Genomic DNA, 54,957 nt, shown 5'->3' on the forward strand with positions numbered 1-54,957 from the left:
GGCGCAATCGCCGTGCCGTGTGGCGTGGCGGCGTACTGGATGGCAGGGGAGTGCGGGCGGGGTGTCCTCAGCCGAAGCCCTCCGGCAGGTCGGCCGTGGATTCTTCCGGGGTAGGTCCGGGTGGGATGGCGGCTGGGTGCGTGGGCGTTCATGGCGGGGTGGTGGTGCGCGGTACGACCTGGCGGTGCGGCGCAATCGCCGTGCCGTGTGGCGTGGCGGCGTACTGGATGGCAGGGGAGTGCGGGCGGGGTGTCCTCAGCCGAAGCCCTCCGGCAGGTCGGCCGCGGAGTCCTCCGGGGTGAGGTCCGGGCGGAGCCGCAGCCAGGACGGCTGGCGCAGGAGACCGGCCCGGGTACGGGTGCTGTAGCTGACCTCGCCGACCAGCCGGGGCAGCACCCAGCGGGCGCCTGGGACGCGCGGCACCGGATCGAAGGGGCACCGTTCGCTCGCGGAGTCCCGCAGCAGCGCGGCCAGTTCGGTCCGCTCGGCCTCGCTCCAGCCGGTGCCCACCCCGCCGACGTACCGCAGCCGGCCACCGGCGCGCTGGCCGACCAGCACCGCGCCGGGCAGCCCGCTCAGCCGCCCTTTGCCGGGCAGCCAGCCGCCGACGATCACGTCCTCCGCGCGCATGTTCCGGATCTTGATCCAGGCACGGGAGCGGACCCCGGGCTCGTACACCGAGTCCAGTCGCTTGCACACCAGACCCTCCAGGCCGTGTTCCCTGGTCGCCGCGAGCGCCTCGGCGCCGTGTCCGGTCACCGCACCCGGAGTCGACCAGTACGGCCCGGCCAGCCCCAGTTCCGTCAGCCTTGCCCGCCGCCGTACGTACGGCAGCCGCAGCAGGGGCCCCGCGAAGTACGGCGCGTCGAAGAGGACCAGATGCACCGGCACCTGGGTGGCTCGGCGTGCCGCCCGGGCGGGGGCGTGCGCCAGGCCCATCCGGCTCTGCAGCAGCTGGAAGTCGGCCCGGCCCCGTTCGTCGAGGGCCAGCACCTCGCCGTCCAGCACGGCGGGCGTGGTGCCCAGCACGCCGCCGAGCGGCCGCAGTTCGGGATAGGCCGCGGTGATGTCCTCGCCCGAGCGGGCCCGCAGCAGCACGCTGCCGTCGCCGGGTAGATAGACCATCACCCGCTGGCCGTCCTGCTTGGTCTCGTACGCCCACCGCTGGTCCTGGGCGGCGGGCGGCAGGGTGCCGGGCGTGGCGAGCATCGGCGCGATGAGCGGCAGGGTCACGGCGGTCACGGCTGAAGACCTCGACCGCTCCTGCCGGCCTCACGCGTCTTCGGCCACGGGTTCCCCTGAACGGGCCCGCCGCCCGCGCGTGCCACGGACGGGGAAGCACGGCCGGCGTGACCGTCGATTCCCGCTGCCGCCGACTCCCCGTCCTTCGGCGATCGTTCGCCGAAGGACGGACGGGAAGCGTGCTGGGGAGGATCGCTTCAGCTGGGTGCCCATCGCCCGCCCCGGACCGGTAGCCGAAGCGCGGACGGAAGCGTGGCCGGGGTGTGCGGCAGGGGCGTGGCCGCACGGGCCATGGCGCGGTCACACCCCCGGCCGCTTCGGTGGGGAGACTCAGGCGACCGTCTCCGCCGAGGGCTCCGTGGGCGCGGTGGCGGGGGACGGGGTGGCCGGGCGGGGTCGGGGGAGGAACGAGGCGAGGACGAAGGCGAGGATCGCCGCGCCCGCGCCGATGGCCATGACGACCTTGAAGCCGTTCTCGGACGGCAGCGCGTGGCCGCCCAGGCTGATCGTCAGCTGCGCCAGGATCACCCCGGCGACCGCGCCGGCCACCGACGTGCCGATGGAGCGCATCAGCGTGTTGAGGCTGTTCGCGGCGGCCGTCTCCGACGGCGGGACCGCACCCATGATCAGGGCCGGCATGGCGCCGTAGGCGAAGCCGACGCCCGCGCCGATGACGCAGGACACCAGGATCAGCTGCCAGACCTCGCTCATCATCACGATGTTGAGGACGTAGCCGGCGGCGACGATCACCGCTCCCAGCATCAGCGTGATCTTCGGGCCCCGGGACTTGGTGATCATCGCGGACAAGGGCGCCATGGCCATCATCACGAGGCCCTGCGGAGCCATGACCAGCCCCACCGTGAGCATGGACCGGCCGAGGCCGTAGCCGGTCTGCGTGGGCAGCTGGAGCAGCTGCGGCAGGACCAGGGACATCGCGAACATCGAGAACCCGAACGCGACGGACGCCAGGTTGGTGAAGAGCACCTGGCGGCGGGCCGTGGTGCGCAGGTCCACCAGCGGCGCGTCCGTGCGCAGTTCGAAGAAGCCCCAGGCCACCAGGACGACCACCGCGAGCGCGAACAGACCGAGGGTGCTGCCGCTGCCCCAGCCCCAGTCGGCGCCCTTGGAGACGGCCAGCAGCAGCGAGACCAGCCCGACCGCCATGCCGAGCGCCCCGACGAGGTCGAAGCGGCCGCCGGTACGCACGCCGGATTCCGGCACCAGGGTCAGGACGCATGCGAAGGCGAGGACGCCGAGGGAGGCGGACGTCCAGAAGAGCACGTGCCAGTCGTAGTGGTCGGCGAGGAACGCGGCGGCGGGCAGACCGAGCGCACCGCCGACGCCGAGGGAGGCGCTCATCAGCGCGGTCGAGCCGGCCAGCTTCTCCGGCGGCAGCTCGTCCCGCATGATGCTGATGCCGAGCGGCACCACGGCCGCGGCCAGACCCTGGAGGGCACGGCCGACGATCATCGGGACCAGCGCGTCGCTGAGCGCACACACCACCGAACCGGCCACCAGCAGCACCAGACTGACCAGCAGCAGGCGCCGTTTGCCGAACATGTCGCCGAGCCGGCCCGCCACCGGGGTGGCGACGGCGGCGGCCAGCAGCGTGGCCGTGACCGCCCAGGCGGTGTCGGACGCGGAGGCGTGCAGATAGGTGGGCAGCTCCGGAACGATGGGGATCACCAGGGTCTGCATCAGCGACACGGTGATACCGGCCAGGGCCAGCACCGCGACCACGGCACCGGGCCGCGTCGGAACGGATCTGCCGGCCTCGGCGGGCCGGGCGGGGGCGTGGGACATGAGAAGAGACCTTCCGAGGAGCGGTTGACGGACGGACGGAAACCGACCCGGGGAGCCGGCCATTTCGTTTAAGTCAATTGATTGACTTACTTTAGCGAGCCGAAACGGCGCCTCATGCGGGGCCTGTCCCCGGCGGGGCGGGCGCGGACCGTAGGCTTTTCCGGCTGGACCTCGCCGCCCCGGTCGAGGGCCCGGGGCGGCGCGCGGGACCGACCGCCCCGGGGTGGTGCGCGGTCCCGGAGCGGTGGTGAGCATGGCGCGCAGGACGGCGCGGGCCGAGCAGGTGAGCGCGACCCGGGAGGCGATCCTGACCGCGGCGGAGCGGCTGTTCGCCGAACACGGCGTGTACGCGGTCTCCAACCGCCAGGTCAGCGAGGCCGCCGGCCAGGGCAACAACGCGGCGGTCGGCTACCACTTCGGCACCAAGGCCGACCTGGTCCGCGCGGTGGCCCGTCGGCACGCCGAGCGCATCGAGGTGCTCAGGGGGCGGGCCCTCGCCGCGGCCGCCGACTCCACGGACGTACGCGGCTGGGTCGACTGCCTGGTGCGCCCGGTGACCGAGCATCTGGCCCGGCTCGGCAGCCCGACCTGGTACGCCCGGTTCTGCGCCCAGGTCATGACCGACCCGGCGCTGCACGAGATCATGGTCGAGGAGTCCATGACCTCGCCGGCGCTGCGCCAGGCGATCGAGGGGCTTAACCGCACCCTTCCCGAACTGCCGCCCGAGGTCCGCGCCGAACGCGGCCAGATGGTCCGCCTGCTGATCCTGCACACCTGCGCCGAACGGGAGCGGGCCCTCGCCGAGGGCACTCCGACCCCGAGAGCCACCTGGGCGGAGGCGGCGGCGGGCCTTACGGACGCCATCCTTGGCCTGTGGCTGGCCCCGGTCGGGCCCGCTCGCTGACCCCTGGACCTGACCCATCGAAGGTCACCACGACCTTCTCCGCGGTCCCTGGCGTGAGCGCCAGCCCGAAGGCCCGGTCCGCCTCGCCGAACGGCACCCGGTGGCTGATCAACCGGGCGAAGCGTTCATGGTGCTCGACCAGCTGAGGCGTGACCTCGAAGATCTCGGTCGGGTACCCCTGGGACGCGATGAGCGTCAGCTCACTGCGCAGCATCCCGCCGAGGTCGATCTCCGAACCCTTCTTGTGTACGGCCACCATGACCAGCCGCGCACGCCACTTGGCCGCGCCGACCACGGTGTCGAAGACGGCCGCCGCACCGGCGGCGTCGATGTAGACGTCGGTGTCCGGCCGGGGCTGGCCGAGCGCGTTGGCGCCCTGGCCGTGCAGTTCCGTCAGCCGGGCGGCCACGTCCTCCCCGCGCGAGTCGATCACCGCGTCCGCTCCTACGGCGAGGGCCTTCGCCAGCCGGTCCGGCAGCACATCCACCACGACCACGTGCCGCACCCCCCGCAGCTTCAGCCAGATCGTGGCACCCAGTCCGATGGGCCCGGCGCCGAACACCACCACCTTCTCCGACGGGCGCGCCCCGGACCGGTTGACGCAGTGCAGGGCGACCGCCATCGGCTCGTTGAGCGAGGCCACGTCGAAGGGCACGGAGTCGGGGAAAACCGCCACGCTCCTGCCCGCGACGGCGTTCTCGATGAGCAGGTACTCACTCATGCCGCCGTGTCTGCCGCCGCAGCCGATGATCCCGGTGGGCGCGTCCTGCGGATTGACGACCACCCGGTCCCCGGCCTTCAGGCCCGTGACCTCCGCGCCGACCTCCACGATCTCCCCGGCAGGCTCGTGTCCCAGGGCCACCGGGACCAGCTCGCCGCCCAGATGGGCGTGCTCGGGCATGCCGCCCATGTGCACGAAGGCGAGGTCGGTGCCGCAGATGCCACAGGCGCGGATCTTCACGAGGACGTCCTTCGGCCCGGGCTCGGGGCGCTCGGTATCCACCGTCTCGATCCGCCCTGCGGTGCCGGTCCGTACGGACTTCATGGTGGCCATGGGATGACTCGCTTTCGAAAGGTCGGCGCGGACGGGGGCGGAGAGGTGCCCCCGGACGGGGGCCGGGCGGGGGGAGTGGCCCGGCGGCCGGTCCGGGGGGCGGCGCCGCTCCCCGTCCCCACGGGAGGCGGCGCACAGGGCGGCCTCCGCTCATGGCCGCCCGGACTCGGGGTTGCCGTCTTGCTTGAGTTAGGCAAGCACATGTGACTTACTTGAGTCAAGCAATTGAATAGGCCGCCGTCCGGCCGCGTCTGCTTCCCGGCGTCCGGCGTCAGGGGGACCGCGGCGGCCGGACCCAGCCCAAGGACCGCTCCACGGCCCGCTGCCAGTTGTCGTACTCCGACTCCCGCAGCTCGGGGTCCATGGCGGGCAGCCACTGGGCGGCCCGGTGCCAGTTGCGGCGCAGCACCTCCAGATCCGGCCAGTAGCCGGCGGCGAGTCCGGCCGCGTAGGCGGCGCCCAGGGACACCGTTTCGGCGACCATGGGCCGCACCACGGGCACGTCGAGCACATCGGCCACGAACTGCATGAGCAGGTTGTCCGCGGTCATCCCCCCGTCCACCTTGAGCTGCCGGAGGGAGACGGAGGAGTCGGCGTTCATGGCGTCGACGACCTCCCGGGTCTGCCATCCGGTGGCCTCCAGCACCGCTCGCGCCAGGTGCCCCTTGGTGATGTACGACGTGAGGCCGACGATGACCCCGCGGGCGTCGCTGCGCCAGCGGGGCGCGAACAGACCGGAGAACGCGGGAACGATGTAGCAGCCGCCGTTGTCCTCGACCGTCCGCGCGAGGGTCTCGATCTCCGGGGCGCTGTTGATCAGCCCCAGGCGGTCCCGGAACCACTGGACGAGCGCGCCGGTGACGGCGATCGACCCTTCCAGGGCGTACGCCGGTTGCTGGTCCCCGATCTGGTAGGCGACGGTGGTGAGGAGCCCGTGCCGGGACCGCACCAGCTCGCCGCCGGTGTTGAGCAGCAGGAAGCTGCCCGTCCCGTAGGTGCACTTGGCCTCGCCCGGGGAGAAGCAGGTCTGGCCGAACAGGGCGGCCTGCTGGTCGCCGAGGGCGGCCGTGATCGAGACCCCGGGCAGCAGCGAGCGGGCTTCGCCGTACGTCTCCGCGGACGACCGGATCTCCGGCAGCATCGCGCGCGGCACCCCGAAGAAGGACAGCAGCTCGTCGTCCCAGGTGAGCGTGCGGATGTTCATCAGCATGGTGCGGCTGGCGTTGGTGGCGTCGGTGATGTGCAGGCCGCCCGCCGCGGCCCCGGTGAGATTCCAGATCAGCCAGCTCTCCATCGTTCCGAACAGCACCTCGCCGTCCTTGGCGCGCTGCTCGACCCCCTTGACGTGGTCGAACAGCCACCGGATGCGCAGCGCGGAGAAGTAGGTCGAGGGCGGCAGAGCGCACCGCTCGAGGAAGAACGCCTCACCGGGGCGCTGTCTGAGCTCCTCCACGAGAGGCTCCGTGCGGGTGTCCTGCCAGACGATCGCCCGGCCCAGCGGGGCGCCGGTCCGCCGGTCCCACAGCACGGTCGTCTCGCGCTGGTTCGCCAGGCCGATGCCGATGACCTGGTCCCGGCCGACACCGGCGGCGGAGAGCGTCTCGGGCACGATGTGCCGCAGGTTGTGCCATATCTCCATGGCGTCGTGTTCGACCCAGCCGGGCCTGGGGAAGTGCTGCTGGTGTTCCTTCTGCGCGACCGAGACCAGCCGCCCGCGGTGGTCGAACAGGATGCATCGGGTGGAGTTGGTGCCCTGATCGATGGACATTACGTACCGGTCAGCCATGATCGGGTCTGCCTTCCGACGGATCGAGGGGCGGCTGTCCTGGCCTACCAGCGGGCGGCTCCCAGGTCTTTGGAGATCGCCCGTGCGGCCTCACGGAGCAGCGTGATCAGACTCGGGCGGGGGTGGCCCTGGCTGTCGCAGATCCGCTCGACCGGTCCGGACAGCCCGATGGCGCCGACGACGAGGCCGCCGTGCCCGCGGATCGGTGCGGCGATCCCGGCCTCGCCCATGCTCATTTCCTGGATCTCGGCGGCCCACCCGACCTCCCTGACCTCCTGCAGTGCCCGGGTGAGCCGCTCGGGATCGACCAGGGTGTGCCGGGTGTACTCCTCCAGCCCGCGCCCCTGGGCCGGCTCGACGGTCGCGGTCCCGTACGCCAGCAGCACCTTGCCGAGCGAGGAGGCGTGCAGGGGCAGCAGCGAGCCCACGTCCAGGGTCTGGAAGGTGTCGTCCGGCCGGAACACGTGGTGGACGACGAGGACGCTGCCCTCCAGGGGGGTGCCCAGGCGCACCGCCTCCCCGCTGCGGGCGGCCAGGGCGTCGGCCCAGTTGAGCGAGCGCGAGCGCAGCTCGTTGACGTCGAGGTAGCTCGTGCCGAGGTGCAACAGGGCGGCGCCGAGCTGGTACTTCCCGGTCGCCGCGTCCTGCTCCACGAAGTCCACGTGCTGCAGCGTGCGCAGAATGCCGTGTGCGGTGCCCTTCGCCAGCCCGAGGGAGGCCGCCACCTCGCCGAGACCGAGTCGGCGGGGCCCGCCGGCGAGCAGACGCAGAATCGCCGCCGCCCGTTCGATCGACTGGACCGGTCCGGCCATGAAGCGAGCCTATTACCCGCACGGAGGGCGTGCCCGTGGGGCGGGGCAGGGCGGCGTTCGGTAATGCCGACCGCCGTTCATTGACCGGCCCGATTTGTCTCCATAGCGTGCAGGGAGCCGTGGATGCGCCGATGTGACGGCGCGGGACCGGCCGTACGCACCATCGGGAGAGAACATGGCGGCACAGCTCAAGACGCTGCTTCAGGCGGCATGCGAACACGTGTGTCCGGTGCCGCCCGTCTCCGGCGCCGTCTCGGCCGTTCGCCGTCGTGCGGCGGCCGTCCTCGCCGAGTGGCGGGTGTGTCCGTACCTCGTCGACGACGCCCTGCTCATGGTGTCGGAGCTGGTCACCAACGCGATCGTGCACGCCAGGCCCCCGGCCGTGCTCCGGCTGTCGTGGGTGCGCGGCGACGCCGGCTGCACCCTGCGCGTCGAGGTCACCGACGCCGGCCCCGTCCTTCCGGCGCCCCGCTCCGTCCTGGGGATCGACCCCGACGAGCACGGCAGGGGCGAGGCGATCGTCCACGCCCTGGCGACTCGTCATGGCATACGGACCCACCTCGGCGGCGTCACCCGCTGGGCCGAGCTCGTGGCCCCTTAGACCGCGGCCTCGCATCAGACCGCGGCCTCGCAGCGTGACGGCACGCACGCCGGATCGTCCGCCGTGTTCTTCCGGAGCAGAAGCAGGGCCGCGTCGTCGTGCAGCCGGCCGCCGACATGCGCCAGCAGTTCGTCATGGAGCGCGGTGAGGGTGCGGGCCGGCTCGTCGCACACATGCCGGGCCACCCCTTCGGCCAGCGGATAGAAGGCACGCGCGTGATCGCGGGCCTCCGTGACCCCGTCGGTGTAGAGCAGCAGCTGGTCTCCCGGCGCGAAGGGCAGCCGCTGCAGGCGGGGGGCCTGGCCCGACAGGGCGCGCAGCCCGAGGGGCGGAGCGGGATGCGCGGGCTCCACCGCGCCGACCTCTCCGGAGGCGGACACCAGCAGCGGCGGCGCATGTCCGCAGTTGACGATCTCCAGGTCGCCCGACCGGGGGTATCCGACGACCACGGCGGTGACGAAGTCGTCGGGACCGAGGTTGCGCGCCAGGCTCCGCTCGATCCTCGAGACGACGGCGAGCAGGTCGGGCTCGTCACAGGCGGCCTCGCGGAACACCCCGAGCACGAGAGCGGCGGTGCCCACGGCGGGCAGCCCCTTGCCGCGCACGTCGCCGACGATCAGCCTGATGCCGTAGGGCGTGGGCACCAGGGCGTAGAGGTCCCCGCCGATCCGGGCCTCCGCCGCCGCGGCGCTGTAGCGGACGGCCACCTGGAACGGGCCGACGGTGTCCGGGACCGGCTGGAGCACGGCGTGCTGGGCGGCCTCGGCGACCGAGCGGACGGCCGCGAGGACCCGTTCACGACGGCGACGCAGCGCGCCGGCCAGTGCGCTCGCCGAGGTGACGGCCAGCAGGGCGGACACCACGGCCGCCGGCTCGCGGGCGGGGGCCGCGTGCCCGATGGCCAGCGCCACGCCCACCACCATGGCGACGAGACCGACGCAGACCACACCACGCGGCCCGTTGGTGGCGGCCGCCAGCGCGGGTCCGGCCGCCAGCAGCGGCAACCAGGGCATCGCCGTCCCTGCGGTGACGTCCAGGAGCACGACGACGGCGACGACCAGAATCGGCAGCAGGGACATTCCCGCGGCCAGGTGCCTGGCGGCACGCCGGCGGACCGATCGCCGGGCGCCGGCCGCGATGTTCGTGAACAGCCGCAGCGGAGCGTGCTCGCCACCATGGTGTCCGGCCTTGCTCATCGTTCGTCCGCAGTCCTCGCCTGTACGGGGTAAACACCCAAAATGTCCGTTTCATCAATCAAACGGGCTGAGTGAGAGCCGCCACAAGGAGCGGATTTTCAGATAGTGAGCGAGAGACTTCTGGTCACCCGGCTCGCGACCGGGAGCAGTCGTGCCCGGATCTCCGGGAGCCGGGCCCGCCGCTCCGCCGGCAGGGAGACGCCGAGCGAGCCCACCGTGCTCCCGCGGTAGACGGGCACGGCGACGCACACGGTGCCGAGCGCGTACTCCTCCAGGTCCGTCACGGCCGGCGCCAAGGGGGGCGCCTCGATCCTGCGGAGCAGCTCCGGAAGACTGGTGATCGTCCGTGGTGTGAGGTCGGCGAGGTTGTGCCTGGAGAGGTAATCCCTGCGGGCGTCCTCGTCCAGCTCACGCAGCACGGACTTGCCCAGTGCGGTGGCATGTCCGGCATCCTCGAAACCCACCCAGAGATCCACCCGGGGTGTGCGGGGGGCGTCCACGATCTCGGCCACCCTGATCTCACCCTCCTCGTAGAACGTGAGGTAGGTGGCGGTGGCCAGTTCGTCCCGGAGGGCGGCCAGTGCCGGGCGCACCCGGCTGAGCAGCGTCTGCGCGCGGCCCGCTCCGGCGGTGTGCAGGGCGTTCAGCTTGTCGCCCAGGACGAAGCCGCCGTCGTCCAGCTTGCGCACGTATCCGTCGTGCACGAGGGTGCGCAGCAGGTGGTAGGCGGTGGCCAGGGGCAGCTCGGTCTCGCGGGCCAGCTGTTTCGCCGGCGCGCCGTTCTCGTGCGCGCTCACCGCCTCCAGCAGACGAAAGGCCCGCTGCACGGACGTGATGAGCGTGGGGCCGTCCTGAGCACCCATGAGACCAGAGTGCGACGGGCGACTGACCCGGGCAAGGCAGGGGGTGCCTCACAGGCATGGTCATGGGCCACCCGTCTCGCCTGCTGTCCCGTCGGCGCGCTGTCCCGTCGGGATAGGCGCGTGGCGGCTGGGGCGAGTACGGGAACGGACCGTGCCGGCCGTTTCAGCGGTGTGTGCGGCGTCGACCGTGCCGGCCGTTTCAGCGGCGTGTGCCGGATCGATCGTCCCGGGCCGTCTCAGCGGTGTGTGCCGGATCGATCGTGCCCGCCGTCCTCAGCGACGCGTGCTCGCGATGCTGACCGCGTTCGCGGCGACCACCGCCCCGATCCCCGCCCACTCCGGCGCGCCCAGACCCTGCCCCAGCACCAGCCACCCGACCACCGCCGCCAGCACCGGATTGACGCTCATGAACAGGCCGAAGGTCTGGGCCGGCACCGTGCGCAGCGTGAGCAGATCGGCGAGATACGGCACGGCGGACGACAGCACACCCGCCGCCACCGCGCACACCACCGCCCCGAGGGCCGGCGGATGCCGTACGACGAGGACGATCCCGATCGGCAGGAAGGCCAGCGCCGACACACACGCGGCCGCGGCCGAGCCCTGGGCGCCCGGGATGCGCCGCCCGACGATCCGGTTGAGCAGGATGTACGAGGCCCAGCAGCAGGCCGCCACCAGGCCCAGGGCCATGCCGAGGTAGTCGGTGGACGGCCGGGGGCGCATCAGCACCACGACTCCGGCCCCGGCCAGCGCCGCGCACCCCGCGTCCAGCCGGCGCCGCGAGGCGGCCAGCGCGATGCCGAGCGGGCCCAGGAACTCCAGGGTCACCGCAAGCCCCAGGCCGATCCGGTCGATCGCGCCGTACAGGGTCAGGTTCATGGTGCCGAAGACCCCGGCGAGCAGCAGCACCGGCCACCACTGGTGCCGGGTGAAGTCGCGTGGGCGCGGTCGGCCGACGGCCAGCAGGACGAGTGCGGCGACGTACTGGCGTACGGCCACCACGCCGAGCGGACACCACCACCCCCGAACTGTGGCCGCAGGACTCACGCCCTGCGGTGGAGGAGACGCACGACGTCGACGACTGGCTCACCGTCATCGCCGCCGGACGCGGCATCGGTGTCACCGCGGAGTCGACAGCGAACCAGTACCCGAGGCCCGGCGTCGTCTACCGGCCGGTGCGTGACGCCGAACCCGTGGCCGTACGGCTCGCCTGGTGGCGTGACGACCCGCACCCGGCCCTCCAGGCGGTCCTCGAACTGCTCAGCGAGCTGTACAGAACGGGCTGAACGGTCGGCGCACAAAAGCGCAGACAGAATCTCAGCGTCCGCATGCCGCTCGGCGTGACGTTCCTGGTCGTCTTCCTCGCGGGTGTGTTCCTGAACAGCGCCCAGACGATGATCTACGCGCCCGTGTCCATCCGCTCCCCCCGACAACCGTGCCACCGCCGTCGGCTGGACCTCGGGCATGGGCCGCTTCGGCGCCGTCTTCGGGCCCTGGCTCGGCGGCCAGTTGCTCGCCGCGGGCAACGGCGACTGGGGCTTCACCGCCTTCGCCCTGGCCGGTGTGTCCTCCATGGCGTTCATCGGCATCGCCGCCCTGCGCTCCTCGCGACGCCCCGAGCACAGCGGCACCGGGCACACGCTCGTCACCGCAGGCTGACCCGCCCCCGCGCACGGTGCCGCACCCCACGCAGGGGTACGGCACCGCACGCGGTCCACGGCGTCACCCCGGCGGGCCGGGCTCCACGTCCAGGCCCGTGCAGGCCACTTCCCCGGCCACCTCGGCACACGCCTCCACGCCTCGCGGCGAGGACACCGAGAGCATCGGGCTGCTGTCCCCCGTGGAGTCGTCCGCCGGATAGCCGGCCGACATCACGTCCTGGCCCGCGCGCACCGAGACCTCACGGGCCTTGGGCGACCGCAGTCTCACCTCCGACCAGACGGTCTCGCAGGCCGGGGACCAGCGCAGCCGGACGGTGTAGCGGGGGTCGGCGACCGTGCTCGTGGTCCGCGCGTCCCGGGCGCACACCGAGGCGTCCGGCAACTCGCCCTGGCAGGACCGGCCGTGACAGCGGTGCACCGCCGTCAGTGAGTGCGCGGTGGGCGCGGCGCCCGGCCGCGTGGACAGGGCGACGGCGGTGGCGGCCACCGCCGTCGCCGTACCGCACAGCGCGAACACCGACAGCGGAAGCCACGACGGGAGCCGCCGCGGCAGCCAGGGCGTGAGCCGGCCGGGCCCCCGGCCGCGGCCGGACTCCTCGGGGGTGGCCCCGGTCGTGTCGGTCGCGGCCGCCTCGGTCGCGGGCGGGGCGGGCTCGGCCGCGGCCCACAGCGCCAGTGCGGCCTCCAGGTCGGCGCCGGCGAGCCGGCAGAGCGCCTCCACGGCCGACCTCGGCGGCGGGGTGCCGCCGGACAGATAGCGGTGCCACGCGGACTTGCTGTACGGGGTGCGCGCGGCCAGCGCCGCCAGGCTCAGCCCCGTACGGTCCTTCAGTTCGCGCAGTCCCACCACCAGTGCCTCGTCCGGTGTGGTCGATGCTTGGGGGTGCCGCATCGTGCGTCCTCGACTCCCTTTCCGCTATGGGCGGTTTCGCCCCTGATGCCGGAATGACTTCCCTGGTGTGCGGCGCCTGCAACACACGCTCGGGTATGAGGAAGGTGAGGTGCGGGCGTACCGAAGGCCCGTTCGGGGGTCGTCGAACGGGCCTTCGGTGGCTAGGCAGAGGAGCGGTGCGGGGCCGTCAGCACCAGGGGAGGGTGCGGTCGGCGCGGATGTAGTGGGCCGAGACGTAGCCCCTGTGGTGCGGAAGCCGGTACCACGTGGTGTTCCCGTGCACGGAGGAGCCGGTCGTCCGGCAGACGAGCGCCACATGCCGGCCCGAGTACCGGTGGCCGACCACCCGGTAGCCGGTGCCGGGCCCGGAGCGGACGTTGAGCGGGGCCCAGCGGGTGGTGACCCGGCCGGTGGCGGCCGGGACGTGGCGGTACGACACGGGCTGCGCCGCGAGTCGGTACCGCAGGCGGTACGGCACCGCCCATGTGGCGCGGGGGTAGGTCATCGACCACGGGACGAAGCGGTAGGCCATGCCCTGAGCCGTGGACAGGTGGCCGCGGTGGACGCGGCGCGCGTGGTGCCTGCGGAGGTGGACGCGGTGGTGGAAGCGGTACGCGGCGTGCCCGTGCTGGTGGCTGCGGTGGTGCTGGGCGTCGTACTGGACGACGGCGCCGGGCACGGGGTGCCGGGTGGCCGCGTCGGCCGCGGTGGCACCGGCCGCCGTCGGCAGGAACGCGAGCACCGCGACCGTGGCCAGCAGTCCGCTCTTGAGACTCCGTAGGATCATGGAAACCTCCGGCTGTCGTTCTCGTGACCACGAGCAGTGATCACGACGGTCAGAGTTTCCGTGACGAGCCGTCAGAATGCCGTTCCGGTTTCCCCGGGACGTCCCGCGGGACGGGCGTCCCGGGCGCCGGCCGGCCCACCTGGGCCGCGGCTGCGGGATGTCCCGCCGCCCCTGCACACGTTCGGGTGAGGTGTCCCGGCGGAGGGACGCTGCGGCGCCGGCGGCGGGTCAGAGTGTCTCGGTGAAGGTGATCGTCCGCTCCTTCAGCAGCGGGAACACCGTTCCCCGGATCAGCTCCGCGAAGTGCTCCGTCTCCTTGTGCGCCTCGAAACCGGCGCGGTCCGTGTAGCGCTCGTACAGCACGAACGCCCCCGGCCGGTCGACGACCTCGTGCGCCTCGTAGGCAAGGTTCGCGGGTTCCGACGGGACCAGTTCACGCATCTTCCGCAGCGCGTCGCGCACGGTGTCCGCGTCGGCGGGTGCGCACTGGTACTGGGCGACGACGGCGAAGGCCATGGCAATCCTCCGGTGTTCCAAAGGGGGGCGGACCTGCCGATTCCAGCACGCTCCCGGCGAGAGGTGGCCCGCACGACACGCGAGCGGATCCGCGGACGGCCGAGCGGACGGCCGACTGGAGAGGGGGGCGGAAAGCGGATCGGAACTTACTTGACTTACGCAACGAGCTGGTAAACTGACCGGTATGCCCACGGAATCGCTGTCCGACATGCCCCTCGCGTCCCCGGAGGTCGCCGAGATCGAGCGCGCCCTGACGCGTATCACCTACCTCGGCACCCGCACCCGGCAGCACGAGCGGCTGATGGCGCTCGCCGGGGTGCCGCTGGACAGGGCCGCGGTGGCCCTCCTGCGGCAGATCGCCGACTCCGAGCCGCTGCGCCCGGGGGAGCTGGCACAGCGCCTGGGTGTGGAGGCCTCCCATGTGACGCGCACCGTGCAGCAACTGCAGAAGGGCGGATACGTGATGCGCGTCCCGGACCCCGCCGACCGGCGCGCCCAGCGGATCCAGCTGACCGACGCGGGCCGGAAAGCCGTCGACCGGGTCCGCGAGGCCGGGGCCCGCGGGATGCAGCTCGCCCTCGCCGGCTGGCGCCCCGAGGATCTGCGGCAGATGGCGACCCTGTTCCACCGCATGGTCGACGACTTCCTCGCCTACACCACCGACGAGGACTCCGGCCGGGAGGCGGACGACGCCGTCGCCACGGCGTGACGGCCGGCATCCTGCGGCAAGGGGCCACCGCTGCGCCTACCGTCGAGTAATATCCGGCGGCAGGCCATCAGAGGAGGAACCGTGCCCCGGTCCGAACGCTCACCCCTGCTGCTCGCCGGCCTGCTGGCCGCGGCCGGGGTCGCCCACTTCGCCCACCCCCGTCCCTTCGACGCGCTCGTGCCGCGCGCCCTCCCGGGCTCGCCCAGGTCATGGACGTACGGCAGCGGGGCCGTGGAGCTGGCCCTGGCGGCCGGGATCGCCGCACCCCGCACCCGCGCGGTCGCCGCGAAGGCGGCCGCGGCCTTCTTCGTCGGCGTGTTCCCGGCGAACGTGCAGATGGCCGTGGACTGGCGCCACCGGCCCGCGCCGCTGCGGACGGCCGCCCTCGCGCGGCTGCCGCTGCAGGTGCCGCTGGTGCTCTGGGCCCGCGGAGTCGCCCGGAACGAGGAGGGACGGTCATGACGGAACGCATCGAGGTCGGGGACAAGGCCGAGGACTTCGCCCTGCCCGACGAGACCGGCACCACCCGCCGGCTGACCGAACTGCTGGCCGACGGGCCCGTGGTCCTCTTCTTCTACCCGGCCGCCCTCACCCCCGGCTGCACCGCCGAGGCCTGCCACTTCCGCGACCTCGCCGCCGAATTCGCCGCCGTCGGCGCCCGGCCCGTCGGCATCAGCGGCGACAGCGTCGACAAACAGGGGGAGTTCGCGGGGCGCCACGGCCTCGGCATGCCGCTGCTCTCCGACGTCGACGGCACGGTCCGCGAGCGGTTCGGCGTCAAACGCGGCTTCTCCCTCGCCCCCACCAAGCGTGTCACCTTCGTGATCGCCGAGGACCGCACGGTGCTGGAGATCGTCCGCAGCGAACTGCGCATGAACACCCACGCCGACCGGGCTCTTGCCGCGCTCCGCGCCCACCAGGGCTGACGGGCCCCCGTCGCGCAGGGCGGACCGGAACACCCGCGCGCTTGATGTGCCGGGGCAATCGGAACATCCTTGGTCATATGGAGCGTGGCGCCGCCGTGGCGATCATCGATGCCCTGGGTACGGTGACCGGGTGGAGCGAGGGCGCGCGGCGGCTCACGGGCCACGCGGCCGAGGACGTCGTGGGCCGGCCCGCGGCCGGGCTGCTCGCCGGGAACATCCCGGACGACATGCTCGCCGCGCGGGCCGGCACCGTCGCGCTGCGCCACCGTGACGGCCACCGCATCGATGTGACGCTCACCGCGTGTCCCGTCGCCGGAGCCGACGGGAGGCCCACCTGCTACGTCGTCACTTCCGATGAGCCCGGCCGCACACTGGCCGCCGAGGCCTTCGAGCAGGCCTCCATGTCCATGTCGGTCTTCGACCTCGAGCAGCGCTATCTGCGGCTCAACGACGCCGCCTGCAAGGTGATGGGCGTCCCCGAGGCCGCGCTCACCGGCCGGTACTTCCCGGACACCGTGGAGGAGGCCGAATACAACGTGGGCTTCCTGCACCACCTGAAGGAGGTCGCCGAGACCGGCCGGCCCGTCCGCTACGAGAGCTTCGCCGACGCTCCCGCGCTGAACCGGGAACACCTGTGGAGCATCGAGATGTGGCCGCTGCGCACCGGCTCCGGCGAGCTGACCGGCGTCGCCATGGCGGCCTTCGACAGCAGCGAACAGTACTGGGCCCGGCGCCGCCTGGCCCTGCTCAACGAGGCGTCGACCCGCATCGGCACCACCCTGGACGTGGTGCGCACCGCCGAGGAACTGGTAGACGTCCTCGTCCCGCACTACGCCGACTTCGCCACCGTCGACCTGCTCGACTGGGTGCTCGGCGCGGACGAGCCACCGATGATCCCGGAGGGCGGTGTCGTCCTGCACCGCATCGCCCACGGCTCGACCTTCGAGGGCGACCCCGGCGCGGCCGTCCACATTGGCGAGACCGACGTCTACGCACCCAACTCCCCGCCCACCCGCGCCCTGCGCGAGGGCCGCGCGGTGCTCAGCCAGGCCGGCGAGCCCGAGTTCGTCGAGTGGCTCGCCGAGCGCAACGCCCGCGCGCCCCAGGGCAGCCACTACCGGCACGGCGCCCACTCCCTCGTGGCGGTGCCCCTGCGGGCCCGCGGCACCACCCTGGGCGTCGCCGTCTGCGCCCGCACGGCCCACCCCGACGCCTACGGCCCCGACGACACCGTCTTCGCCGAGGAACTCGGCAGCCGCGCCGCCGTCTGCATCGACAACGCCCGCCGGTTCGCCCGTGAACGCAGCACCGCCCTCGCCCTCCAGCACAGCCTGCTGCCGAGCGGCCTGCCCCGGCAGGCGGCGGTCGAGGTGGCCCACCGGTATCTGCCCTGCGGGTCACTGGCCGGCATCGGCGGCGACTGGTTCGACGTCATCCCGCTCTCCGGCGGCCGGGTCGGCCTGGTCGTCGGCGACGTGGTCGGCCACGGCATCCAGTCCTCGGCCACCATGGGCCGGCTGCGGACGGCCGTACGCACCCTCGCCGACGTCGACCTGCCGCCCGACGAACTCCTCACGCACCTGGACGACCTGGTCACCCACCTGGCCGCCGAGGACAGCCGGGAGGAGGTCGCCGAACTCGGCGCCACCTGCCTGTACGCCGTGTACGACCCCGTCTCCCGGCGGCTCACCCTGGCCGCCGCCGGCCACCCCGCCCCGGCCGTCGTCCTGCCCGGCGGCACCGCGGAGTCCGTCGTCATGAGCGCCGGGCCACCGCTCGGTGTCGGGGGGCTGCCGTTCGAGGCGACGGAGCTGGAGCTGCCCGAGGGTTCCGTCGTCGCGCTCTACACCGACGGCCTGGTCGAGGACCGCGACCGGGACCCCGACGGGGCCGTCGAGGAACTGCGCCGAGCCCTCGGCGCACCCGCCGACTCCCTCGAGGCCCTGTGCGACGGCGTCCTGAAGGCCGTCCTGCCCGACCAGCCCGGCGACGACGTCGCCCTGCTGCTCGTCCGCACCCGCGCCCTCGGCGCCGACCGGGTCGCCACCTGGGACGTCCCGCCCGACCCCGCCGAGGTCGCCGCGTTCCGGCAGGCGGCCGGCGAACAACTGGCCGCCTGGGGGCTGGAGGAGGCCGCCTTCATCACCGAACTCGTCGTCAGCGAACTCGTCACCAACGCCATCCGCTACGGCGAACCGCCCATCCAGCTCCGGCTGATCCGCGACCGCGCCCTCATCTGCGAGGTCTCCGACGCCAGTTCCACCTCACCGCATCTGCGCCGGGCGCACGCCTACGACGAGGGCGGCCGCGGACTGCTGCTGGTCGCCCAGCTCACCCAGCGCTGGGGCAGCCGGCAGACCGGCCGGGGCAAGACGATCTGGGCCGAGCAGGCGCTGCCCGGCAGCTGATCGGCCGCCCGGCGACCGGTCACTGGAACGGGCAGCCCGGGTTCGGCGCGTCCTCCGAGAACGGGGCGCCGTGCGGCAGCACGTACAGCACATCGAGCACGAGCGGGGTGTTGCCGAGGTTCCGCCCGATGTGGACGTGGTCCGCACCGGCCGGTTCCTGGATCGTCGCGCCCGTGCGGTACACGCCGTCCGCGGCACAGGCGGAGTCGAAGTGGCTGAGCGTGCCCTGCTTCACCACGCCGTACAGCGGGCCGTCGTGGTAGTGCCAGCCGGTGCTCTGGCCGGGCGGGATGGTGATCTCCCGCAGGGTGTAGTCGGTGCCGCCGACCGTGGTCCGGGTGATGATCCGGGCCGTCACACCCGGCCCCGGCGGGGTCGCCTGTGCGGTGCCACACGCCAGAACGGTGGCGACGGTCAGCGCGCCGGTGACGGCGGCACGAAGCGCGGTACGCATGCGGGGCCTTTCGACAGGCGAACGGGGTGTCGCCGTGAACATAGAGGCACCGCAGGGGAGTTCGGGGCGGAACCCGGTGATCCGTATGCGTACGTGGGCGCGGGTGTCACGCCGCCGCGTGTTCGCGCACCACGTCCCGCGGCCGTTTGTCCTCGCGCAGTCCCAGGTAGCGGGGGTGCCGCAGCATCCCGTCCCGGGTCCACTCGGTGAAGCCGATCTGCGCCACCAGCTTCGGCTCCACCCAGCGGGCCCCGGCCTCGCGCACGGCGCCGGTGAAGGGCGAGGTGTCCCGGCGCAGCCCGTCCAGCCGCTCGCGCAGATCCAGCAGGGTGCGCCGGTCGAAGCCGGTGCCGACCTTCCCGGCGTACCGCAGCCGGTCACCGTCGTAGTGGCCGAGCAGCAGCGCTCCCAGTCCGACGCGGCTGCCCGCCGGTTCGGTGAAGCCGCCGATCACGAACTCCTGGCCCTGTGCGCACTTGAGCTTCAGCCAGTCCGGGGACCGGCGCGTCCGGTACGGCCCGTCGGCCCGCTTGGCGATGAGCCCCTCCCAGCCCCGGCCGCAGGCCTCGGCGAGCAACTCGGCGCCACCCGCGTTGCGATGCGGGGTCAGCCGCAGCGGGGCACGAAAGGACAGCGCCCGCCGCAGTAGCGACTTACGGACGCGCAAAGGGAGTTGACGGGTGTCGGCGCCCTCCAGGCGCAGCAGGTCGAAGAGGTAGTACGTCACCGCGACCCGGAGGCCTCGATGTCCCGGCGCCGGGTCAGCCCCAGCCGCCGTTGCAGCCGCGCGAAGTCGGTACGGCCGCCGCTGAACGCGACGACCTCGCCGTCCACCGTGAAGTCGGTGCACTCCTGCGCCGCGAGGGCGTCCACGATCTCGGGGTAGGTGTCGTTCAGCCGCTGGCCCGTGCGCGAGAGCAGCCGCAACGAGTCGCCCTCGCGCACCGCCAGCAGCCGGACGCCGTCCAGCTTCCGCTCGAACAGCCAGCCCTCGCCGAAGTCCCGCCGGTCGCTGAGCGTGGCCGGCATCGGGGCTGCGGCGAGCTCCGCGCCCGGCCCGGCCGGGCGCAGCAGCTCCCGCAGGTCGGCCGGCAGCGCGTCCAGCAGCCCCGGCACCGCCCCTCACTCCTCGCCGTCGGCCGCGACCTGCGCGAGGGTGCGTCCGGTGCGCACCGAGCGGGCCCGGCGGGGATCCGGGGTGCCGTGGCCGGCCGACCGCGCCGACCCCTTGCGCACCAGCAGCCAGGCCTCCTGCTCACCCTGCTCCCCGCGGAAGCGCGTCAGGGCGTACTCGCCGCGCAGTTTGCTGCCGTGCAGCCGGAAGGTGGCGTGCCCGCGCTCCAGCGCCTGAGCGAAGTCCACCGGGCGCCCCCTGCGGTCGTGGCTCAGCGGCTCGTACGTGCCGTTGTCCCAGACGATCACGGTCCCGCCGCCGTACTCGCCCTTCGGGATCACGCCCTCGAACTCCTCGTACTCCAGCGGATGGTCCTCGGTGGGCACGGCCATCCGCTTGTCGCCCGGATCCGTGGACGGACCCTTCGGGATCGACCACGACTTCAGGACGTCGTCGACCTGGAGCCGGAAGTCGAAGTGCATCCGGCTCGCGTCGTGGATCTGCACCACGAAGCGGGGCTCCTCGCCCCCGTCCCGGGGCCCCTGCCCCGACGGCTCGCGGGTCCGCTCGAAGTCGCGCTTGCCGCGGTACGTCCGCAGCCGGTCCTCCGCTGCCACCTGCGGCTCCTTCCCTGCGCCCGTCTCGACGGTCCCACGAGTACCCCGCACCGGGCTGTTCAGCCCGCGATGCCGTCCAGCTCGGCGACCGCGTCGTCCGGCAGCACCAGGGACGCGGCGGCGATGTTCTCCCGCAGGTGCTCCGGCGAGGAGGTGCCGGGGATCAGCGCGATGTTCGGCGACCGGCGCAGCAGCCAGGCCAGCGCCACCTGCTGCGGCGACGCCTCCAGCCGGGCGGCGACCTTCGCCAGTGCGTCGGACTGCCGCGGGGTGAATCCGCCGAGCGGGAAGTACGGCACGAAGGCGATGTTCCCGGCGGCCGTGCGCTCCACCAGCGCGTCGTCCTGCCGGTTGGCCAGGTTGTACAGGTTCTGCACGGTCACCACGGGCGCGATCGCCAGCGCCTCGTCCAGCTGCGCCGCGGTCACCGTGCTCAGCCCCAGGTGCCGGATCAGCCCCCGTTCCCGCAGCTCGGCCAGCGCGCCGAACTGCTCGGTCAGGGAGTCCTCGTTCGGGGTTTCCACGTCGCCCACCCGCAGATTGACGACATCCAGCGACTCCACACCGAGGCTGCGCAGGTTGTCGTACACCTGCGCCTTCAGGTCCTCCGGGTGCCGGGACAGCATCCAGCTGCCGTCGGCTCCCCGGCGGGCGCCGACCTTGGTGACGATGTGCAGGTCCTCGGGGTAGGGGTGCAAGGCTTCCCGGATGAGCTCGTTGACGACCACGGGTCCGTAGAAGTCGGCGGTGTCGATGTGCGTGATGCCCGCCTCCACCACGGCGCGGAGCACCGCCACCGCCCGGTCCCGGTCCTTCGGCGGGCCGAAGACATGCGGCCCGGCCAGCTGCATGGCACCGTAGCCGACGCGGGTCAGGGCCAGGCCGTCGGCCGGGGTGAGGGTGCCGCCGAGCTGTGCAGTCATGTCGTACCTCTTCCGATGATGCTCGTCCATGTCCGGGCCACCGGACCCGCCGGTGGCCACGCACTCCACCCTGCGCCCCTCGCGCCCGCCGTTGCAGTACCCCGTCGATCCTGGGAGTGACAGTGCCAGTCTCCGCCGGCCGGGCCGCCGTACGGTGGGGCCATGGACCGAACGAGCGTGCTCGGCCGGTTCCTGCACACCCGCCGGGCGCTGGTACGGCCCGAGGAGGTGGGGCTCCCGGGCGGCGGGCCCGCCGGGTGCCGGGGCTGCGCCGCGAGGAGGTCGCGATGCCCGCCGGCATCGGCTCCGACTCCTACCTGCGGCTGGAGCAGGGACGTGACCGCAACCCGTGCGTGCAGGTCCTTCAGGCCGTCGCCGGCGTGCTGCGGCTCGACGCCGACGCCACCGCCCACCTCGTCGGCCCCGCCCAGGACCGGCCCGGCTCGTCTTCCAGGCCGAGCCCAGCAGCCGCAGCGCCGAACTGCTGGACATCCTCGGCCGCCTCGCCGCGGCCCCGGGCGAGCAGGCCCGGCCGGGCGGCGCGCAGGAACGGATCGAGGAGCAGCAGACCCCGCCCGGTTCAGAACTCCTCGTGCCGCTCCGGATCCCCGCCGAGCCGGCGCGGAGAGCGGTGGCCGATCGCCGCCAGCTCGCCGGAGTCCAGCTCGAAGCCGAAGAGGTCCAGGTTGGCCCGCTGCCGCCCGGGGTCGGCCGATTTCGGGATGGGCAGCGCGCCGATCTGGAGGTGCCAGCGCAGCAGCACCTGCGCCGGGGTCACCCCGTGCGCCGCGGCGACCTCGGTCACCGCGGGATCGTCCAGCAGCCGGCTGCCCCGGCCCAGCGGGCTCCAGCTCTCGGTGACGATGCCCTTGTCCGCGTGGAAGGCGCGCAGCTCCTCCTGCGGGAACAGCGGGTGCAGTTCGATCTGGTTCACCGAGGGCAGCACGCCGGTCTCCTTCTCCAGCCGCGTGACGTGCTCCGGGGTGAAGTTCGAGACGCCGATCGAGCGGACCAGCCCGTCCTCGCGCAGCTTGATCATCGCCTTCCAGGAGTCGGCGTACTTTCCGACCCGGGGGTTGGGCCAGTGGATCAGGTACAGGTCCACGTACTCCAGGCCGAGCCGCCGCCGGGACTCCTCGAAGGAGGCGAGGGTCTCCTCGTAGCCGTGGTGGCGGCCGGGCAGCTTGGTGGTCACGACCACCTCCTCGCGTGGCACGCCGCTGCCCGCTATGCCCCGCCCGACACCGGTCTCGTTGCCGTAGTTCGACGCGGTGTCCACCAGCCGGTAGCCCAGGCCGAGCGCGGAGCGTACGGCCCGCTCGGCCGCCGGGTCGTCCAGCGGCCAGGTGCCGAGGCCGATGGCGGGGATCGTCGTACCGTCGTTGAGCGTGTGCGCCGGAATGCCGTTCACGATGGGACCTTCCCTCGACAGTGTCGTCCCCCCAGCCTCACGGATAGGGTGAGCAGTGATCAACCGGACGGGTGGGGAGAGGGCAGCGGACGGCATGGGCGGCGGCGCGGACAGCATCGGCACGGTCGGCGGGCGGCCGACCTCACGGGATGTCGCGCGGCTCGCCGGCGTCTCGCACACCGCCGTGTCCTTCGTCTTCAACGGCCGCGCCGAGGGCAACCTCTCGCCCGCCACCCAGGAGCGCATCCGGCAGGCCGCCGCCCAGCTCGGCTACCGCCCCGACCCGGTCGCCCGCGGCCTGCGCCGCCGCCGTACGGCCGTGATCGGGCTGGTCACCGACGAGATCGCCTCCTCCCCGTTCGCCGGGCGGCTGCTGCGCGGAGCCATGGAGACCGCCTGGGACAGCGACCACCTCGTGCTCACCATGGACTCCGGCGGCGACCCGGCCAAGGAGGACGCGGCCGTCGCCGAACTCCTCGACCGGCGCGTCGACGGCATCATCTACGCGGCCATGTCCCTGCGCCGGGTCCGGGTCCCCGAGGGCCTGCACCGCACCCACTCGGTGCTCGCCAACTGTCTGCCCGAGGACGACTCGCTGCCCGCCGTCATCCCGGCCGAGCGGGCCGGCGGGCGCACGGCCGCGCGGCTGCTGCTGGAGGCCGGGCACCACCGGCTCGCCGTGGTCGGCGGGCAGGACGACATCGCCTCCGTGGAGCGGCTGCGCGGCTTCCGGGACGCGCTGCGCGCCGAGGGCGTCACCGTGCCCAAGGAGTGGGTCGTGCGCACCGGGGGCGAGATCACCGGCGGCCACGAGGGCGCGACCCGGCTGCTCGACGGCGTCGGACCGCACCGCCGGCCCACCGGGATCTTCTGCTACAACGACCGGGTCGCGGCAGGCGTGCTGCATGCCGCGACCCGGCTCGGGATCGCCGTACCCGGCGGGTTGTCGGTGGTCGGCTACGACGACCAGGAACACATGGCCGCCTACCTCACCCCGGCCCTGACCACGGTCGCGCTGCCGCACCGGGCGATGGGCGAGGCGGCGGCCCGGCTGCTGCTGGACGCCATCGACACCGGCCGCACCCCGCCCGCCACCGTACGGCGGCTGGCCTGCCCGGTGGTCAGCCGCGCCTCGGTGGGACCTGCTCCCACGCGCTGACCTCGGCGTCCCCGGCGACCTCCAGCTCGGCGACGTCGTCCGGTCGGCGATAGACCCGCTCGGTCACCGTCGCCCGTTCCCCGACGAAGAGTTCCAGCAGCGAGCCGTCCACGAGGACGCGGACGCCGAGGGCCGGGCCGCGCGGGACGCGCACCGTGACCGGAGCCGATCCCTCGGCTCCCTTGCGGGGCCAGCCGCCGCGGTCCAGGACGACGGTGCCCGCCGCCGGGTCCAGCCGGACCGTGAGTACCCGGTCCGCCGCCCGCAGCAGGGTGACGGCCGTGGGACCGTGCGCGGTGACCGTGAGGTCGTACGACACCGGGAGCGGCACCCGGCCCGGCGCGGTCGCGAACGGCTCGGGCGCGCGCAGGAGTTCCAGCTCCGGTGCCGGTGTCACCCGCAGCGAGCCGTCCGGACGGACATCGACCACCCGCGGCGCGGTGAGCGTGCCCGCCCAGCCCGCCGCGAGCACCTCGGGTGTCTGGCGAGCCTCCCACGACCAGCCCCACATCAGGGCCCGGTCGTCGTCCTGGCGGACGGCGGGGGCGTAGAAGTCCCTGCCGTGATCGAGCCGGTCGGCGGTGCGGGTGGTGAACCGCAGTCCGCCGTTCCCGTCCGCCTCCAGACGGCCCGTCAGGTACGCGGTCGAACAGGGAGCACCGTCCCACAGGGACACCACCAGCACGTGCGCCTCGCCGCTCGTCCCGAACAGCTGCGGGCACTCCCAGCCGACCGCCTTGTCACCGAACGCACCGGCGGCGACCGGGTCGTGGCCGTCCAGCAGGACGCCGGCGAACCGCCACGCGGTCAGCTCCTCGCAGTCGTACAGCAGGACCGACGGGGTGCCGTCCGCGTGGCCCGCGCCGACCAGCGCCCAGCGCCGCCCGGAGTGCCGGAACAGGAACGGGTCGCGGAACATCACCACGTCCAGCCCGGCCGGCGGCGCCGTGACCACGGGTTCGGGCAGCGGGTGCCATTCGAGGAGCCGGTCGTCCGCGGGGTCTGCCGCGCGGGCCAGGCAGATGGTGCCGAGACCGGTGTGGGTGCGGCCGACGCCCGTGTACACGGCCGTGGGGACGCCGCCGTCGTCCACCACACAGCCCGACCAGCAGCCCGCCTGGTCCGGGCCGCCCGGGGTCGGGGTCAGGGCGATCGGATGGTGCTCCCAGCCCACCAGGTCGGGGCTGGAGACATGCCCCCAGTGAACGTTCGCGTGCACCGGCGCGACCGGGTTGTGCTGGTAGAAGAGGTGATGGCGGCCTCGCCAACGGAAAGGTCCGTTGGGGTCGTTGATCCAGCCCGCGGGCGGGCGGACCCGGAAGCGGGGGGCGATCGGGTCCGGGGCGGGTCCTGCGAGGCTCAACGGTTGACTCCTGCCGAGGTGATGCCCTCGCGCAGAGGGCGCTGGCCGACGACGAACACGGCGACGGCGGGGATCATCGAGAGCACGACACCGGCGAGGACGACGGAGATGGAGCCGGTGCCGAGATTGCCCTGCAGGGAGACCAGGCCCAGCGGGAGGGTGTAGTTCTGGCCGGAGGTCTCCAGGATCAGCGGGCGGAAGAACTCGTTCCAGTGGTAGTTGAAGGCGAGCACGCCGACGATCGCCAGGCCCGGCCGCGCGAGCGGCGCGTACACCGACCGGAAGATCCGCCAGGGACCGGCGCCGTCCAGCATCGCCGCCTCGCCGAGGTCCTTGGGCATGCCCAGGAAGTACTGGCGCATGAGGAAGGTGCCGAACGCGGTCGGGAACGCCGGAATGATCAGACCTAGGAGCGTGTCGGTCAGACCCATCGACTTGAGCACCAGGAACACCGGGACGATCGTGACCTGGAGGGGGACCATCATGGTCGCCAGGACCAGACCGAACAGCGGCTTCCTGAAGCGGAAGTCGAGCCGGGCGAACGCGTAACCGGCGAGACCCGCGGTGATCATCTGGCCGACCGCGATCAAAGCGGTCACGAGGGTCGAGTTGAGCGCCAGCAGCCACACGTCGATCTGGTCGAAGACACCGCGATAGGCGGCCGTGCTCGGATGGGCCGGAACGATCTGCGGGGGCAGACTGAACGAGTCCGCCGGAGTGCGCAGCGAGGTGGAGACGGTCCACACGACCGGACCGAGCGTGAGCGGGGCGCACACGGTCAGCCCGGCGATCCGCGCCCACGGCCCGAGCGCGTACCGGGCGCGGTCGAGGGACAGGTTTGCCCGGCTCGTCAGGGTAGCTTGGCTCAAGGGGATCACCCGGCTCACTGGTAGTGGACGAAACGCCGGCTGAGCCGGAACTGGACGGCGGTCACCGCCATGATCAGCACGAACAGCAGCACGCCCACCGCGGACGCCTCGCCGAACCGCAGCTGCTCGAAGGCCTTCTCGTAGATGACCATCACCACCGTGCGGGTGGAGTCGCCGGGCCCGCCGTCGGTGAGGACATACGGCTGCTCGAAGACCTGCAGGGCGTTGATGATGCCGACCACCGAGGCCACCAGCAGGGTGGGGGAGAGCAGCGGGAGGGTGATGGCGAGGTGCTTGCGCAGGCCCGTCGCGCCGTCCAGGGCGGCCGCCTCGTGGATCTCCTTGGGGATGTTGTTCAGACCGCCCACGAACAGCAGGAACGAGAAACCGAACTGTTGCCAGACGTACACGATGATCACCGTGGCCATCGCGCCGTGCTCGGAGGTCAGCCAGGGCACGGGAGCGATCCCGAACAGTCCGATCAGCCAGTTGACCACTCCGAAGTCCTGGTTGAACAGGTACTTCATCACGACGGAAATGGACGCGGCCGACAGCACGAGCGGGAAGAAGAACGCCGAGCGGAAGACCGAGCGCAGCCAGGCGGGCATGCGGCCGTTCAGCGTGAGTGCGAGCGAAAGAGCGATCAGCAACTGCGCGGCGACCGCGAGCACCATGAAGACGAGCGTGTTGCGGAAGGACACCAACACGGTCGAATCGGTGAACACCTCGCGATAGTTGGCCGTCCCGGCGAAACCCGGCGAGTCGATCACGTTCCAGTGGAAGAGGCTCAACACGACCGAGCCGATGATCGGTACGACCGTGAAGACCACGATCCCGACGACGGTCGGGGCCAGGAACAGCGCCGCCAGCAGCCGTGTGCCCCGCTCGCGCGCCGAACGCCGCACGGCCGCCGTGTGCGAGGTCGCGGCCCGGGCCGGGGCGGTGGCGATCCGGGGGCCCGTCGTGTCCGTCGTGTCGGTCATACGTCACGCTCCATGGCCTTCTCCAGATCGCCCTGCATCCGCCGCAGCGCGGGCCCGACCGAGCGCGGGCTCGCCAGGGCCGTCCCGGTGTGCTTCAGCAGCACCTGGGTCACCTCGGCGACCTGCGGCGGGGCCGGAATGGGACCGGTGTCGGGGAACTTGTCGAGGGTGTCGTAGAAGACCCGCCAGTGCGCCGGGCCGGTCTGCCGATAGCGGGCTGCCGTCAGCATCGAACGGCGGGCCGGGGTGGTCTGGTTGGTCGAGAACAGCTCGGTCAGGGTGTCCAGCCGGGCCGAGTACTTGATGAACTCCCAGGCCGCGTCCTGCTTCTTGGACGTGCGCAGCAGCGCGTAGCCCGCCGCGCCGAACTGGTGCCGCTGGGTGCGCCAGCGCGGGAAGTACGTGACGTCGAAGGCGTCGTCGCGCATGCCGGCCAGATGCAGACCGCCCGCCCAGAAACCGCCGGCGGGCGTCACCCCGACCCGGCCGGTGGAGAACACGCCGATGAGGTTCTGGCCGTTGCCGCCCTCGGGCCGGGTGCACAGCCCCTCCTGGATCAGGGCGGCGAGATAGTCGTACACCTCCTCGGCCCGGGCGTTGGTCGCCTGCGGGGTCGTCCAGCGGAAGCCGCCCCCGCGCCCCTGCCGCTGCGCCGCCGGATAGAAGGCGTCCCAGAGCCAGCGGCCGCCGGGCGCCCTGGACTCGGCGAGCAGGTTGGTGCCGTTCGCGAACAGCCAGGGCACCACCCCGCCCCACAGCCGGTTGGTCCAGAAGTACGGCGTGAAATGGGAGTCGTTGGCCTTCTTCATCCGGCGCAGCAGGGCGGTGAAGTCGTCCCGCGTCCAGCCGTCCGCCGGGAGGTCCGCGCCCGCCCGTTGCAGCACCCGTGAGTTGAGGTACATGTCGGCCGCGTTGAACTCGATCGGCAGCTGGTACAGGCTGCCCTCGTACATCATCGACTCCACCAGCGAGGGATGGACGTCGGCGAAGTACTCCTTCAGTTCCGCTGCGTCCCGCTTCACCCAGCGGTCCAGCGGCACGCCCAGGTGCCGGGCGAACAACTGCACCCCCTCGGTGGCCACGTAGACCAGGTCGGGCGCGGTGCCGGCGGCGATCTGCGTGAGGATCTTGGCGAAGAAGTCCGGCCAGTCCACGGCCTGTACCGCGTTGATACGGACCTTGATGTCGGGGTGCAGCCTGCGGAAGCCCGCGACCAGCGCGCGGATTCCGTCCGGGGAGAACGCGGAGCCCAGGGTCGCGACGACCAGCGAGCCGTCGTTGCGGCCCGGAATGTCCGCTCCGGTGAGTCGGTCCCAGCTCGCGGCGGTACCGGCGAGGGCCGCGGCCCCCGCGCCGTAGGCGCCGTACCGCAGCAGTGCGCGGCGGGAGAGGTGCGAGTCGGTCATCCAGGGTGCCTAACTCGTGTTAGTCAACGTGAGATGCCCCAGATGATGAGAAACGTGTTACGCCCCTGTCAAGGTGCGGGAACACTTGACCTTTAACGAGTTAGGTCCCACAGTCCTGGTGCCATGAGTCGTCACGAGAGGACCGATGCGTGATGCGCGGCCCGACCAGAAGAGCCCTCTTCGCCGCGACCGCCGCCGGAGCCGGCGCGGCACTGCTGCCCGCGACACCCGCCGGGGCCGGGCCGCGGCCGCGTCCCAAGTCGGCGCCGGGGTGCCTGAGTTACCGGGCGGACTACCACTTCACGGTGCCCGGCCAGTGGAAGAACGACCCCCAGCGGCCGGTCTGGATCAACGGCGAGTACCACTACTACTACCTCTACAACGCCGACTACCTCGCCGGGGGCGAGGTGGGCACCGCCTGGCGCCTGGCCACCAGCACCGACCTGGTCTCCTTCACCGACCGGGGGATCGCCGTCCCCAAGGACACCACCGTCAACGGCGACGTCTGGTCGGGCTCGGCGGTGGTCGACAGCGACAACACGGCCGGATTCGGCGCGGGCGCGGTGATCGCCGTCGTCACCATGTCACCCGGCGGGGGCACCGACCACCAGGAGCAGTTCCTGTACTACTCGACGGACGGCGGCCGCACCTTCACCAACTACGGCACCGACCCCGTACTGGCCAGTCCGGGTGCGGGCGCCGACTTCCGCGACCCGAAGGTGATCCGCGACGACGACCACGACCGCTGGGTGATGGCCCTCGCCGAACGTGACAGGATCGGTTTCTACCACTCCACCGACCTCAAATCCTGGACCTCCGCAGGCAGTTACCTCAAAGATGGCGTCGGTGTGCTCGAGTGCCCCGACCTGTTCCGGATCACCGCCGACGACGGCACGGCGAAGTGGGTCCTGGGGGCGAGCGCGGACGGCACGAGGTCCGGGCAGCCCAACACGTACGCGTACTGGACCGGCTCCTTCGACGGCAGTTCGTTCACCCCCGACTCCGCCGACCCGCAGTGGCTCGACCACGGCTGGGACTGGTACGCGGCGGTCACCTTCGAGAAACGGGGGACGGACGGGCAACCGGACCCGACGGCGCGGTACGCCCTCGGCTGGCTCAACAACTGGGCGTACGCACAGACCACACCCACGATCGACGCGGACGGCTTCAACGGCACGGACTCCGTCGTCCGCGAGATCACGCTGAAGAAGTCCGCATCGGGCGGTTACCACCTCGCCTCCGCGCCGGTCGCCGCGCTCGACTCCTATGTCTCCCGCACGGTGAACCTCGGCGACCTGACCGTCGACGGCACCCGGCTCCTCGATCACCGGGGCGTCTCCTACGAGCTGACAACCGAGATCACCTGGTCCCAACTCAGTGGAGCGGGCGTCCAGTTGCGCCGCTCACCCGACGGCGGGCGGCACATCGACGCCGGCGTCTGGAGCGACTACGCGTTCCTCAACCGGCGCGGCACCGTGAACCCCGACACCAGCGGCAACCGGCAGGAGAGCCGCACGCCCTTCGACCCGGGCGCCGGCCGGGTGAAGCTGCGCATCCTGGTGGACCGCACCTCCGTCGAGATGTTCGTCGACGACGGCCGGTACGTGCACTCCAGCGAGGTGTTCCCGTACCTGGTGGACGACCGGCTGGCCCTCTTCACGGCCGGCGGTACGGCGGTGTTCCGGAACACGGTCGTCCGGGAGTTCGCCGTGTGAGGTCCGGGGTGCCACGATCTTGGGTGGAGCCGGTTCGGACGAGGACGGGAGCGCGCATGACGACGCACAGGGCCACCGCGGAGCAGGCGGAGCGGGGCGAAGGCGTGGAGGTGAGGGTGCCAGGCGTGGAGGTGAGGCCGGCCGCCGGGCACATCGGCGCCGAGATCACCGGGGTCGACCTCGCCGGGCCGCTGGACGGCGCCGTGGTGGCCCTGATCCGGCAGGCCGTGCTCCGCTGGAAGGTGGTCTTCTTCCGCGGGCAGAACCTGGACCACGCCGGGCACGTCGCCTTCGCCCGCCGCTTCGGTGAACCGGTCGTGCTGCCGCGCCGCGGTCCGCACTCGCCGCCGGACTTCCCGGAGGTCGAGACGACGGCCGACCGGCTGGAACTGGGCGTACGCTACGGCATGGAGCGCGACGAGTGGCTGCACCGCCGCCGGCGCACCCTGCTGCGCGGCTGGCACTGCGACTACGGGACCCGTGTCGACCCGCCGGCCGCGACCGTCCTGCGCGCCGATGCCGTCCCGCCCTACGGCGGTGACACCACCTGGGCCAACCTGGCCGCCGCCTACGCCGGTCTGTCGGCGCCGGTCCGGGCCTTCGTGGACGGACTGCGCGCCGAGCACCGACTCGGCGTGGGCTACCAGCCCCGGCCCGGAGACGACGCCTACGTCCGTCACCTCCTGGACCACCAGGTCGTCTCCGAGCACCCCCTGGTGCGGGTGCACCCGGAGACGGGGGAGCGGGTGCTGTTCGTCAACGGCTACTACGTGGAGGAGATCGTCGGACTCTCCCGTCCGGAGAGCACGGCGATCCTGGAGATGCTGGTGGAGCAGGCGGTCCGCCCCGAGTACACCGTCCGCTTCCGCTGGGAGCCGGGCAGCGTCGCCTTCTGGGACAACCGGGCCACCATCCACCTCGCCCCCAGCGACCACGCCCACCTGGGCCACTCCCGGATCATGCACCGGGTGATGCTCGCGGGGGACGTGCCGGTGGGGGTGGACGGCAGGCGGTCGGAGGCGGTGGTGGGCCCGGAGCCGGGCCGCTGGTGAAACAGGCTCGGGGCGGCGGGCCTTTGGGGTGGAACCCGGAGCCGTCAGCCGTCAGCCGTCAGCCGTGAGGCCAACGCTGTCAAGCGGTCAGGCCGGCGGCCGTCAGCCGAGAAAGCGTCAGCCGACGGCCCGTCGGCAAGCGGGGCGGGTTGAGACGGCCGGCACCGGACGGCGTTCGTCTCCCCGACCCCCGGACCGAGGCGCTCGCCTCAGCGCGTCGGCTGCCAGCCCAGGGCCGGCCCCAGCCTCGTCGCCATGTCCGTCAGGATCTGTACGTAGTCCTCGTGTTCGAAGGTGAAGGGCAGCGCGAAGGCGACCTCGTCCACCTCCCGGAACGCGGCGTGCGCGCGCAGCCGGTCGGCGATTTCCGCCGAGGTGCCGACCAGGTCCGCAGCGAACAGCAACCGGCCCGGCCCCTGCGGTGAGGCCGTGCGGGGCAGCCGCTTGGCCGCGTACGCCTCGTACTTGGCGCGCTGCTCCGGGCTCGCGGAGTCGGTCGGTATCACGACCAGCCCCTGCGAGACCCGGGCCGCCTCGCCGTCCGGGTGATGAGCGCGGAACTCCTTGATGAGGGACAGCTGGATCCCGGCGAAGTCCCAGGGCCCGTCGGGCTGTTCCGCCTTGACCACGCTGCTGGTCAGGAAGTTCATGCCGTGCTCGCCCGCCCAGCGCGCCGAGCCGAGGCTGCCGCCGCCGTACCACAGCCGCCGTCCCAGCCCGGGGGAATGCGGCTGGACCACGTCCGAGAACACCTCGAAACCCTCGACCCCGCTGAAGTCGCTCGCAGGCTTGCCCCGCACCAGGTCCAGCAGCCGCCGCACCCGCTCGTAGGAGAAGTCCTCCGTGTCGGCCGTGTCCGGGTACAGGGCGTCCTTGATCTGCTCGAAGTGCATCGGCGGGCCCACGCTCACGCCCGGGTTCAGCCGGCCCCCGGACAGGATGTCCACCGTCGCCAGGTCCTCGGCGAGGCGCAGGGGGTTCTCCCAGCCCAGCGGGGTCACCGCGGTGCCCAGTTCGATGCGGCGGGTGCGCTGGGAGGCGGCGGCGAGGACGGCGACCGGGGAGGAGATGCCGTGCTGCAGATGGCGGTGGCGCAGCCAGGCGCTGTCGAAGCCGAGCCGCTCGCCCAGTTCGATGATCTCCAGCGTGGACTCGTGGCCCCGGCCCGGGGCCGCCGGGTCGAACAGGCCGATGGTGAGGAAGCCCAGCTTGCGCAGCGGGCGGGGAGTGGTCGGCACGGGCTCCTCCAGCGGTCGTACGTCGCGTCGCCCTTCGATTCTGGCAGGCGAGTGTGACAACCGTGTGATCACTTCAGCGGGATGACGACCTCGTCCTCGACCGGCGGGTCGATTTCCTGCGCCCGGTTGCCGGTCGCGGCGAAGCAGCGCAGCCGGACCGCCTCCGGAGCGACGTCCAGCCGCAGGAAGCACTTGAAGAACGGCGGGCTGTAGGTGGCCGAGCTGGGTGAGAACAACTGGGTGTAGGCCCTGCGCACGGGCAGCCGGAACCGGGACGTACGGTCCGGGCGGCCACCGGTGCCGAGGAGGCTCGCGACCAGACGGGTGCGCCGGGTGATCCGGGCGTCGGGGGCGGGCTTGCGGCCCGGCTCGATGCCGAGGCGCTCGGCGACGACCGCCATCGCCTCCGCCTCGGTCAGGGTGAAGAAGCGGCGCAGCCGGAGCCGGTGGCCGTACAGACGGCTGTAGAAGGCCAGGGAGTCGCCGCGCAGCGGATAGCAGCGGAAGTCGCGCTCGGTGACACCCGCGACCGAGATTCGCGGAATGGTGTGCGTGGCGTGCATGAACGCGCCGCCGCCGCCCGCGACCACGTACTGGATGGTGCGGCCGTCCACGTCGACCGGGTAGCGCTGGTAGTTGTGGATGTCGCCGCCGATCGAGGCCACATAGTGGTGCTCCGGATCCCGGACGATGTCGTCCACCGTGCCCCCGCCCTCGATCGCGCACGGGTGGTGCTCGCCGTCGACGTACAGCGGTGACCCGGTGAGGAGGATCTTCGGCCGCGGTCCCCGGGAGACCTCGCGCAGCCAGGCACCCTGTTCGGCGTCGATCGTGCCGAGCAGACCGGTGTCGATGCCGACGATCCGCAGCGGACCCGCGTCGATCGCCCAGTACGGTCCCGGCTGCACGGCCTGCTGACCGGGTGCGGAGCGCAACCTGCGGGCGGCAGCGAGCCGTTGCTCGTCGGCGGGCCGGGGCCGGTGCCACAGCAGGGACCGCCACCAGGCGCGGCCGAGCGGGCGCGGCCGGGGCTCGGGGTCGAGCGGCGGGGTGTCGTCGCAGAAGACGCGCATGAAGGCGCCGAGATCCTCGTACCAGTCGTGGTTGCCCGGTATCGCGTATATCGGGGCGGGATAGTCCTGGTAGGGCCGGAAGAACTTGCTGTCGTAGTCGTCGGTGCTGCCGACCGGATAGATCACGTCACTCGTGATCACCGCGAAGTCTGTTCCCTGACTCGCCTTCAGGAAGCCTGGCACGACGGCGTACTGGGGGTCGTCTCCCTCCCCGGTGTCCCCGATGACCATGAAGGAGAACCGGTCGCCGTCCGCCCGCTCGATCACCTTGTCGGAGGGCGCCCCGACCGCCTGCCGGCGTGCCACCCAGCGGCTGCGGGTACGACCCGTCGGGTCGCCGAACCAGGACGCCAGCACGCCGTTGCGGGCAGCCCACAGAGTGCGTGGATTCAGCCACGACAGCTTCTCGACATGGTCCGGCATCAGCTGCTTGTAGACGCCGGGCTCGGCCGAGCCCCAGCCGGCGCCCTGTGCGGTATCGCGCGAGGAGTCAGACACACCGTGCACGGTAACAACGCATCGGCGGACGGAGGTTGGCGGGGCCTCGGCAGGTACGCTGTGAAGCCGTTCGGGGAGAGGGGCAGGCAGACATGGAACTCGGCTTCACCGGACGGGTCGTGGAGTGGCGGGGGCCGGCGCCGTACTACTTCGTCCCCGTGCCGGACGCGGAATGCGCCGACATCCGTGACGTGGCCGCGCTGGCCAGTTACGGCTGGGGAGTGATCCCGGTCGAGGCCAGAATCGGCGGCACCGACTTCACCACGTCCCTGTTCCCCAAGGACGGCGGATACCTGCTGCCGCTCAAGAGCGCCGTGCGCCGGCCGGAGGGACTCGCGCCCGGTGACGAGGTGACCGTCGCGATGACCGTACGTCTGTGAGCCCCTGGCGCGCCCCGGTCACCGTGACCCGACCGGTCACGGTGACCGGGCGACGGGCCGGTGCGCCCGCTGCTCGGTGCCGGTGGTCATCTGACGACCGGCTGAGCGGCGCCCGGCGGTCCCGCAACCCGGCAGTCGGCCCGGGGGCGGGACCCTCGCATGTCACCTCGTGCGTCAGCTCAGCGGATCCAGCGTGAGATACGCCTGCTGCGGGCTGCCGTCGTGCACCAGCGACTCCTGGTTGCCGACGTCGTCGAAGGCGAAGCCGTAGGCCTTGCCGTCGGCCATCTGCGCATGCACCGCACGCGCGTACTGGTTCGTGACCGGGTCCTGGTAGAAGTCGGCCGTGGAGGTGTCCGGCTGGTTCGGGTCGACCAGCAGGGTCGAGCGGTTGAAACCGGCGCACAGCGTACGGGAGATGGGGCCGCGTACGTCGTCGTTGGGTGCGTCGAGCAGCTTGTGGCAGCCGAAGACGCTGTCCGCGTCGGGCTTCTGGAAGCTGGTGACCACGGCACCCGAGGTGTTGGTGAAGTTCATGACGTTGCCCGAGACCCGGCCGTAGTACTTGGTGTTCGGCTGGTCGGCGAACGGTGTGACGGTCAGCGTCGACGTCGTGTACTTCTGCCAGACCCGGTTGACGTAGTCGTCCATCACACTCGCCGGCAGGGCCCCGGTCTCCACGCCGTACAGCGGTGACAGGGCGCGCAGCACCGTGCCGTCGGAGCGGGTCTGGATCAGGCCGGACCAGCCGCCCGACCGGCTCCGCAGCGCGTTGAAGAAGCCGTTGTACCCACCGGACTTCAGGTGCCCGGTGGTGATCACGCTGCCGTCGGAGCGCTGCACGCCGACCGCGTACGGCGCGGAGAACATGTCCACCTGGGTGCTGTTGAGCCACAGTCCGGAGTCGTTGAGGGTGTACTCGGACCAGTTGAACAGGATGTTCCGGTTGGGGTCGGAGGGGTTCTGCACGGCCGGCTGCACCAGGCCGCCGGTGGTCAGCCGGAAGTCGAGCTTCTGGCCGTAGGAGAAGTAGATCCGGCCGGAGAACTTCGGTATCCGGATGGTCTTCGACTGTCCGGGGGCCGGGCCGGCGATCGACGCGTCCGGGGCGGGCGTCGGCGGGTTGCCGCCCGCCGGCCAGGCGTGGAAGCCTCCGTTCGCGTCGGCCCAGCCCTGCTGCCCGGAGGACAGCTGGGTGCCGAGGTCGTAGACGTAGACCGGTTCGGAGCGGCCCGAGTTGTTGGTCAGCTTCAGCGCAATGGTGTCCGGTACGGCGGCGCCGGCGTGGTCCGGCGCGCCGAAAGCGAGCACTCCGCCGACGAGGGCTGCGGCTGCCGCGAGTGGCAGTGCGGGGCGTGTGAGCCTGTGCGGCACTCTCCACCTCCGTGTGGGGTCGGGGTCGTACGGATATTGGTCCGTACCTGTTTGAGAGCGCTCTCAGGCTCGTACCGAGACGCGTGCATGTCAATGCGACGAGCGGAGTGACTTACGGCGCCCACCATGGGCAGGCGCCGTGAACCGGTGTCAGAAGGTACGGTCCAGCAGGGCCAGCAGGGCCGCCCAGTGCCGCTCGTCGGCCTCGCGGTCGTACGCCGTGGTGTCCGCCTGCGTGTAGCCGTGCCGGGCGCCCGGGTAGACCTCGCAGGTGTGCCGGACGCCGGCCTCGGTCAGGGCCTTCTCGAAGCGCTCGATCTGCTCCGGGGGCAGCGAGGGGTCGTTGTCGGCGTGTCCCAGGTACAGCTCCGCCGTGATGCGCGGGGCACCCAGGTGCGGGCTGGTCGGATCGTCGGTGGCGAGTGCCGTGCCGTGGAACCCGGCCGCGGCCGCCACGCGGTCCGGATGCGCCGCCGCCGTCCACAGGGCGAGCCGGGCGCCCATGCAGTAGCCGGTGAGCGCGACCGGCCCGTCGGCGACCAGCGGGCTGTCGGCCATCCAGCGCAGATAGGCGGCGGAGTCCCGCTCGATCAGGTCCTGGGTCAGCGAGAACACGATCGGGCCGAGCCGCTCCCAGATGGTCGGGTCGGCGCCCGGGTCGATGAACTCGGGCAGCTCGACGACCGGGGCCCGGCCGAGGCGGTAGGTCACATTGGGCACCAGCACCGTGTAGCCGGCGGCGGCCAGCCGGTCGGCCATCGACTTCAGGTGCGGGCGCAGGCCGTAGGCGTCCATGTAGAACAGCACGCCCGGACGGGGACGTCCGTCCGCGGGGTGGACGAGGTAGGCGTCGGCGACGCCGTCCTCGGTCCGGATGTCGAGGTCGGTTCCCTGGACATCGGTCATGGTGGAGAGGCCTCCCTGGGGGAACGGGCGTCGGGCGGCGGTTGCCTCTGGCGCCGGGACTACCACCCATGCTGTCACGCAAGATCGGCGACGCCGCACCCGGTGGGCCGCACCCTCACTCGAAACGGCCGGTGTCCCCGGCGCCGCGCCGGACGATCTCCGCCTCGCCGCCGGAGAAGTCCACGACCGTCGTCGGCTCGGTGCCGCACTCGCCCGAGTCGACCACCGCGTCCACCACGTGGTCGAGCCGGTCCTTGATCTCCCAACCCTGCGTCAGCGGCTCCTCCTCGTCCGGCAGCAGCAGCGTGCTGGACAGCAGCGGCTCGCCCAGCTCCGCCAGCAGGGCCTGGGTGACCACATGGTCGGGGATGCGCACGCCCACGGTCTTCTTCTTCGGGTGCAGCAGCTTGCGCGGCACCTCGCGGGTGGCCGGCAGGATGAAGGTGTAGCTGCCGGGCGTGGACGCCTTCACGGCCCGGAAGACGTCGTTGTCCACCCGGACGAACTGGCCGAGCTGCGCGAAGTCCCGGCACATCAGGGTGAAGTGGTGCCGGTCGTCCAGCCGGCGGATGGAGCGGATCCGGTCCATGCCGTCCCGGCTGCCCAGCCGGCAGCCCAGCGCGTAACAGGAGTCGGTCGGGTATGCGATGAGCGCCTCCGAGCGCACCGCGTCGGCGATCTGGGCGATGCTGCGCGGCTGCGGATTGTCGGGGTGCACGTCGAAGTACTTCGCCATTCACCGAGCTTATGCCGTCAGCGGCCGACGGGCGTGCACCGCCGGTTCCGTGTGGGGGACTTTGACCCGGGTACGGCTTCGACCGCCCGCCGGAAAGTCCTGTGCGTACTTCCCGGAATTCGGGGCATGCGACCCGTGAGCCGTCCGAGGCCTCCCCCCCTTGGCCCCGGACGCCATTGTCTCCGCCGGCCGCCCACCCCCCCGGGCCGCCGGCGGAGCGGTGTCCGGCGCGGGGTCACCGCCTCGTCGGGTAACGTGCGGGTGCGTAAGCCCAGGTCAACTCGGAGGCGAAGAGAGGGGCACGTGGCCGGCCGACCGGAGGGGGGCCCGGCGTTCCAGGAGCCGTACGGCGGGGACGACGCCTGGGCGCAGGAGCTGCTGGACCAACTGCGGCCCGCCGGGCGCGATCCGCGCCGGCTCGTCGACTGGCTCGCCCGGACCGTCGGCGCGTCGGTGTGCCTCCAGGACGACCGCGGTGGCCTGCTCGCCGGTGAGCGGCTGCCGCTCGACCCCGCCGTGGTCGCCGACGTCGCCGCCGGCCGGGTCTCCGCCGCGTCGCTCGACGACGGGGTACGGCATGTCCGGCTGGTCGGGATACCGCATCCGGGGCCCCGCCCCGCGGCGGGCGCCGTCCTGGCCGTGGCCCGCCCGGAGCCCTTCGACCGGCGCACCACCGAGATCCTCGGCCACACCGTCGGCGTACTGGAACTGCTGCTCAGAGAACGGGAGTCGGCCGAGTCCGGGCGGCGGCTGCGGCGGGCCACGGCCGATCTGCGGCTGGCGATCCTGCAACTGCTCATGGTGGAGGACACCGTCTCCGCCCGCCGGGTCGCCGCCGGGCTGTGGCCGGGCCTGCTGGAGCAGGACAGCGCCCGTGTCTTCGTCCTCGAGGACACCGCCGTGGAACGCGACCGGCTCGCCGACGCGTGCCTGGACGCCACCGAGGGACGGGCGCTCGTCGTGCGCTGCCCGGCGGTGGACGAACACGTCATCGTCGTCGGCCCGTACGCCGAGGTGGGGGAGCGGCTGCGGTCCCTCGTCGGCGACCGGCCGGGCACGTTCCTCGGCGGCAGTCCCCGGCAGAGTCTCGCCCTGACCGCCACCGCCTACGGACAGGCCGTCACCGCCCTCGCCATGGCCCGCTTCCGGACCGACCGGTACGCCGTCTACGCCGCCCGCACCCGCCCCGCACAGCTCATGGACCCCGCGGCGCTGCGGTCCTGGGCCGCCGCCGTGCTGCGCCCGCTCGACCGGCTGCCGCACCATGTGCGCGCCGAACTGCTCGCCACCACCCGGCTGGGCCTGGAGTTCACCGCCGTGAACGCGGCCAAGGTGCTCGGCGTCAGCCGCAACACGGTCCGCGCCCGGATGGACCGGGTCGCCGCACTGCTCGGCGCCGACCTCTCCCGGCTGCCCGTACGCGCCCTCGCGCACGCTGCCGTCAACACCGAAGCCGCACACGGTCCGTACGACCTCTCGGGCGGCGCACCCGGTCCGCCGACCCGGACCCGGCTCACCGGGCTGCTCGCCACGAGTGCGCTGCGCACCTGGGCGGAGGGGCTGCTCGGCCGCCTCGACGAGGACGGCCGGGATCTGCGCGGCACCCTGCGCGCCTGGACCCGCGCCGACGCGCACGCCGAACGCGCCGCCCAGGCAGTCGGCGTACACGCCCAGACCGTGCGCGAGCACGTCCGGGCCGCCGAGCCGGTCCTGGAACGCCGGCTCACGGCCGGCGGCACCGACCTGTACGAGGTCGTCCTCGCTCAACTCGTCACCGGTGAGCTGCCCGTGCCCGAGCTCGGCGTGCCCGGCTCCGGCACGGCGAACCCGGACCAACCGGACGCGTCTGTGCACCGGTGAGTCGCGTGCGGGCCCTGCCGGGCACCGGTGCACTGGCCCGTGTCCGGCAGCGCACGTAGCTTCGGCTGTCGGCGGGGCACGACCGGAACGGGGGACCGGTCGCGGCCCCGCCTTCCGGCTCGGGCCTGGCGAGCGGGTGCCTCATCCGGTACGGGCGACCGGCAGGTTGTAGACGTGAGCCGGGGAGATGATCTTCGTGATCGCTTCGCCCAGCGCGGTACTGGGCTCCTGGGACCGGTAGCCGGTGTCGGTGTCGAGGAGGGCGACGAGCGTCGTCCGCGTCGAGGGCAGGTAGACCGTCAGGGACTCGTAGCCCGGCAGGGAGCCGTTGTGGCCGATCCATCCCTGCACGTCGAAGATGCCCAGACCGTATCCGGCGCCCCTGATCGAGCCCGTCTGCGGTGTGGTCAGCCGCTGCTGCTGCGTTGCGGCACCGACCATGCGCGTCCCGTCCGGGAACCGCCCCGTGGCGACCGTGGGCGCCCAGACGCGCAGATCCTGGAGGTCCGAGATCATCGCGCCTGCCGCCCAGCCCCAGGAGGGGTTCCAGTCGGCCGCGTCGGCTTCCTCGCCGTTCGCCGTCTGCCGGGTGTAGCCCTGCGCGTGCGGGGTGGGGAACTCGTTGCCGGCCGGGAAGAGCGTGTGCTTCATGCCGGCCGGATCGAGGACGTGCTGCTTGAGGTAGTCACCGAGGTGCTGCCCGCTCTCCTTCTCCACCACCAGACCGAGCAGGATCAGGTTGGTGTTGGAGTAGAAGAACTTCTGCCCCGGCGGGAACAGCACCGGATGCCGGAAGGAGTAGGCGAGCAACTGATGTGGCGTGAAGGACCGTTGGGGGTTCGAGGTGAGCGCCTTGTAGAAGCCGGGGTCCTCGGAGTAGTTGAACAGTCCGCTGCGCATGCCGGCCAGCTGACGCAGCGTGATCCTGTTCCCGTCGGGAACTCCGCCGACGTACTTTCCGATCGGGTCGTCCAGGCCCACCATCTTCCGGTCCACCAGTTGCAGCAGCGCGGTCACGGTGAACGTCTTGGTCTCGCTGCCGATGCGCAGGTACAGGTCCGGCGCCATCCGCCGGCCGGTGCTCCTGTCGGCGACCCCGAACGAGCGGACGTAACTCGGCTGTCCCGGCGTCCAGATGCCGACGGTCACACCGGGGAGCTGCGCCTCGCGCATCACCTTGCGCACCGCCGCGTCGAGTTGGCGTGCCACTGCGGGGGTGAGGTCACGGACGGCCGCCCCCGGGGGAATCGGGCTGGGTGAGCCGGCGGCGAGGGCGGCCGGTGCGGAGGCCGGGGACGCCCATCCGGGCCCCGCGGCCACCGGTGCCGTCAGTGTCCCCACCGCGACGGCGACCGCGGCCCCCCTCAGCAGGCGTGCGGACGTACGCGACATGGGCTGACTCCAAGCACGTGAGAGCCGGGCGTGCGCTGAGCGGGACGTCGGAGCCCTGACCCACCCAGCATAGGAGCGCCCTGCCCGCCCTGCCCGCCGGGCGCAGCGGGCGGCCACCCCCTCGCCGCCCGCCGGCGGGATGTTTGTCCGACAGGCGGAAGGCCTCGTTCGGGCGATGGCCTCACCCGACCCGGTGAGCCTGCGGGGCCGGCCGTAGCGGGGACGGCCGACGGGCGTTGCCCCGGCATGAACCGCTTGGATCCGGCGTACCGCCTGGACCGGCTGGAGCGGCTGGACCGCCTGCGCCGGACGGGCCGCTCGGCGCGGGCGGACCGGGCCCGGGAACCGATCTACGCCGGCCTCGTCGCCGAGTGGCGGGCGCAGGGGCGCACCGTGCCCGCGGAACCCGACGCGCCGTCGACCGCACTCGCCGGGGCCGGCTCCGGGGCGCGGCCCGCGCCCGAACACGCCTGAACCGTCACTGCCCGCACAGCGGCGCGAGGACGGCGAGGGTGCCGTTGGCCTGCCGCAGCGCCTCCTCCAGGACGCCGGGCGAGTGGAGTGCGCCGGAGCCGTCCGGCGGCACGAGCCACTCCAGGAAGCGCGCGGGCCGGTACGGCGGCGGTACGGCGACCCAGGCCCCCTTGGCCGCGTACCGCAGACCGGCTCCGACCCAGCCCCCGGAGGGGTCCGGCGGCAGGAAGAACCCGACCCGGCCCACCGCCGTGTCGACCAGCGTCGGGCCCGGCACGGGCATCCCGGGCCGCCACAGCAGGTCGAGCGTGAGCAGGCCCAGCCGCTCGGGGACGCTCACCACGTCCCAGAAGCGGCCCGCCTCCAGCAGCGCGATGCCCTCGCCGTGATCCCACTCCCGCTTGCAGGAGCGCGGGTCGGCCGCCGCGGCGGCCAGCCACTCCACGCCCCGCATCCACATCGTGTTCGTCATGCGTCGCTCCGGGTGTCCTCGTCCGCCTGCCCTCGGCATATGCATGCTCGTAGATATTTCTACGCGGCGGAAGGGGTGGCGAGGCCTGGCGTTTCTGCCGGGACGTTCGAACTCCGGCTGTGGGTTCGTCAGTTGGGAAGGGGAGACGCGTCACCCGTACGGGGTCGGGCTCTGGGCGGCACGATCGATTCAGCGCGGGCACCGCCCGCCCCGGCGACGTCGGTGCCCCGTCCTCACCGACGAGGCGTTCGCCCGGATGACCAAGCTCTCCGAGCGCTTCGAGGCGGGTGTCCGGGCAGGCATCGAGGGCCACCTGCTGCCGTGGTCCGTGATCGACCGGGCCATCGTGCGCGAGCTGAAGACCGACGGCCGCATCGCCTACGCAGACCTCGGTCCGAAGCTCGGCCTGCCCGCCTCGGCGGCCCGGCAGCGGCTGCAGCGCCTGCTGGACTCCTCGATCTGTTCGCCGAGGTGGTCGCCCCCGGCCCGAAGGCCCTGCTGGACTTCGTCAACGACGTGGTACGGCCCCTGGAGGGCGTCCGCGAGATCCAGTCGTTCCCGTACTTCGGCATCCACACCCACCGCTTCCTGTGGGACGTGGGCTGACCGGCGGGGCGGTCAGGCGGCCGGTGGTGCGGGGGCCAGCACCAGCATGGTGACGTCGTCCCGGACCTCGTAGCCCCGCCGTACGAGGTCCGTCCACACCGCCCCGGGGAGCTCGGCGGGCGATGTGCCGGTCAGGGCGGCCAGCCGTGCGGGCAGCGGATAGAAGACGTCGTCGGCGTCCCGCGCCTCCCAGACCCCGTCGGAGGCCAGGAAGAGCCGGTCACCCGGCCCGAGCGGCACGGTGACCTCCTTGGGCGGGTCGACGCCGACCAGCCCGACCCCCAGCGGCGGCCCCGGCACGACCGTCACCTCCAGGGCATCCTTGTCGTGCAGCAGCACGGGCGCCGGATGACCGCAGGCCACCACCCGCACGGCACGCCCGTCGGCGGAGAACTCCAGCAGCACCCCGGTGGCGAACAGCTCCGCGTTGCGCACGCCCGCCGAGTCCATCGCCAGCCTGCGATCCATCCGCGCGGCGACCGACTCCAGGTCCGGCTGGTCCAGCACCGCCTCCCGGAACGCACCCAACAGCGACACCACCGTCGCCATCGCCGACAGCCCGTGCCCCTGCACGTCCCCCATCACCGCACGCACACCGTACGGCCCGTCCCGTACGTCGAAGAAGTCCCCGCCCACCAGCGTCCCGTCCTGCGCGGCCCGGTAGAAGCCCGCGCAGCCCACGCTCCCGACCCGGTCCGGCAGCGGCGGCATCACGGCGCGCTGCACGGCCTCGCCGATCGCCCGCTCCGTGTCCAGCTGGGCGTCCCGGCGACTGCGCACATAGGACACGAACACACTCAGCACGGCCACGAACACGATGCTGAGCAGATCGGTGTTGCCGGGGCGGTTGAGATGGGTGGCGGGGATGTTCAGCACCGCGACCACCCCGACACCGAGCACCGCGGTCGCCAGCGGACCGTACGACAGCACCGCCAGCGGCGGAATCGCGCCCAGCAGGAAACCGGCGTCCCGCGCGTCCGGAGTGATCACCGTGGCCGTGGTGAGGGCCACGAGCAGCAGCACGGGCAGCACCCGTATCCACCGCGGCGGCGGCGCGCCCCGCAACCAGCCGCGATCCTCCAGGTCCCGATGCGACGACCCGCCGCGCACCGATCTCACATCCCCAAGCTACGCCGCCCTCCGCATGGGGGCCTCCCCCGAGGGCACCGGTGCCCTGGTCCCGGCTCCGGTCGGCGAAATCCGTGGACGCCCCGGCGGCGGCCCGCACAGCCTGGGTGCGGCACGCCCGAGCCGGACGGAAGGAGGCGAGCGTCCTGGCCACTGTCATCCTGCGCTCCCGCCTCCCCGTCACCCGGGTGTGCCACGTCTGACCGGGAGCGCCTCCCCACCGCCGCACTTGCATGACCATGCCGGTCATCCGCACGCTCGACGCGAGCACCACGCACCTTTTCCACACCATGCCCGACCCGCCGGCGTTCCGTGACAAGCACCGGAGCACCCGCTTCCGCCCCGAGCGGCAGCACATCGCCGTACGCGACGGCCGCACCGTGGCCCGCGCCGCCTGGTGGGGCCGCCCCGAGGACACCGAGCCGTTCCTGATCAACTGGTTCGACGTGGTCGAGGGCGAGGAGGAGGCCGGGGCCGAACTCCTGCGGACGGCGCCCTGGCAGACCGCCGAACTGGAACTCGACCTGCCCGCCGGCCGGTGCACCGGCCCCCGGCTGCGGACCGCCGTGGACCTCCGGGCCGTCGCCGCGCGCGGCCGGCTACATGCCGCTGGTGGAGCGCTTCCTGTACCGCTGGACCCCGGACCGGGGCCTGCCCGAGCGCCCCGGCCGCCTCGTCTTCGCCGCCGAGCCGGACGACACCGTGTTCCGCGGCCTGCTGCGCCGCATCCACTCCGTCACCCTCGACCCCCACGCCCGCCGGGCCCTCGAACAGGGCGGGCCGGACCGGGCCGCACACGTCACCAGGGCCGGCTTTCCCGTCGTACGGGAGTGGATCAACTTCTGGGCCGATCGCGTTGTCAGTGCCGGATGACATGCTCGGTGTCGGTGGTGATCGACCGTGAGACGGGGGGGAGGATCCATGACACCCGAGCGATCAGTCGGCCGGCCCCAGGTCCCTGCTCTCCGTCAGGCGGGCCTGCGCCGTTGCCAGGATCTCGGTGACACGGAGGCCGAACGCGGCGTCGCAGGCATGGGAGCGGCCCGTGCGAGCGGCCGTGAGCAGGGCGTCCGTGGCGCGGGCGAGCGCGGGGACCGCTCCTTCGGAGCTGCCCGGCATCAGCGCCACGCCCGCCTCGCCCCGCAGCTCCACATCGGCCCCGGCCGCCGCCGGCGGCGCCGTCAGGCTCAGCGTGAGCGTGCTCGACGCGCCGGTGGCATGGTCGAGGACCAGATGCACGGTGTCCGCCGGACCGTGCGCCGCCGCCACGACCTGCCGTACGTCGCCGAGGACCGGCAACAGCACCGACAGGGCGTGCGGACCGACGTCCCACAGCGCCCCCTTCTCCCGCCGCCAGGGCGAGGCCGCGAACGGGCTGTCGGAGGTGAACACGGCGCCCAGCCACTGCGCGCGGGCCGTGAACCAGCCCGCCACGGCCGCCTGTTCCTCGATCCAGGCGTCCGGCTCCTTCTGGAAACGGGCGGTGAAGAACACCACCGAGGCCACCCCGGCCCGCTCCACTGCGGCCACGACGGACCGCCCCTCGGCCACCGACACCGCGAGCGGCTTGTCCAGCAGCAGATGACGGCCCGCCCGAGCCGCACGCACCGCCAACTCCGCCTGCACGGACGGCGGCAGGGCCACGGCCACGGCGTCCACCTCGGCCAGCAGCGCGTCCACGTCGTCGTATGCCGGGACGCCGTACTGCTCGGCCAGCGTGGTGGCCGCCTCCGGACGGCGGCCCCACACCCCGGCGAACTCCACGCCGGGATGCCCGGCGAGAGCGGGGGCGTACGCCGCCCGGGCCCAGGGACCCGTCCCCAGCAGTCCGATACGCATGTGGCGTTCCTTTCTCCGAGCCGATCCCCGCACCTTCAAGAGCCTGCGCTCCGGTCGCCCCCCGCACACCCGCCGTCCGGATCCCCGTCCGCGGCAAGCCACTTGGCGATGGAGGCGGCGATGGGCTGACCTGTGTCCATCTCGACGAACCCGAACTGACCCGACTGGTTGCACTCCAGGAACCACCAGATCCCGTCGGCGTCCTCGGCGAAGTCGAATGCGCCGTAGGCCAGTTCCGCGCCCCTCATGTACCGCCGTACGCCCTCGGCGACGCGCGCCGGCACGTCCGCCGGGAGCCAGGGAGAGACCGACGGGGCGAAGCGGACGTCCACGTCCTCCGGGTGGGCGTCCGGGTCGGCCGGCTTGCGCGCGGCGAGCAGCGCCTCGCCGACGACGGTGAGCCGGATGTCGGCCCGCTTGGTGATACGCCGCTGCAGCAGCGTCGGACCGAAGGCCACCGCCGAGAAGTCGGCGTCCGGCGCGACCCGGCTGGTCGGCACCGCGCGCGGCGGCTCCTGCGGATGCGCGCCGGACACCGGCTTGACCACCAGATCCGGGAAGCGCTCCGCGAACTCCCGGGCCGCCTGCGGGAAGGTGGTGATCAGTGTGGCCGGCACGGCGAGGCCGCTGCCCTGGGCGAGGTGCAGCTGCCAGGGCTTGTGGCGGGCGCGGCGGGCCGCGTCCGGATGGTTCATCCAGCGTGCGCCGGTGGTGCGCAGCATGCCGTACAGCGCCTGCGCCGACTCCTCGGTCAGCCAGGCGGACGGCTGGGCGGCGCGGGCGGCGGCGTCACCGGGCCTGCGCACCCAGACGGAGCGCAGGCCGCCCATGCTCACCAGGCGCCCGCCGACGGACAGATGCCCGCGGTAGGCGCCCTGCACGTACTCGCCCGACAGCGCCACCCCGTTGGTCAGGTCGGCGGGGTCGAGCCGGACCACGGGCACACCGGCCTCGCGCAGCCGGAGGACCACCATGTCCGCCGTCACGTCCTCTTCACTGGTCAGGATGAGCACGGTCATCTTCCAGGGCCCGCGTTCAGTCGTCGAAGTGCGTCTTGGAACCGGCCGTCGAGGTCGTGGTCCCCAGAGCTCTCAGGGTCGCGTGGTCGGTGGCGGCGATCCGCCCGTCCGGGAGGACGTTCAACTGCAGTCCGGAGTCGTACGCATACGGAGTGGTGACGTCCAACTGCACAGCGGGGCGCGCGTAGTTGAGCGTGAACGGTTGCATGGTCTCTCCCTGATTCGGCTTTCACGTCCTTATACGAATCGAACGGGTGGTTGGTTTCCTCACGCTGAGTAACCACAGCTCGGAGGGGTGCCCCAACCACCGCAGGACGGTGTGCCTGCATGGCCGATGACGCCGATGAGGCCCAGGACGTTGCACCGCGCGACGGAAAGGGGCGGTCACCCCGTGAGCGACAGCGCGCTCCGTGCGACCGTCAACGCCTGTTCCGCATATCCGCGTCCGAAGAGCACGGCGTGGACCAGCAGCGGGAACAGCTGGTGCACGCCCACCCGGTCGCGCCGGCCGGGCGCGAGCGGCGCCGTCTCCTCGTACCCCGCGAGCACCCGGTCCAGGTGGGGGCAGCCGAAGAGCTGGAGCATCGCCAGGTCCGTCTCCCGGTGTCCGCCGTGCGCGGCCGGGTCGATGAGACGGACCTCGCCGTCGGCGCCCCACAGGACGTTCCCGTTCCACAGGTCGCCGTGCAGCCGTGCGGGCGGCTCGGCGGGCCCCGCCAGGTCCGGCAGTCGCGCGCAGACCCGCTCGAACACGGCCGCCTCGCCCGGGCGGAGGGTGCCGCGGTCGACCGCGCCGCGCACATACGGCAGCACGCGGTGCTCGGCGTACCAGGCGGGCCAGTCGCCGCACGGTGTGTTGCGCATGGGGGCGAGGCCGATGAACGCGTCCTCGGGGCCGCCGGGCGGCGGAGCTCCGAAATCCGAAGCACCCGCGGCGTGCAGAGTGGCCAGGGCCTGGCCGAAACGATGCGCTGCCGCGGGGTCCGGCGGCCCGGTCGGCACCCGCTCCATCACCATCCAGCGTTCGTCGTGACCGAGCACCGCCGGCACCCGGACCGCGTCCGCCGCGGCCAGCCAGCGCAGCCCCGCCACCTCCGCGCGTACGGCCCCGGCGGCGTCACCCCGTTTGACCACCACCGACCTGCCGTCGTCCAGGGTCACCCCGGCCGGCGATCCCGAGCCCGCCCGTGCGCCGGTGACCGGACGTCCGGTGAGCCGGGACGCCACCTGCGCCGGATCCTCGCGATCCTCGTGTCCGCTGACCACGGCCCCAGCGTAGGTCCCGCAACAGAGTTCCGCGGTAGGCGACTTTGACCATTGCTACAACTGTTTTCAGCCAAAACCGCGCAGTAACTGCACGTGCTGAATCCGTACCGCTAGCGTGAGGGCGCCGCGTCGCCACACCAGGGGCACAGGGCCCCGCCGGGACTAGCGCGCGGCGGAGGATTTCCCCTTTGACCACAGCATCCGTGCTGATGGCCGACGTCTTCGAAGTCCAGCCCTACACCTCCCACTGCGAGGTCATCCTCGGCGAGGGCGCGCACGCCGTGATCGGTGTGTCCCCGGGCAACAGCTATTTCTCCGCCCGCCGCCTGCACGACCTCGCCCGCTGGGGACTGGACCACTTCGACAGGGTCGACTTCGTCTACACCGACCTGTACGTCGCCGAGATGTACGAGGCGTCCGGCTATCCACCGGACGAGGCCCGGCGCAAGGCGGTGAAGAACCTGCGTGGTGTGCGCGCCAAAGTCCGTGACGCGGTGTCGGCGGCGGACCCCGAGGGGCTGCGGATGGACTGGCACCCGATGTCGGAGTTCCGCACCAACCCCGCCTACCAGGACATCCACCGGGAGCTCCAGGCGCGCCTGGCCTCCGACGGGGCCTTCCGGGCCGTCTGCGACGCCCTGGTGAATCGTTTCCTCAGTGCGCGTGGCGAGACGCCGACCGAGCAGCAGCGGGCTGTGTGCCTGGAGTACGTGTGCGCCGAGGCGCCGCTGTTCCTGGACACCCCCGCCATCCTCAAGGTGCCCTCCTCGCTCAACTGCTACCACCAACTGCTGCCGATGGCCGAGCTGTTGTACTCCCGCGGCGCCGGCCTGCGCGCCTCCCGCAACCAGGGCCACGCCATCGTCAGCCCCGCCGCCCTCGAAGGAACCGCCGCATGACCACCGCCCCCGGCGTCCGCGCCGACCACCCGCCCCTGCTCGACTTCCCGTTCTCCTGGGACGGCACCCAGGTTCCCGCCGAGGTGGCGGACCTGCGCGCCACCACCCCGGTACGGCGCGTGCGGACCATCGCCGGCGACGAGGCCTGGCTGGTGTCGTCGTACGACCTGTGCGCCCAGGTCCTCAAGGACGACCGGTTCTCCCTGAAGGACACCTCGGCCCCCGGAGTCCCCCGGCAGTACGCGCTCACGATCCCGCCCGAGGTCGTGAACAACATGGGCAACATCACCGGGGCGGGGCTGCGCCGGGCGGTGCTGAAGGCGCTCAACCCGAAGTCGCCGGGACTGCTGGAGTGGCTCCGCACGGACGCCCACCGCCTCGTGGACCGGTTGCTGGCCGACGGCCCCACGGCGGACCTGCGCGGGGCGTTCTGCGAGCCGTACTCGGCGGGCATGCACTGCCGCATCCTCGGCATCCCGCAGACCGAGGCCCCGGCCTTTCTGCGCAGCCTCGACATCGCCTTCATGAACTCGCCGTGCCCGATCACCGGCGCGAAGATCAACTGGGACCGGGACATCGCCCGGATGACGGCCCTGCTCGACGACCCGGCGACGCACGGCCTGATGGGCGAACTCGCCGCGCTGCGCGACGACCCCGAGTACGCCCACCTCACCGACGAGATGCTGGCCACCGTCGGGGTCACCATGTTCGGCGCCGGCGTGATCTCCACCTCCGGCTTCCTCGCGATGGCCCTGGTCTACCTGCTCACCCACCCCATCGCCCGGGACCTCCTGCGCGACCGCCCGGACCTGATCGGCCCCGGCGTCGAGGAGCTGCTGAGGGTCAACCTCTCCATCGGCGACGCCCTGCCCCGCCTCGCCCTGGAGGACGTCCGGCTGGGCGACGTCGACGTGCGGGCGGGGGAACTGGTCCTGGTCCTGGTCGAGGGCGCCAATCTGGACCCGGAGAAGTTCCCCGACCCGCACCGCTTCGACGCCCACCGCGACAACACCGCCGACCACCTCTCCTTCGGGGGCGGCGCCCACTACTGCCCCGCGACCGCACTCGGCCGCGCGCACGCCCGGATCGCCATCGAGGTCCTCCTCGACCGTCTGCCGGACCTCGCGCTCGCCGTACCCTCCGGCCAACTGGTGTGGCGCACGGGCTTCATGAAGCGAATCCCCGAGCGGCTACCGGTGACCTGGTAATCCCCACCACCCCACCCTCCACGCGGTGCCCCCGCCCCGGCATCCCGGGGCGGGCGCCGACCGGTCCACCGGAGATCGCGCCCGCAGTCGCAGCCACCGACCACCGCCGGCCGGATGGAGTTCCGGCCTGAGTCCTCATCGGCACGTCGGACCGGTCGGCTCGCGGCGGGCGACCCGGTGCCGCCCTCGGGGACATCCCCGGCGGGCGGTCCGGGACTCGGTCAGTGGTCGGCCGGGTACGCACCGCGGGTCAGCCCCACCGGATTGCCCGGCGGCAGCAGGCCCGAGGTCTCGACCATGTGGGCCAGGGGATCCAGCAGGCCGGCCAGGCGTGCGGTGCGGTCGGCGCCGAGGGCGGTCCAGGGCTGTTCGGCCGCCGCGTCCGTCAGCGCCTCCACCTCCGCGCGCACGGCCGCGCCGGCCGGAGTGAGCAACCCGTCGGCCCCGAGCAGGCCCCGCTCACGCAGGCGTGCCCCGGCCGCCTCCCAGTCGGCCTGCTCCCACCTGCGCGTCTCCCGCAGGAACGCCCCGTCGGACTCGCCGGCGGCCGCCTTCAGCACCATGGCCTCGACCGGCCCGATTCCCCGGCTCACCAACACCGCCACGTGTGCGTCCCCACGGTGCTCGCGCAGGGTTGTCAGCCCCTGCCACAGCCGCGCCGTCGGGCGGTCCGGGCGCTGCAGCGCCTGGTTGGCCGCGGCCAGCACGCGGCCCGCGGTGTCCGCCGCCGCTGCCGCCTCCCAGGCGAGGTCGGCGGCCTCGGCGAACTCGGCCGAGCCGACGGTGTCCGGTCCGAACAGTCCGGTCATCGCCGCGTCGAGGGCGTCCTGGCGGGCGGCCAGCACATCGGCGGGAGCCGCGTACGTCCAGGCGTCCGGCAGGGCCCGGGCCACCCGGGCGGGGTGGAAGACGTAGAAACAGCTCGTCACAACGGCCGGGGCGACCGCGCCGAGCGGTGCGGCGCGCAGCGCGAAGTACCCCATCCAGAATCCGCGCATCCCGAGCGCGTCCGCCGCGCTGTGCACCTCCGGTGCGAAGTACACGAGATCGTGCACCGGTTCGTACCGCTCCCACAGGGCCCGCGCCATCGCGTCCGCCACTGCTTCCTCCGTCAGGTCGACCTGCCGCGTACTGTCGGCACCAGACTGCGTTATGACGTCGGTCATAACAAGGGGTGGCCGGTCATAGCTAGGGGTGGGGGTCGGCCGTCACGGCGGGGGAGGCGGCCGCGGAACCCCTGCGGCCGGGCATCACCGTAGTGGGGGACGCCATTGGGCCGGATGAGCGCATTTCGCGCGCCGCCCCGCCTCGGCGAAGTGCGGCGTTCCGGCGGTCGTCCTGGACATCCAACTGCGGCGAGTGGGCGGGGAGTTGGCGGTAGGGCGCCGCCGCCCGGTGTGCTCGGCCCGGGGGCGTCTGTGCGGGTCTCCGGTGACCGGTCTCGCGCCCGTTCGGCTGCTCCTGCCCGCGGAGGCGGCGCGCTGGTTCTTCCGGCCGTACGTGACGGCCGACGAGCCGACGCTTCGGCGTGCGCGGGGCGTGCGGCGCTCGGCCGTCCGGGAGCGGCGCGCGGCCGGGTGATTCGCCCGGACGAGGGGCCGCGGAGGCGGGATCGCTGGGTCAGACGGGTGGCGCAATGACCCGGCTGGGTGGCTCGGATGGTGGGAGCTTGCGCGCTCACTGACGGTGGTTCATGTCGAGGCCGGGTCTGTCCAGCTGATGAGGGATCCGCTGCCCGGCCGCGACGGAAGGACACAGCTATGCGTTCTGCCCGCATGCTTCTGGCCACGGCGGCAGCCACCGCCGCACTGGCCTTCGGCGCGCCGAGTGCCGCCTTCGCCGTTCCCGCGGGTGACGACGGAGGCCGCGACGACTCCTCTTACAGCCAGGACCACGACCGGGGTTCCGACGAGGACCACGGCCGTGACCACGAATCAGGCCGCGACCACGACGATGATCACGGCGACAACCACGACAAGGGCCGCGGACACGACGGGCCGCGCGGCGGAATCCACACGGGTGGCGGAGCGCTGGCCGCGGTGCGAGGTGACGGCCGCGGCGACGACCGGGGCGACGATGACGACCACGGCCGGGACGAGGGCCAGGGCCGTGACGACGACCACGGCCGCGGCGACGACCAGGGCCGGGACGAGGACCAGGGCCGCGGTGACCACGACCAGGGTCGGGGCGATCATGAAAAGGGCCGAGGCGGCCACGACAAGGGCCGGGGACACGAGGGGCCGCACGGCGGTGTCCACACGGGCGGCGGCGCGCTCGCAGCTGTGCGCGGTGACGACTGGGGCTCGGGTCGCGACGAGGGCGGCCGGGACGGTGGTCGGGACGGCGGCCGGGACGGTGGCCGTGACCACGACGAGCGGGGCGAGCACGAGAGGCCGCACGGTGGCATGCACACCGGCGGTGGCGCTCTCGCCACTCCGGGCGTCACCGCGGGCGGCCTCGCCGTGCTGGCCGTAGGTGCCGGCGGTATGTACATGCTGCGGCGCAAGAAGGCCGGACAGCAGGCGTCCTGACCGAACGACGCCTTCCAAAGGCTGCGGCCGCCGCCGACGCCCGCACCGTGTCGGCGGCCCGCACCTGTGGCCCTCCCCTCCGTCTGTGCGCACACGGTCCCCGTGCGCAGGCGCCCCTGTACGTCTCCTCCCGCGCGCCGGGCCCTCCGGCGCCCCTGTCCAGATCCCCGTGCTGCCGTGCCCGAGTGAGGTGGTGTCCGATGGCAGCCAATCCCTCCTCCCCGACCTCCGCGGACCCGCAGGCGGACGGGCGGAGTTCCGGCCGTGGCGGGCGGCGGCTGACGCTGTGGGGCGTGGCGATCGTCGTCATCGCCGTCAGCCTGTTCGGCGGCCACCACACCTCGGACGGCTCCGCACAGACGTCCCGTGCCGCGGGCGCGAGCGCCGCCGCCCACCAGACCGCCCCGCAGCAGACGGACCCGCAACTGACGGATCCGAAGTACACCGATCCGCAGCAGACCGATCCCCAGCGGAGCGATCCGAAGCAGGCCGACCCCCAGCAGGCCGGCACGGAGTTGCCCAGGTCCACGCCGACCCGGCTGCTCATCCCGAAGATCTCCGTGGACGCCCCCTTCACCACCCTGACCATCGGCGCCTCGGGGCAGCTCCAGCCGCCGCCGGCGGCCGACACCAACCTCGTCGGCTGGTACGCCAAGGGCGCCTCGCCCGGCGAGAAGGGCACCGCGATCATCGCCGGACACGTCGACACGAAGACCTCCCCGGCCGTCTTCGCCGACCTGAAGGAGTTGCAGGCCGGCGACCGCTTCACCGTGGAACGCGCCGACGGACGCGACGCCGAGTTCGTCGTGGACGACAAGGAGACCTTCGCCAAGGACGACTTCCCCAGCGACCGGGTCTACGCCGACGCCAAGCGCCCCGAGGTGAGGCTGATCACCTGTGCGGGGGAGTACGACCACGACGCGAAGGACTACACCGACAACCTCGTGGTCTTCGCCCACCTGGTGTGAGCCGGACCGTGCGGATCAGCCGCCGCCGTCGGCGAAGGGTCCCTTCGGCGCGAATGCCAGCGCCGCGAACCGTTCGCCGATCCGGCGGTGCGCGGCGGCGTCCGGGTGCAGACCGTCGGGCAGCGGCAGTTCGCCGAAGTCGGCCTCGCCGTACAGTTCACGGCCGTCGAGGTGGTGCAGGCGCGGGTCCTGTGCCGACCGCTCGCGCACGATGCGGGCCAGTTCCTCCCGGATGACTCCCAGGGTGAGTTTCCCGCTCGCCGTCTCCGCCGGGTCCCCGGCGGCCCGGAACCGCAGCCGTCCCTCGCTCAGGGCGGAGAGGTCCGGGAGAGTGGGGCCCGGCGTCTCCTCATGGATGGGGCACAGGATCGGCGAGACGACGAGCAGCGGCGTGTCGGGGTGCCCCTCGCGGATGGTGTCGAGGAAGCCGTGGACGGCCGGACCGAACGCGCGCCGGCGCATCAGATCGGTGTTGACCACGTTGATGCCGAGCTTGACGCTGATCAGGTCGGCCGGGGTGTCGCGCAGTGTGCGGGCGGTGAACGGGTCGAGCAGGGCGCTGCCGCCCAGCCCGAGATTGGTCAGCTCCACGCCGCCGAGGGACGCGGCGAGCGCCGGCCAGGTGGTGGTCGGGCCCGCGGCGTCCGAACCGTGGCTGATGGAACTGCCGTGGTGCAGCCACACCTTGCGGTCCTGGTGCGGAACGGCTGCCACGGGCGCGTCGGTGCGCAGGGCGACGAGTTCGGTCGTCTCGTTGTGCGGCAGCCAGATCTCCACGACCTTGGCGGTGCCGGGCAGCCCCGAGAAGCGCACCGTACCGACCGGGCCCGGCCGGTGCTCGGCCGTACCGGCGCTCATGTCGATGGTGAGCGTGTTGCCGCCGGCGATCCGGCCGCTGCCGGCCGGACGTCCGTCGACGAGCAGTTCGTACACGCCGTCCGGGCGCGGCGGCGCTCCGACGTAGATCCGCTTGGTCGGCAGGGCGTCCAGTTCGACGGTGGTCGCGCGCGTGCGGAAGACCAGCCGGACACCGGAGGGCTGGGACTCGGCCAGGGCCAGCTGGGGATCGGCGCACTGCGCGCGGGCGCGGGCCGGCAGCCGGTGCGGCAGCAGTCCGTGGGCGGTGCGTTCCAGATCGAGGGCACCGCGCACGAGTTCGGCGGTGAGCGGGGTGGTGTGCATGGTGTCGGCCTGTTCGGAGAGGTCGTACGAGCTCAGGGGGTGGGCCAGTGGCGCAGCAGGGAATCGAGGGCGTCGAGGATCCGGGTCCATGACTCCTGCGAGTCGGGGGCGCTGTGGCTGAATCCGCCGGCCGTCTCCAGGCTGACGTAGCCGTGGAAGACGCTGCCGAGGAGGCGGACCGCGTGGGTCTGGTCGGGCTCGGCGAGGTCGTAGCCGCGCAGGATTGCCCGGGTCAGCTGCGCGTGCCGGGGGCCGGCGCTCGCGGCAGCCGTCTCGGGGTCCAGCCTGTGCCGGGCCGCCGCGTAGCGGCCGGGGTGGCGGCGCGCGTAGTCGCGGTACACGTCCGCGAAGGCGGCGAGGGCGTCCTTGCCGGACCGGCCGGCGAGCGCGTCGGCGGCGCGGTCGGCCAGCTCCTCCAGCGCGAGCAGCGCGATCCGCGTCTTCAGGTCCTGGGAGTTCTTCAGGTGGGAGTACAGACTCGCGACCTTGACGTCGAACCGCCGGGCCAGCGCCGACAAGGTCACCTGGTCGAAGCCGACCTCGTCGGCCAGGTCCGCACCGGCACGGACCAGGCGCTCGGTCGTGAGCCCCGCACGAACCATAATCGATCTCCCATCTACCATAATCAATTATGGAGCTGCCTAAAGCATTTAGGCAAATCGGCTGGTCACCTCAGCCGGTCGAC

The 54,957-nt window shown here is 72.7% G+C and carries 53 protein-coding genes and 5 pseudogenes (1 of these 58 running past the window's edge); 21 read left to right on the plus strand and 37 right to left on the minus strand.

All coding sequences use genetic code 11. From position 1 onward, the window contains the following. Positions 1-255: 255 nt before the first annotated feature. Both ACWC2T_RS20585 and ACWC2T_RS20590 read right to left on the minus strand, forming a co-directional pair. The gene (locus ACWC2T_RS20585; protein WP_450671897.1) at positions 256-1,233 is read right to left on the minus strand and encodes an ATP-dependent DNA ligase; all 978 of its coding nucleotides are present in this window, start codon (positions 1,231-1,233) and stop codon (positions 256-258) included. 339 nt (positions 1,234-1,572) lie between these two features. Continuing rightward, positions 1,573-3,045 (minus strand): MFS transporter, encoded by a 1,473-nt coding sequence (locus ACWC2T_RS20590; protein WP_450671779.1) that lies wholly within the window; start codon positions 3,043-3,045, stop codon positions 1,573-1,575. A 253-nt stretch (positions 3,046-3,298) separates the two neighbouring features. Here ACWC2T_RS20590 and ACWC2T_RS20595 point away from each other — a divergent pair, with 253 nt between their 5' ends. Beyond that, positions 3,299-3,949: a TetR/AcrR family transcriptional regulator gene (locus ACWC2T_RS20595; protein WP_450671780.1), complete on the plus strand. Its 651-nt coding sequence runs from the start codon at positions 3,299-3,301 to the stop codon at positions 3,947-3,949. Here ACWC2T_RS20595 and ACWC2T_RS20600 read toward each other — a convergent pair. From ACWC2T_RS20600 to ACWC2T_RS20610, 3 genes are all read right to left on the minus strand, one after another. Beyond that, positions 3,897-5,003: a zinc-dependent alcohol dehydrogenase gene (locus ACWC2T_RS20600; RefSeq protein ID WP_450671781.1), complete on the minus strand. Its 1,107-nt coding sequence runs from the start codon at positions 5,001-5,003 to the stop codon at positions 3,897-3,899. The genes ACWC2T_RS20595 and ACWC2T_RS20600 overlap by 53 nt on opposite strands. 271 nt (positions 5,004-5,274) lie before the next feature. Further along, positions 5,275-6,789: a glycerol kinase GlpK gene (glpK, locus tag ACWC2T_RS20605; protein WP_450671782.1), complete on the minus strand. Its 1,515-nt coding sequence runs from the start codon at positions 6,787-6,789 to the stop codon at positions 5,275-5,277. Between the two features lie 44 nt (positions 6,790-6,833). Continuing rightward, positions 6,834-7,601 carry an IclR family transcriptional regulator gene (locus ACWC2T_RS20610; RefSeq protein ID WP_450671783.1) on the minus strand — a complete coding sequence of 256 codons (768 nt, stop codon included), beginning with the start codon at positions 7,599-7,601 and terminating at the stop codon, positions 6,834-6,836. Between the two features lie 175 nt (positions 7,602-7,776). On the opposite strand from ACWC2T_RS20610, the gene ACWC2T_RS20615 reads away from it, so the two are divergent. Continuing rightward, a complete protein-coding gene (locus ACWC2T_RS20615) occupies positions 7,777-8,202 on the plus strand; it encodes an ATP-binding protein (protein ID WP_450671784.1) in 426 nt (141 codons plus the stop codon). 14 nt (positions 8,203-8,216) lie between these two features. On the opposite strand, the gene ACWC2T_RS20620 is transcribed toward ACWC2T_RS20615, so the two are convergent. The 3 genes and pseudogenes from ACWC2T_RS20620 to ACWC2T_RS20630 form a co-directional block, all read right to left on the minus strand. Next, on the minus strand, positions 8,217-9,398 hold the full coding sequence (locus ACWC2T_RS20620; protein ID WP_450671785.1) for a PP2C family protein-serine/threonine phosphatase: 1,182 nt from the start codon (positions 9,396-9,398) through the stop codon (positions 8,217-8,219). A 98-nt stretch (positions 9,399-9,496) separates the two neighbouring features. Beyond that, entirely contained in the window at positions 9,497-10,261 is a 765-nt protein-coding gene (locus tag ACWC2T_RS20625; RefSeq protein WP_450671786.1) for an IclR family transcriptional regulator, read from the minus strand. A 273-nt stretch (positions 10,262-10,534) separates the two neighbouring features. Continuing rightward, positions 10,535-11,269 (minus strand): annotated as a pseudogene (locus tag ACWC2T_RS20630) (EamA family transporter); the annotation flags it as partial. On the opposite strand from ACWC2T_RS20630, the pseudogene ACWC2T_RS20635 reads away from it, so the two are divergent. Together ACWC2T_RS20635 and ACWC2T_RS20640 are read left to right on the plus strand one after the other, a co-directional pair. Beyond that, positions 11,260-11,544 (plus strand): annotated as a pseudogene (locus ACWC2T_RS20635) (LysR substrate-binding domain-containing protein); the annotation flags it as partial. The pseudogenes ACWC2T_RS20630 and ACWC2T_RS20635 sit on opposite strands and share 10 nt — an antisense overlap. Before the next feature lie 178 nt (positions 11,545-11,722). Beyond that, the gene (locus ACWC2T_RS20640) at positions 11,723-11,917 is read left to right on the plus strand and encodes a hypothetical protein (protein WP_450671787.1); all 195 of its coding nucleotides are present in this window, start codon (positions 11,723-11,725) and stop codon (positions 11,915-11,917) included. Between the two features lie 63 nt (positions 11,918-11,980). On the opposite strand, the gene ACWC2T_RS20645 is transcribed toward ACWC2T_RS20640, so the two are convergent. From ACWC2T_RS20645 to ACWC2T_RS20655, 3 genes are all read right to left on the minus strand, one after another. Then, on the minus strand, positions 11,981-12,811 hold the full coding sequence (locus tag ACWC2T_RS20645) for an XRE family transcriptional regulator (RefSeq protein WP_450671788.1): 831 nt from the start codon (positions 12,809-12,811) through the stop codon (positions 11,981-11,983). Between the two features lie 187 nt (positions 12,812-12,998). Continuing rightward, a complete protein-coding gene (locus ACWC2T_RS20650; protein WP_450671789.1) occupies positions 12,999-13,598 on the minus strand; it encodes an SH3 domain-containing protein in 600 nt (199 codons plus the stop codon). A 228-nt stretch (positions 13,599-13,826) separates the two neighbouring features. Further along, on the minus strand, positions 13,827-14,114 hold the full coding sequence (locus ACWC2T_RS20655; RefSeq protein WP_351209929.1) for a putative quinol monooxygenase: 288 nt from the start codon (positions 14,112-14,114) through the stop codon (positions 13,827-13,829). Positions 14,115-14,298: 184 nt separating this feature from the next. Here ACWC2T_RS20655 and ACWC2T_RS20660 point away from each other — a divergent pair, with 184 nt between their 5' ends. The 4 genes from ACWC2T_RS20660 to ACWC2T_RS20675 all read left to right on the plus strand — a co-directional run bounded on the left by ACWC2T_RS20660 (position 14,299) and on the right by ACWC2T_RS20675 (position 18,157). Beyond that, positions 14,299-14,823: a MarR family winged helix-turn-helix transcriptional regulator gene (locus ACWC2T_RS20660; protein WP_450671790.1), complete on the plus strand. Its 525-nt coding sequence runs from the start codon at positions 14,299-14,301 to the stop codon at positions 14,821-14,823. A gap of 81 nt (positions 14,824-14,904) precedes the next feature. After that, the gene (locus ACWC2T_RS20665; RefSeq protein WP_450671791.1) at positions 14,905-15,285 is read left to right on the plus strand and encodes a DoxX family protein; all 381 of its coding nucleotides are present in this window, start codon (positions 14,905-14,907) and stop codon (positions 15,283-15,285) included. Further along, positions 15,282-15,749 (plus strand): peroxiredoxin, encoded by a 468-nt coding sequence (locus tag ACWC2T_RS20670; RefSeq protein WP_450671792.1) that lies wholly within the window; start codon positions 15,282-15,284, stop codon positions 15,747-15,749. Before ACWC2T_RS20665 ends, ACWC2T_RS20670 begins: the two co-directional genes overlap by 4 nt. 77 nt (positions 15,750-15,826) lie before the next feature. Beyond that, entirely contained in the window at positions 15,827-18,157 is a 2,331-nt protein-coding gene (locus tag ACWC2T_RS20675; protein ID WP_450671793.1) for a SpoIIE family protein phosphatase, read from the plus strand. A 19-nt stretch (positions 18,158-18,176) separates the two neighbouring features. Here the strand turns inward: ACWC2T_RS20675 and ACWC2T_RS20680 are convergent, their stop codons facing one another. From ACWC2T_RS20680 to ACWC2T_RS20700, 5 genes and pseudogenes are all read right to left on the minus strand, one after another. Next, entirely contained in the window at positions 18,177-18,611 is a 435-nt protein-coding gene (locus tag ACWC2T_RS20680) for a cupin domain-containing protein (RefSeq protein ID WP_450671794.1), read from the minus strand. Between the two features lie 106 nt (positions 18,612-18,717). Next, positions 18,718-19,727: pseudogene (gene ligD, locus ACWC2T_RS20685) on the minus strand (non-homologous end-joining DNA ligase). A 6-nt stretch (positions 19,728-19,733) separates the two neighbouring features. Next, positions 19,734-20,342 (minus strand): DNA polymerase ligase N-terminal domain-containing protein, encoded by a 609-nt coding sequence (locus tag ACWC2T_RS20690; protein ID WP_450671795.1) that lies wholly within the window; start codon positions 20,340-20,342, stop codon positions 19,734-19,736. A gap of 59 nt (positions 20,343-20,401) precedes the next feature. Beyond that, positions 20,402-21,265 carry an oxidoreductase gene (locus tag ACWC2T_RS20695; RefSeq protein WP_450671796.1) on the minus strand — a complete coding sequence of 288 codons (864 nt, stop codon included), beginning with the start codon at positions 21,263-21,265 and terminating at the stop codon, positions 20,402-20,404. Positions 21,266-21,845: 580 nt separating this feature from the next. Next, the gene (locus ACWC2T_RS20700; protein WP_450671797.1) at positions 21,846-22,676 is read right to left on the minus strand and encodes an aldo/keto reductase; all 831 of its coding nucleotides are present in this window, start codon (positions 22,674-22,676) and stop codon (positions 21,846-21,848) included. Positions 22,677-22,770: 94 nt separating this feature from the next. Here ACWC2T_RS20700 and ACWC2T_RS20705 point away from each other — a divergent pair, with 94 nt between their 5' ends. Beyond that, complete coding sequence (locus ACWC2T_RS20705) at positions 22,771-23,835, plus strand: LacI family DNA-binding transcriptional regulator (RefSeq protein WP_450671898.1); 1,065 nt, start codon at positions 22,771-22,773, stop codon at positions 23,833-23,835. On the opposite strand, the gene ACWC2T_RS20710 is transcribed toward ACWC2T_RS20705, so the two are convergent. The 4 genes from ACWC2T_RS20710 to ACWC2T_RS20725 are packed head-to-tail and all read right to left on the minus strand — an operon-like array spanning position 23,798 to position 28,456. After that, on the minus strand, positions 23,798-25,198 hold the full coding sequence (locus ACWC2T_RS20710; RefSeq protein WP_450671798.1) for a glycoside hydrolase family 32 protein: 1,401 nt from the start codon (positions 25,196-25,198) through the stop codon (positions 23,798-23,800). The genes ACWC2T_RS20705 and ACWC2T_RS20710 overlap by 38 nt on opposite strands. Beyond that, positions 25,195-26,034, minus strand: a complete 840-nt coding sequence (locus ACWC2T_RS20715) for a carbohydrate ABC transporter permease (RefSeq protein WP_450671899.1) — start codon at positions 26,032-26,034, stop codon at positions 25,195-25,197. Before ACWC2T_RS20715 ends, ACWC2T_RS20710 begins: the two co-directional genes overlap by 4 nt. A 47-nt stretch (positions 26,035-26,081) precedes the next feature. Then, a complete protein-coding gene (locus ACWC2T_RS20720) occupies positions 26,082-27,050 on the minus strand; it encodes a carbohydrate ABC transporter permease (protein WP_450671799.1) in 969 nt (322 codons plus the stop codon). Next, positions 27,047-28,456, minus strand: coding sequence for an extracellular solute-binding protein (locus ACWC2T_RS20725; protein WP_450671800.1), 1,410 nt, complete (start codon positions 28,454-28,456; stop codon positions 27,047-27,049). Before ACWC2T_RS20725 ends, ACWC2T_RS20720 begins: the two co-directional genes overlap by 4 nt. 152 nt (positions 28,457-28,608) lie before the next feature. Between ACWC2T_RS20725 and ACWC2T_RS20730 the strand changes: the two genes are divergently transcribed. Both ACWC2T_RS20730 and ACWC2T_RS20735 read left to right on the plus strand, forming a co-directional pair. After that, positions 28,609-30,171, plus strand: a complete 1,563-nt coding sequence (locus ACWC2T_RS20730; protein WP_450671801.1) for a glycoside hydrolase family 32 protein — start codon at positions 28,609-28,611, stop codon at positions 30,169-30,171. A gap of 56 nt (positions 30,172-30,227) precedes the next feature. Further along, positions 30,228-31,223, plus strand: a complete 996-nt coding sequence (locus ACWC2T_RS20735; RefSeq protein ID WP_450671802.1) for a TauD/TfdA dioxygenase family protein — start codon at positions 30,228-30,230, stop codon at positions 31,221-31,223. A 209-nt stretch (positions 31,224-31,432) separates the two neighbouring features. Here the strand turns inward: ACWC2T_RS20735 and ACWC2T_RS20740 are convergent, their stop codons facing one another. Beyond that, positions 31,433-32,461 (minus strand): LLM class flavin-dependent oxidoreductase, encoded by a 1,029-nt coding sequence (locus ACWC2T_RS20740; protein WP_450671803.1) that lies wholly within the window; start codon positions 32,459-32,461, stop codon positions 31,433-31,435. A 68-nt stretch (positions 32,462-32,529) separates the two neighbouring features. Next, positions 32,530-34,032, minus strand: a complete 1,503-nt coding sequence (locus tag ACWC2T_RS20745) for a metallophosphoesterase family protein (protein WP_450671804.1) — start codon at positions 34,030-34,032, stop codon at positions 32,530-32,532. A 92-nt stretch (positions 34,033-34,124) separates the two neighbouring features. Here ACWC2T_RS20745 and ACWC2T_RS20750 point away from each other — a divergent pair, with 92 nt between their 5' ends. Beyond that, the gene (locus ACWC2T_RS20750) at positions 34,125-34,412 is read left to right on the plus strand and encodes a DUF1905 domain-containing protein (protein ID WP_450671805.1); all 288 of its coding nucleotides are present in this window, start codon (positions 34,125-34,127) and stop codon (positions 34,410-34,412) included. 174 nt (positions 34,413-34,586) lie between these two features. Here ACWC2T_RS20750 and ACWC2T_RS20755 read toward each other — a convergent pair whose 3' ends face one another. The 3 genes from ACWC2T_RS20755 to ACWC2T_RS20765 form a co-directional block, all read right to left on the minus strand. Beyond that, positions 34,587-35,786 carry a glycoside hydrolase family 64 protein gene (locus ACWC2T_RS20755; protein ID WP_450671806.1) on the minus strand — a complete coding sequence of 400 codons (1,200 nt, stop codon included), beginning with the start codon at positions 35,784-35,786 and terminating at the stop codon, positions 34,587-34,589. A 150-nt stretch (positions 35,787-35,936) separates the two neighbouring features. Then, a complete protein-coding gene (locus tag ACWC2T_RS20760; RefSeq protein WP_450671807.1) occupies positions 35,937-36,692 on the minus strand; it encodes a dienelactone hydrolase family protein in 756 nt (251 codons plus the stop codon). Between the two features lie 115 nt (positions 36,693-36,807). Further along, complete coding sequence (locus tag ACWC2T_RS20765) at positions 36,808-37,428, minus strand: L-threonylcarbamoyladenylate synthase (protein WP_450671808.1); 621 nt, start codon at positions 37,426-37,428, stop codon at positions 36,808-36,810. A gap of 303 nt (positions 37,429-37,731) precedes the next feature. Here ACWC2T_RS20765 and ACWC2T_RS20770 point away from each other — a divergent pair, with 303 nt between their 5' ends. Next, positions 37,732-39,288, plus strand: a complete 1,557-nt coding sequence (locus ACWC2T_RS20770) for a helix-turn-helix domain-containing protein (protein WP_450671809.1) — start codon at positions 37,732-37,734, stop codon at positions 39,286-39,288. Positions 39,289-39,429: 141 nt separating this feature from the next. On the opposite strand, the gene ACWC2T_RS20775 is transcribed toward ACWC2T_RS20770, so the two are convergent. Further along, positions 39,430-40,680 carry a serine hydrolase domain-containing protein gene (locus ACWC2T_RS20775; protein WP_450671810.1) on the minus strand — a complete coding sequence of 417 codons (1,251 nt, stop codon included), beginning with the start codon at positions 40,678-40,680 and terminating at the stop codon, positions 39,430-39,432. A gap of 246 nt (positions 40,681-40,926) precedes the next feature. Between ACWC2T_RS20775 and ACWC2T_RS20780 the strand changes: the two genes are divergently transcribed. Beyond that, the gene (locus tag ACWC2T_RS20780; protein WP_450671811.1) at positions 40,927-41,154 is read left to right on the plus strand and encodes a hypothetical protein; all 228 of its coding nucleotides are present in this window, start codon (positions 40,927-40,929) and stop codon (positions 41,152-41,154) included. Between the two features lie 4 nt (positions 41,155-41,158). Here ACWC2T_RS20780 and ACWC2T_RS20785 read toward each other — a convergent pair whose 3' ends face one another. Beyond that, on the minus strand, positions 41,159-41,626 hold the full coding sequence (locus tag ACWC2T_RS20785) for a hypothetical protein (protein ID WP_450671812.1): 468 nt from the start codon (positions 41,624-41,626) through the stop codon (positions 41,159-41,161). A gap of 316 nt (positions 41,627-41,942) precedes the next feature. Here ACWC2T_RS20785 and ACWC2T_RS20790 point away from each other — a divergent pair. Further along, a pseudogene (locus ACWC2T_RS20790) lies at positions 41,943-42,232 on the plus strand (Lrp/AsnC family transcriptional regulator). A gap of 12 nt (positions 42,233-42,244) precedes the next feature. Here ACWC2T_RS20790 and ACWC2T_RS20795 read toward each other — a convergent pair. Next, positions 42,245-43,351, minus strand: a complete 1,107-nt coding sequence (locus ACWC2T_RS20795; protein WP_450671813.1) for a PP2C family protein-serine/threonine phosphatase — start codon at positions 43,349-43,351, stop codon at positions 42,245-42,247. A gap of 242 nt (positions 43,352-43,593) precedes the next feature. On the opposite strand from ACWC2T_RS20795, the pseudogene ACWC2T_RS20800 reads away from it, so the two are divergent. Next, positions 43,594-44,194, plus strand: a pseudogene (locus ACWC2T_RS20800) (GNAT family N-acetyltransferase); the annotation flags it as partial. 102 nt (positions 44,195-44,296) lie between these two features. Here ACWC2T_RS20800 and ACWC2T_RS20805 read toward each other — a convergent pair. From ACWC2T_RS20805 to ACWC2T_RS20820, 4 genes are all read right to left on the minus strand, one after another. Beyond that, complete coding sequence (locus tag ACWC2T_RS20805; RefSeq protein ID WP_450671814.1) at positions 44,297-45,199, minus strand: Gfo/Idh/MocA family protein; 903 nt, start codon at positions 45,197-45,199, stop codon at positions 44,297-44,299. Between the two features lie 35 nt (positions 45,200-45,234). Further along, positions 45,235-46,218 (minus strand): ATP-grasp ribosomal peptide maturase, encoded by a 984-nt coding sequence (tgmB, locus tag ACWC2T_RS20810; RefSeq protein WP_450671815.1) that lies wholly within the window; start codon positions 46,216-46,218, stop codon positions 45,235-45,237. A 16-nt stretch (positions 46,219-46,234) separates the two neighbouring features. Beyond that, positions 46,235-46,426 carry a putative ATP-grasp-modified RiPP gene (gene tgmA / locus ACWC2T_RS20815; RefSeq protein ID WP_020938095.1) on the minus strand — a complete coding sequence of 64 codons (192 nt, stop codon included), beginning with the start codon at positions 46,424-46,426 and terminating at the stop codon, positions 46,235-46,237. Between the two features lie 176 nt (positions 46,427-46,602). Next, positions 46,603-47,445 (minus strand): fructosamine kinase family protein, encoded by an 843-nt coding sequence (locus tag ACWC2T_RS20820; protein WP_450671900.1) that lies wholly within the window; start codon positions 47,443-47,445, stop codon positions 46,603-46,605. Between the two features lie 227 nt (positions 47,446-47,672). Here ACWC2T_RS20820 and ACWC2T_RS20825 point away from each other — a divergent pair, with 227 nt between their 5' ends. Together ACWC2T_RS20825 and ACWC2T_RS20830 are read left to right on the plus strand one after the other, a co-directional pair. Next, complete coding sequence (locus ACWC2T_RS20825) at positions 47,673-48,383, plus strand: tRNA-dependent cyclodipeptide synthase (RefSeq protein ID WP_450671816.1); 711 nt, start codon at positions 47,673-47,675, stop codon at positions 48,381-48,383. Continuing rightward, positions 48,380-49,591 carry a cytochrome P450 gene (locus ACWC2T_RS20830; RefSeq protein ID WP_450671817.1) on the plus strand — a complete coding sequence of 404 codons (1,212 nt, stop codon included), beginning with the start codon at positions 48,380-48,382 and terminating at the stop codon, positions 49,589-49,591. Before ACWC2T_RS20825 ends, ACWC2T_RS20830 begins: the two co-directional genes overlap by 4 nt. A 221-nt stretch (positions 49,592-49,812) precedes the next feature. Here ACWC2T_RS20830 and ACWC2T_RS20835 read toward each other — a convergent pair whose 3' ends face one another. Continuing rightward, positions 49,813-50,691: an SCO6745 family protein gene (locus tag ACWC2T_RS20835; protein ID WP_450671818.1), complete on the minus strand. Its 879-nt coding sequence runs from the start codon at positions 50,689-50,691 to the stop codon at positions 49,813-49,815. A gap of 331 nt (positions 50,692-51,022) precedes the next feature. On the opposite strand from ACWC2T_RS20835, the gene ACWC2T_RS20840 reads away from it, so the two are divergent. After that, the gene (locus ACWC2T_RS20840) at positions 51,023-51,172 is read left to right on the plus strand and encodes a hypothetical protein (RefSeq protein WP_450671819.1); all 150 of its coding nucleotides are present in this window, start codon (positions 51,023-51,025) and stop codon (positions 51,170-51,172) included. Between the two features lie 353 nt (positions 51,173-51,525). On the opposite strand, the gene ACWC2T_RS20845 is transcribed toward ACWC2T_RS20840, so the two are convergent. After that, positions 51,526-51,990 (minus strand): hypothetical protein, encoded by a 465-nt coding sequence (locus ACWC2T_RS20845; protein WP_450671820.1) that lies wholly within the window; start codon positions 51,988-51,990, stop codon positions 51,526-51,528. Positions 51,991-51,996: 6 nt separating this feature from the next. Here ACWC2T_RS20845 and ACWC2T_RS20850 point away from each other — a divergent pair, with 6 nt between their 5' ends. Both ACWC2T_RS20850 and ACWC2T_RS20855 read left to right on the plus strand, forming a co-directional pair. Beyond that, positions 51,997-52,122 carry a hypothetical protein gene (locus tag ACWC2T_RS20850; protein ID WP_351210000.1) on the plus strand — a complete coding sequence of 42 codons (126 nt, stop codon included), beginning with the start codon at positions 51,997-51,999 and terminating at the stop codon, positions 52,120-52,122. 200 nt (positions 52,123-52,322) lie between these two features. Further along, positions 52,323-53,090: a class F sortase gene (locus ACWC2T_RS20855; protein ID WP_450671821.1), complete on the plus strand. Its 768-nt coding sequence runs from the start codon at positions 52,323-52,325 to the stop codon at positions 53,088-53,090. 15 nt (positions 53,091-53,105) lie between these two features. On the opposite strand, the gene ACWC2T_RS20860 is transcribed toward ACWC2T_RS20855, so the two are convergent. The 3 genes from ACWC2T_RS20860 to ACWC2T_RS20870 form a co-directional block, all read right to left on the minus strand. Beyond that, entirely contained in the window at positions 53,106-54,272 is a 1,167-nt protein-coding gene (locus ACWC2T_RS20860) for a GDSL-type esterase/lipase family protein (RefSeq protein ID WP_450671822.1), read from the minus strand. A 32-nt stretch (positions 54,273-54,304) separates the two neighbouring features. Further along, the gene (locus ACWC2T_RS20865; protein WP_450671823.1) at positions 54,305-54,874 is read right to left on the minus strand and encodes a TetR/AcrR family transcriptional regulator; all 570 of its coding nucleotides are present in this window, start codon (positions 54,872-54,874) and stop codon (positions 54,305-54,307) included. Positions 54,875-54,944: 70 nt separating this feature from the next. Then, positions 54,945-54,957 carry the end of a LacI family DNA-binding transcriptional regulator gene (locus tag ACWC2T_RS20870; RefSeq protein WP_450671824.1) on the minus strand. The gene runs 992 nt beyond the window's last position, so the window shows 13 of its 1,005 coding nt (coding positions 993-1,005); its start codon lies beyond the right edge, outside the window; its stop codon occupies positions 54,945-54,947.

Source organism: Streptomyces sp. NPDC001393 (assembly GCF_053597455.1).

Excerpts from the sequence above, each read along its gene's own strand:
- ACWC2T_RS20590 (WP_450671779.1), bottom strand. The coding sequence starts at position 3,045 with ATGTCCCACGCCCCCGCCCGGCCCGCCGAGGCCGGCAGATCCGTTCCG.
- ACWC2T_RS20595 (WP_450671780.1), top strand. The coding sequence starts at position 3,299 with ATGGCGCGCAGGACGGCGCGGGCCGAGCAGGTGAGCGCGACCCGGGAG.
- ACWC2T_RS20600 (WP_450671781.1), bottom strand. The coding sequence starts at position 5,003 with ATGGCCACCATGAAGTCCGTACGGACCGGCACCGCAGGGCGGATCGAG.
- glpK (WP_450671782.1), bottom strand. The coding sequence starts at position 6,789 with ATGGCTGACCGGTACGTAATGTCCATCGATCAGGGCACCAACTCCACC.
- ACWC2T_RS20610 (WP_450671783.1), bottom strand. The coding sequence starts at position 7,601 with ATGGCCGGACCGGTCCAGTCGATCGAACGGGCGGCGGCGATTCTGCGT.
- ACWC2T_RS20615 (WP_450671784.1), top strand. The coding sequence starts at position 7,777 with ATGGCGGCACAGCTCAAGACGCTGCTTCAGGCGGCATGCGAACACGTG.
- ACWC2T_RS20620 (WP_450671785.1), bottom strand. The coding sequence starts at position 9,398 with ATGAGCAAGGCCGGACACCATGGTGGCGAGCACGCTCCGCTGCGGCTG.
- ACWC2T_RS20625 (WP_450671786.1), bottom strand. The coding sequence starts at position 10,261 with ATGGGTGCTCAGGACGGCCCCACGCTCATCACGTCCGTGCAGCGGGCC.
- ACWC2T_RS20640 (WP_450671787.1), top strand. The coding sequence starts at position 11,723 with ATGGGCCGCTTCGGCGCCGTCTTCGGGCCCTGGCTCGGCGGCCAGTTG.
- ACWC2T_RS20645 (WP_450671788.1), bottom strand. The coding sequence starts at position 12,811 with ATGCGGCACCCCCAAGCATCGACCACACCGGACGAGGCACTGGTGGTG.
- ACWC2T_RS20650 (WP_450671789.1), bottom strand. The coding sequence starts at position 13,598 with ATGATCCTACGGAGTCTCAAGAGCGGACTGCTGGCCACGGTCGCGGTG.
- ACWC2T_RS20655 (WP_351209929.1), bottom strand. The coding sequence starts at position 14,114 with ATGGCCTTCGCCGTCGTCGCCCAGTACCAGTGCGCACCCGCCGACGCG.
- ACWC2T_RS20660 (WP_450671790.1), top strand. The coding sequence starts at position 14,299 with ATGCCCACGGAATCGCTGTCCGACATGCCCCTCGCGTCCCCGGAGGTC.
- ACWC2T_RS20670 (WP_450671792.1), top strand. The coding sequence starts at position 15,282 with ATGACGGAACGCATCGAGGTCGGGGACAAGGCCGAGGACTTCGCCCTG.
- ACWC2T_RS20675 (WP_450671793.1), top strand. The coding sequence starts at position 15,827 with ATGGAGCGTGGCGCCGCCGTGGCGATCATCGATGCCCTGGGTACGGTG.
- ACWC2T_RS20680 (WP_450671794.1), bottom strand. The coding sequence starts at position 18,611 with ATGCGTACCGCGCTTCGTGCCGCCGTCACCGGCGCGCTGACCGTCGCC.
- ACWC2T_RS20695 (WP_450671796.1), bottom strand. The coding sequence starts at position 21,265 with ATGACTGCACAGCTCGGCGGCACCCTCACCCCGGCCGACGGCCTGGCC.
- ACWC2T_RS20705 (WP_450671898.1), top strand. The coding sequence starts at position 22,771 with ATGGGCGGCGGCGCGGACAGCATCGGCACGGTCGGCGGGCGGCCGACC.
- ACWC2T_RS20720 (WP_450671799.1), bottom strand. The coding sequence starts at position 27,050 with ATGACCGACACGACGGACACGACGGGCCCCCGGATCGCCACCGCCCCG.
- ACWC2T_RS20725 (WP_450671800.1), bottom strand. The coding sequence starts at position 28,456 with ATGACCGACTCGCACCTCTCCCGCCGCGCACTGCTGCGGTACGGCGCC.
- ACWC2T_RS20730 (WP_450671801.1), top strand. The coding sequence starts at position 28,609 with ATGCGCGGCCCGACCAGAAGAGCCCTCTTCGCCGCGACCGCCGCCGGA.
- ACWC2T_RS20735 (WP_450671802.1), top strand. The coding sequence starts at position 30,228 with ATGACGACGCACAGGGCCACCGCGGAGCAGGCGGAGCGGGGCGAAGGC.
- ACWC2T_RS20750 (WP_450671805.1), top strand. The coding sequence starts at position 34,125 with ATGGAACTCGGCTTCACCGGACGGGTCGTGGAGTGGCGGGGGCCGGCG.
- ACWC2T_RS20760 (WP_450671807.1), bottom strand. The coding sequence starts at position 36,692 with ATGACCGATGTCCAGGGAACCGACCTCGACATCCGGACCGAGGACGGC.
- ACWC2T_RS20765 (WP_450671808.1), bottom strand. The coding sequence starts at position 37,428 with ATGGCGAAGTACTTCGACGTGCACCCCGACAATCCGCAGCCGCGCAGC.
- ACWC2T_RS20775 (WP_450671810.1), bottom strand. The coding sequence starts at position 40,680 with ATGTCGCGTACGTCCGCACGCCTGCTGAGGGGGGCCGCGGTCGCCGTC.
- ACWC2T_RS20780 (WP_450671811.1), top strand. The coding sequence starts at position 40,927 with ATGAACCGCTTGGATCCGGCGTACCGCCTGGACCGGCTGGAGCGGCTG.
- ACWC2T_RS20785 (WP_450671812.1), bottom strand. The coding sequence starts at position 41,626 with ATGACGAACACGATGTGGATGCGGGGCGTGGAGTGGCTGGCCGCCGCG.
- ACWC2T_RS20805 (WP_450671814.1), bottom strand. The coding sequence starts at position 45,199 with ATGCGTATCGGACTGCTGGGGACGGGTCCCTGGGCCCGGGCGGCGTAC.
- tgmB (WP_450671815.1), bottom strand. The coding sequence starts at position 46,218 with ATGACCGTGCTCATCCTGACCAGTGAAGAGGACGTGACGGCGGACATG.
- tgmA (WP_020938095.1), bottom strand. The coding sequence starts at position 46,426 with ATGCAACCGTTCACGCTCAACTACGCGCGCCCCGCTGTGCAGTTGGAC.
- ACWC2T_RS20830 (WP_450671817.1), top strand. The coding sequence starts at position 48,380 with ATGACCACCGCCCCCGGCGTCCGCGCCGACCACCCGCCCCTGCTCGAC.
- ACWC2T_RS20850 (WP_351210000.1), top strand. The coding sequence starts at position 51,997 with ATGCACACCGGCGGTGGCGCTCTCGCCACTCCGGGCGTCACCGCGGGC.
- ACWC2T_RS20855 (WP_450671821.1), top strand. The coding sequence starts at position 52,323 with ATGGCAGCCAATCCCTCCTCCCCGACCTCCGCGGACCCGCAGGCGGAC.
- ACWC2T_RS20860 (WP_450671822.1), bottom strand. The coding sequence starts at position 54,272 with ATGCACACCACCCCGCTCACCGCCGAACTCGTGCGCGGTGCCCTCGAT.
- ACWC2T_RS20865 (WP_450671823.1), bottom strand. The coding sequence starts at position 54,874 with ATGGTTCGTGCGGGGCTCACGACCGAGCGCCTGGTCCGTGCCGGTGCG.